Raw genomic sequence first — 57671 nt, 5'->3', positions numbered from 1 at the left:
TGTTTTTAACAAACTATTATCATGTTTTTGTTTAACAAATGTTGTTTTTTAATAAACATTTTATATATTTGACTAAGAATAAAACATTTATACTATGGAAACTATACAAGAAGCGTTAGAATTCGAAAATAATGTAAAATCTTTTAGAAGCAGAGATGAAAAAATTTGGGCCTCTTTAAAAGCAAAAGAATTGATCTTAAGTCTAAATGAATTTTACAAAAAGTCAAAAGATGAAAAAATTATGGATATTATGAAGCGTTTGACTGTAATAAAAAGAAAATACGAAGCGAGACTAAAACCTAAAATTAGAGTTTAATCTGCTGATAGTATTTTAATAGAATTCAATAAACAAATCATCAAAAATGGGTATTTACGATATTTCTATAAATACATTACAAGGAAAACCTATATCCTTAAAAGACTTTAAAGGAAAAAAAATATTGTTTGTAAATGTGGCATCAAAATGTGGGTTTACTCCTCAATACAAAGGTTTAGAAGATTTGTATCAACAATACAAAGACAAGCTAATGGTAATAGGAGTTCCCTGTAACCAATTTGGTGGTCAAGAACCTGGTAACTCAATTGAAATTGAATCTTTTTGTGAGATAAACTATGGAGTAACTTTCTTGATAACAGAAAAAATAGAAGTCAAAGGAAACAATCAGCATCCCTTATATCAATGGCTAACAGACAAAAGCAAAAATGGGAAAAAATCAAGTTCAGTAAAGTGGAACTTTCAAAAATATTTGATTGATGAGAATGGAGCCTATATAGACTACTATTTTTCTACAACGAAACCAACCAGTACTAAAATATTAAATCATTTAAAATAGAGTTTATTTTTAAGTTAGGTAAAATTAACCTGGTCAGTTAATTTCAATTGGGGTGCTACAAAAATGTAACACCCCAATTTGTTTTATTAAAAGGTTTTGGTCATAGAATCTTTACAAACTATCGTAAATTCATTTTTACCAAAATTAGCTACTTCGAGTACATCCACTTCTTTTTGCTCAACAAAAGAAATAACAGCTACCTTTAATTTTTTATTGTACTGATTTACATACCATACAATTCCTTCATGATTTTTGGAATGAAAATTACCATTGAAATGCAAAAATAATTTGTGCTTATTTTTTTTCTTAAGCGTACTGAATATCGAATATCCCATTGTAGCATCTTTTAATGCTTGCGCAGCTACAAAATTTTTAGCAGCACCTGTCATACCGTGACCAGACATCATTTTTTCCATTTCTACATAAGATTCATTTTCATAAGGTACTTCAATCGGTAAAGGTGCTATATAATTTTTTCTCGCATCTTTTGTAATCAACCCCAATGAATCTAAACCTTTTTTCGAAACAAGACTTGCATAACGCCTCGGAACATTGGTTGCCACAAATGATATCTTATTTTCTTTTGCAAAGTTTACTAATGGGGCATAATCGGTTTTATAATTATTCCACGCTTTTCCGTCTTCAATTAACTCTTTTTCTTTAATAAGCCCATGTAAATATTCATCCAAAATTAACTGATTATCTTTCTCAAACATTTCTGCTCCTAAAATTAATTTCCCTTCTTTTAAATCAAATAATTTATTTGTCAATTCAAACTGAAACCAATGTGCAATTGGATTGTTGTGCAGTTCTCCAAAAAACACCACATCGTATTTTGAAAGATCATTTGCCATTTTTTGAAAAGAAACTTCTTCATTTTGATTATTAAAAATTCGGTAGGCAGCCATAGCTTCTTGCGAAAAAATTATGGTTGACTGTAAAATTAACACGAAGCTAAAAATTATATTTTTCATATAGAATTATGGATTAACATCAAAAAAAATGAAAACAGCAGTTAAACGTAGACTGCTGTTTTCTGTTGGTATAAAGTTAAATAATAATCTCGTTTATTCTTCCTTAATTAATCTTTGAAATTGAAGTGCAGGATGTCCTTTTTCCAAATCGTCATTATAAAAACTGGTAAATGCCAATTTAAAAAACACTCCTTCTGTGGTTTTAATTATATAATATTGATCTTCAACAATTTTATAGGTGAAAGTTGCAAAATCTAACTGTTTCCAATCAGATCCAACCGCATCAACTTCAGAACTCAATTCTAACCTAGAAGCATTCTCATAATTAATGGCATCGTAACTTATAAAAGTATCTCCATTTGATTCTACTTCTGATTTATTAATCCTTAAGGCGGTAACATTACCTTTATTAGTTAATGCACCCGTTAAACTATACGGTACTAAAGTTCCAGAGCCATTGTCTGTTCTACCATTATAAGGAGACAAAACAATATCCCAACCATCAACTCCTGTGGCATGGTCTTTATCGATATCCCATACATCTAATTTTACATAAGCATCGTCATTATAATGCACACCTAATGTCGTAGCCTCTTTTGTTTCAGAAACCGCATCCAAGTCAACAAAAACCTGCCTATTATATGATAATTTTATTTGTTCAACTTGTTGGGTATGATGGTTGAAACCTTCTTCATATACATCTGGAGCACTGTAAATTGCTACCTGTAAATGTTTTGATGATGTGTCTAAAGTTGGTACAATAATTTCTCGATTCTCTTCTCCACAAGAAAACAAAAATAAAGCTGCTGAAAGTATTGTGTAAATTGATTTTTTCATTTTTTTAGATTAATTGTTATTAATTTGATTGTATTAGATTTTAGTAAAATTGTATTTCAGAGAAATAAAAGCAGTTCTTCCCCAAGTTATCAATCGATTTGAAGAATTAGCATGTGCTCCTGATTGCGCACTATTGGCAACTGTTTTGATATCAAAAATATTTTTTAGCCCAGCTGTTAAACTTAATCCACTATCTGAAAAGTTCTTCGTCATAGAAAAATTCAGCATATTGTATCCTTCTACTGTGCCAACAGTTACATCTTCTGTAGTGTCTCTAAGCAGCAATTGACTTCGTTGATCAGTATATTTATAGTCTAACTGCATGGCTAAATCAATTTTTCTTAGCTGAATTACAGACATTGCAGTGAAATCTGTAGCGTATTGATAATCGAAATATCCATTACTGTATAAGTCATATCCTATTCCTGTAAGTGCTACTCCAAAATTCAATTTGAAAAACTGGTATTGATAATTGGTTGAAAAAGTTGCTCCATGTGTACTTTTTTCAGAAACATTCTGATAGATATATTGCGTACCCGTTTCGTCACTAGCTAACTCAATTACATCAAACAAATGATTATGAAATCCAGTCACATTAAATTTCAAGAGATTATTTTCAGACAGAGAAATAGTTTTTTCAATAGTTGCAGTAAGATTGTAAGAGGTTTCAGGTTCTAAATTTTCATTTCCAAAAATTTTATGATTAGAATCTACAAAGTCCATATACAACTCTTTCATACTTGGTGCTCTAAACCCTTTTGCAAATGAAATTCTACTTTGCCAAGATTTATTAGGCTTCCATTTCAAGTGCAAAGCATACATTAATGCAGCCTTGTAAATAGAATGATGCACTATACGTACGCCAGGTTGTATGGTAAAATGTTCCGATAGGTTGAGTTGTAAATCTGTCCACAATGCGTTTTCAACCAAACCATCATTATTCGTTACCTTTTCACCCTCACCTACTTCATCTGTCAATTCGTACCCCAATTGCCATTGTATTTTAACTGTAAAATCTCTGCTATACGACAAACGTGCATTTAAGGTATTAAACACGTCTTTGCTTGCATCACCTCTTTTGGTTTCTATATCCAAATCTTCTTTAACGACATATTCCTGTGATGTTCTTTCATAAATATTGTAGGATACCAACCCTGAAAAAACACTCGTATCAGTAAAATTCTTGCTGAAATTAGAATATCCACTCCAACGTTCAGTAACAAATTCTGTGTCAATTGCACGATAAGGAATCAAATAGGCTCCTCTATACGTCAAGTCTTCTTGACTAAAACGCAATCCTATTTTCGCATCCCAACCACCGTAACCGATGCCATAAAAGGCATCAGCATTGGTTTGGTTTTTAGGATTCCATGACATGGTTCGAGTACTGGTATCTAAATCATACCCATCAAATACGCGATATCCACCAGTCAATCCAAATTTTGATTTCCCGACATTACCTGAGACACTAACACTCCCATTGTATTGACCTACAGACTCTGCATAAACTGTAGCATTGCCAGACCAATTGTAATATTTATTCTGTTTTGTGATGATATTTATCGTTCCAGCCAATGCATTGGATCCATAAACGACAGACATTGGTCCCTCAATAATTTCTATATGATCTACTTGAGACATATCAATCTGAGACAAATCAACATTACCATCTTGTCTACCAATAATGGGAACTCCATCTATCAAAAACTTCACATGTTGTCCCTCTAAACCTTGCATGATAATCTGACTTCCCAAAACTCCATCTTCAATAAGGTTGATATTCGGCTGAAATCGAAGTGCATCTCTAGCATTTTGAACTCCTTGTTTTTCCATAGTTCGACCATCAATTACCTCTATTTTGTATATCGAAGCATCGACTTTTTGAGGTACTACAGTTGCAGTAACCACTACTTGATTTAATGCTAATAAATCAGGATTTAACCTCACCCTCATAAATTCACTTTTCAATACAGGAATCGTGATTGTTTTATAACCAACAAAAGACAAAGTAACATTTGAATTTTCTACATTCGGTACCTCAACCTTTCCATTTTCATCCGTTGAAAAATAGTGTTTGTTATTACTTTCAGTAACCAAGCAAATATGAGCGCCCATCAAAGGGTATTTTTCTGCGCCATCAATTACCTCAATAACTACAGTGGATCTCTGAGCATTTACTCCATTTGAGATAAGTAATAGCATTATTATTAGTTTTTTCATTTTTTATGCGCTTTTGATTTTGACATTTGTTTTACACTATCTAGTATGCATCCGGTAGGACATGCAGCTCTACACCAAAACATTGGATATCGCATAGAAACAAGAACAAAAGCCGAGGCTATATAAAACCAAAACGAAGATATTTCCGTACCAAATAAATCTGGAAATAACTCATAGTTCCCAAATTCTTTATACCCCAAAACAAATCCTACGAAAAGCATCAAGGTGATTCCGTATCTCAAATATTCTGCTTGTTTGTTACTTATAAATAACTTCTTTGATTTGAACGGTGAATACTTTAACGAAATCATTTGAGCTGCTCCGAATGGACAAACGTATGAGCAATAGGCATTTTTACCCCAAATTGCACCTAACAAGGTTAACAAAGCATACAAACCAAGAAACATAGACAATTCGGTTCCCATAAAAGGCATTAGAAATGTGACATACGTAAAAGAAGCATTCATATAAAAACCGATATAAACAAGTGTGAAAACAGCCATAATAATTCGCCTTTTTTTTGTTTTCTTGATTTGTGGAAGCATCGCAAACAGAAAAATTGCTAGTAGTATTAGAAGGTGAAAAACCCACCAATAAGTCAGAGCTGCCGATACCTGAAAATCTCCAAAATCAAAATCGTAATAGTTTTCTAATAACTGTGATGCTGTTAACTTAAAAGCTTCTGTTATACTATCTGCCATTGCTTTTGTAGTAATCGTTGCTCCTGAAACAGCATCAATTTCATGAATTTGATCTTGGAGATTTAAACCTATATACTGCTCTAAATAATTACTTCTTAAAATTTTTCTGAGATAGCTTTCTGTTTCTTTTGAGGTGAGATAACTTACTTTTTCAATTTTTCCGCCTAAGCCAACTTGCACTCCCATAAAAATAGGTCCAGAAAAACCTTGTACAGAATTGTATAATTTGTTTTCAAAATACAGGCTTGATAACCGACCTCTATCGTATATTTCCGCGAAACAAAATTCCCCCTTCTTTTTAACGACTACATCTTTTTTATCTCCGTATTGCTTAAACAAGTTTTCTTGTATTTCTTTTGCCCATAAATCATTGTGCAAAGAAGAATTCATCTCAGATGAAAACCGTAACAAACCAGCTTCTTTAGTTCTTTTATCAGCAATGTGTTTTACCATTCCGAACTCACCAAGCACATAGTTTGTGTTATCTGAAATCAATCCAGATTCTTTGGTTCTCTTGGTTTGAAAAGCCGTAACTAATTTTGGCGTAAAGTATTCATTTTCTAGAGTTGAAATATGAAGCGATACATCGTCCCGATCTATTGGTCCCCAATAAGAGAAACCTCCAAAAATAAGTAGTACGACAGATGTAATAACTACCTTTTTTACATCTAATTTTAATCTCTGCTTCATCACCTTCTGCATTATCAAAACCCAATGAGATGATTAATGTGTACTTGTTACTTTTCCATTAATTTCTGCTACCGTTTCCGCTACTATTTTAACCACCCACTTATTGATATTGGTGTCCGGTAAAATTGCATCTTGCTTGTACGCTACACGTTTTTGATCTTCCACCATATCCACTCCGTTTTGCACAATTTCACCTTGAAAGTGCTCGTCGTTGGCAACTAAAACAGGAATAACAAGTGCTCTTTCTTCAAGTGCTAATATTTGATCTATCGCTTTTTTGGTAGGCTCAGAAGAATAACGCACTAAATGACCACACCAACCATACGATATCGAACCGATACCTGTCTGCGCTTTTAGGTAACGACCTATATCTTCAACCATTTCTTCCCATTGTTGGTTAAACTCCTCATCACCATAGGCAATCAAGGCTACACCTTCATCGCCAGAACCATCAGATAAAGCTTTTGCACGGCGGGTAATATTTTTCTTTAGCACTGTTGGAAAATCTAATAATGGAGTTACTACCACTCTCGTTTTTGGAGTATATGTCTCGATACCTTCTTCTTTCAAACTAGCTTTTACTTTAGGATCATTTGCTAGTCCTACTATATTTGGAATATCATTAGACGTGTGTGATGAAATGGTCAAAAAAATAGGCACTACAATCACACGATCGTATCCTTCTTCGTCAAATTTTTTCATCTGAGAAGCTATCGAAGGTTCTGTATATTCCATAAAAGCGGTTCTTACATCGGTAATCTCACCACTCTTCATAATATCGCCTTTTACATCAACTTCGATATCTGTAAGCATTTTTCTCCAACCCTTTGAATGCGAACCGTGATTCACGAGCAGTACCCCTATTTTTTCTCCAGTTTTTGTTTCATTTTGTTTTTGGGTCTTTCCTTTCTCTGAACACGAAATGATTATAAGTGTTAAGAAAATTAATACGAATGCGTTGATTTGTTTCATTATTCTATTTTTATTTGTAATCAGTCTAAATAACATGATGCAAATGTAGATAGAAAGCAAACCGAAGATTATCGAATTTGGAAGTTGTTTTTACTAAGATGGAAAATAAAAAAAGTATTCTATTTAAAATTAGTCTAAATTAATATATTTGCAGTGGTAATATTAAAAATGTCTAATAATACCTAGCATAACTAATCAATGAATATCTTTTTTAATCATAACAATGAGTCTAATACAATTGATAAACGCCTTGAAAACAATTATGGGGTTCTATCTAAAGAATTAATATTTCGTTCTGATTTTGCTGAAGGAACCATATTATCAGTTTCTTACACATCCTGGATATTACATAAAATATCGATAAATAGCTCAAACTATGACTCTATAAAATTTGATGTAAAAAAAAGCAAATTTGTTTTCATAAATCTTCATCAGAAAAATACACTCGTTATAAAAACTAATACATTTTCTTCTAAGTTAGATGCATACGGAAAAGGAATTTTTACCGATGATTTAGAGGACACACTTATTACACCTATAAAAAACGAGCAACAATTTGTTGTACTAGAACTAAAAGAGAAATATTTTGACCAAGTGTTTTTTCATCCTTCGTTAAGACAAAACCTATTTACTTTGTTTCACGAAAAGAGCTTCTTTAATTTTCAATTTTCTGAAAATCCTTATACTATTTTAGAGCCTATTTTTCATCCATCAAAAAGAGGTTTATGCCAATTGATGTTTTTAAATTCTAAAATCTTTGAATTGCTTTCTGAAGCAACCAATCAACTTGAAATCGACACAAATTCATATTATATTCACCCGTATCAAAAACAGTTAGATCAGGTAAAAAACATCATAGATTCAGAACTTCAAATACAATATTCCATTAAAGAATTAGCGAAAATAGTTGGACTCAACACTTCGTATCTAAAAAAATATTTTAAAGAAGTTTTTGATCTTACGATTTTTGAATACGCATCAAATAAAAGAATTCAATACGCAAAAGAATTATTAACAACCCAAAATACGTCTATCGGTAATATTGCATCAGAAATTGGATATCAGCATTCGGCACACTTTTCGTACGCATTTAAGAAACAAACAGGTATGACACCGAATCAATACAGAAAACAAAAAACAACAAGTACTATTCTTCCGTAGTACCCCATGCTGTTTTTTGAGGTTTTCTAGAACCTTCGTACATATCATATCGAACGAATCGACAATCCAAATCTCCATTTTTTAAAGGAATTCGTTTCGAGGTTCTTAATCCAACATGTTTCAAAGCTTGCAAATCAGAAGTAATGAACCAAGCAGTAGAGCCTGGATAACCAAATTTTAAGGTATCTCCAATATTTTTATAAAACCCTTCTAAATCAGCCAATTCCAAACGTTCACCATAAGGTGGATTAAACATAATTGTCGTTTTACCGAAAACTTCTTTTTTTGAGTTGAAGAAATTTACATGATGTACTGCGGCAAAATCAGAAAGATTTGCATTATCTATATTTTCATTCGCTTTCTTCACAGCAGAAGGAGCTTTATCGAATCCCATTATTTTATAATGTGGACTGCTAATCTTCTTCAGTAAAGAGTCCTGTATAATAAAATATAGATCTTCATCATAATCCAACCAATTTTCAAAAGCAAAATGTTTTCTATTGATGTTCGCCGGAATCCTACAGGCAATCATCGTAGCTTCGATCAAAATTGTTCCTGATCCGCACATCGGATCTATAAAGTTTTCTTCTCCAGTATACCCTGACAACAACACTAAACCAGCAGCTAAGACCTCATTAATTGGTGCGATATTCGTAGAACTTCTATACCCTCTTTTATGTAAAGAATCACCAGAGCTATCTAAAGAAACCGTACACAAATCATCTTTTATATGTACATGAATTTTTAGGTTCGGATACTTTAAATCGACATTAGGTCGTTTGCTGTATTTATGACGATAGTAATCTGCGACAGCATCTTTCGATTTTAACGATATATAATGAGAATTGGTGGTGAAATTTCTAGAATTCACAACCGCTCCAATAGCAAAAGTACCATCAACATCTAAGTACTTTTCCCACTCAATTTTTTGAAGGCTTTTGTACAAATCATCTTCATTTCTCACTCGAAACTTTCGAATAGGCTTTAGAATTCGTATGGCGGTTCTCAATGCGATATTGGCTTTGTACATAAAACCTTTATCACCTCTAAAACTAACGCTTCTATTGGCTATTTCTACATCTTGAGCTCCAAGGTCTTTCAATTCTTTTGCCAATACTTCTTCTAAACCGAACATGGTTGTAGCAACCATTCTAAAATTATTCTCCATCGTGTACTATTGAATTGCAAAAGTAAGGAAATAAAAAAGTTTCCAACGTGTAAACCCACAATGCTTTTACCTACAAATGAATTATATGAGCAAAAAAAATCTCTAATGGAAACATTAGAGATTTTAAATTTGTTTTGAAGTAAAATTACACTTCGCTTTCTGGCGCCAATTCTATTTCTAAACCATCCATTTCTGGAGTAATATGTAATTGACAACCCAAACGGCTATTGTCTTCAACGTAAAAAGCCTGATCTAACATATCTTCTTCAGCATCTCCCATCTCTGGCAATTCGTGATCAGATTTCACATAGCACTGACAAGAAGCACACATTGCCATACCACCACAAGTACCTTCTACTGGTAACTCATAAGCTTTACACAATTCCATGATATTCATACCCATATCTGTTGGGGCAACTAACTCATGTACAACTCCTTCTCTATCTGTAATTTTTACTTTAATATCTGACATTTTCTTAGTCTATTGTTTTAACAACTGCTTTTTTAGCTTCTTTCTTTTCTCCATCAAAACCTGTAACTCCATTTACCGTAGTATATTTCATCACATAACGTTTTCCTGGATTGATGATGTTGTAAGCAAACTGAACTGCAATCGTAGCTTCATGGAAACCACTCAAAATCAATTTCAATTTACCAGGATATGTATTTACATCTCCAATCGCAAAGATACCAGGAATGTTCGTTCCATAATCCAATGCGTTATTTACAACAATTGCATTCTTTTCAATTTCTAATCCCCAGTCTGCGATTGGCCCTAATTTTGGAGACAATCCAAATAATGGTACAAAATGATCACATTCTTTAACAATATCACCTTCTGTCTTGTGCTTGATCAATACAGACTCTACTTTACCGTCACCATGTATTTCTTTCACCTCAGCATCTGTAATCAAATTGATTTTTCCTGCTTTTGATAATTCAGCCACTTTTTCAACTGAATCTAATGCTCCACGGAAATCTTTTCTTCTATGAACTAAAGAAACCTCATCAGCAACATCTGCTAAAAAGATAGACCAGTCCAAAGCTGAATCTCCACCTCCAGAAATAACTACCTTTTTACCTCTATAAAACTCAGGGTCTTTGATAATATACTCAACACCCTTATCTTCAAAATCAACAATTTCTTTGATAGGAGGTTTACGAGGCTCAAAAGATCCCAATCCACCAGCGATAAATACAGCAGGTGCATTGTGTTTTGTTCCTTTATTTGTCGTTACAACGAAAGTTCCGTCTTCTAATTTTTCAATGGTATCTGCTCTTTCTCCTAATGTATATGTAGGTTCGAAAGGTGCAATTTGATCTGCTAAATTTTTAATTAAATCACCTGCTAAGATTTCTGGATATGCCGGAATATCGTAGATAGGTTTTTTAGGATAAATTTCAGAACACTGACCTCCTGGCTCAGCCAAAGCGTCAATTAAGTGACAACGTAATTTTAATAATCCCGCTTCAAATACGGCAAACATTCCTACTGGTCCGGCTCCAATTATTAATATATCTGTTTTGATCATCTTGGTACTATTTTTATTTTTAGTTTTGCAAAAGTCGTAATAAAATACTATTTCGCCTTATATTAATTTAATTATTTCTTTTTTGCTACCAATCCTTTGGTGAATTCGTTCAAAGCTTCTACTTTTTCTTCAAAATCTCCTTTGATAGTTTTTCTATATTCATTCAAATTTTCTGCCAATTCATTGATATCAGCTGGAATCACCTCTTCAAAAAATTGTCGCAATCTCTTTGCCATTGTCGGTGATTTACCATTGGTAGAAATTGCTATTTTTACATTCCCTTTGGTTACAATACCTCCCATATAAAAATCACAAAACGGAGGATTATCAGCCAAATTCACAAGAATATTTCTTTCTTTACAGTCAGCATGTACTTGCTTATTTACCACTTCTAAATCTGTCGTTGCGATAACGATGTGCTTGTTTTCTAAAAAGCTTACATCATAAGGCTGTACAAACATTTCAACACCATGCTTGTTCGCTAAAGCAATTGTTTCTTCACGAAACATTGGTGATACCATTTGCACTTTAGCATCTGGACTCGACTTTAAAAGAAATGTCAACTTTTCTAACGCCACATTACCTCCTCCAACAATTAATGTATTGAGCTCAGTAACTTTCAAAAAAACAGGGTATAATTGATTCTGCATTATAATGATTTTCCTTTTTGCGTTAATAACTGCGTGTACAAGGTTTCGCTTTCTTTCACTGTTTCTCCAATAACTATAATTGAAGGATTTGTCAACCCCTTATTGTTTACGATATTTAATATTGTTTCTATAGTTCCAACAGCCAAACGCTCTTGAGCTTTTGTTCCGTTTTCAATGATAGCAACTGGAATGGTATTCTTTCCTTTCGCTTTGAACATATTTACAATATTTTCTAGCTTGCTCATTCCCATCAATACTACAATGGTAGTATTAGAATTCGCTGCCGCTTCAATATCTTCACTCAACTTTAAATCAGAGCGTGTTCCCGTAATCACACGAAAACTCTCATTTACCCCTCTTTGTGTTAAAGAAATTCCAAAACTAGCTGGAGCTGCAATTGCAGATGTTACACCTGATACTATATCAATTTCAATTCCTTTTTGAATTACAAATTTTAATTCCTCAGATCCACGTCCAAAAATAAAAGGATCTCCTCCTTTCAATCTTACAACATGTTTTCCTTGCAATGCATGTTCAACTATCAGTTCTTGAATCTTTTCTTGAATAAACTTATGCATCCCTTTTCGTTTTCCAACAAAAATTTTCTCTGCATTTCCAGCATAATCTAACAACTCTTCATTAGCCAAAGCATCGTATAAAACCACATCTGCTTCACGCAAAGCTCTTACTCCTTTCAAAGTAATCAACTCTGGATCACCAGGTCCTGCTCCTACTAATGTTAATTTGGGTTGTTTGTTCATTCTTGATTCTTTAAAAATTAGGAGCTGCAAAAATAACAACTCCTAATTCAAAAATACTATTAAGCCTCAACTAATTCTTTCTCTCTGTATTGATCTACTAATGTGTAGAACTTTTCTGCATCTGCTAAATATTTCGCAGCAAATTCTTGAGAAGGCTCATTTTTATTTATTTGATAGATAAACGACTCAAAGTCTGTATCTAACTGAATTTTTCCTGTAGCAACAAATACTTCGTTGAAATCAGTAATAATTTTATTGTGTGTATTTGTTTTCTTTCCTTCTGCAGTTAATAAAGCTTTCGCAGTATTTACAATTGAACTATAAGAATAATAAATAGCATCTGATAACTTCCCTTCTGCTAATGTTTCTTTAGCATTGTTGATTTTCTCTTTACTATCGAATAACAAAGTAGCGATCAAATCAATTACTACACCAGCACATTCCCCGATTCCAACGGCTTTCTCATATTTCTCTTCGTTACCCCAGTCAATAAAATCTGATTCTTCTAAATTAGAAACGTCAGATAATGGTTTTAAGAAATCATAAAAATACTTTTCTCCTTGTTTTAGATAATAGTTGATAAAGTCTTTTCCATCAGCATTCGCAATAAAATCATTTAAGATTAAACGCAATGATTCTGGACCTCTCTTAGAAGGTATTTTAATTACTTTATCAGAAATACGACCTTTTCCATCTTTCAAAATTCCTCCACCTAATAAAATTTGTAAAGCAGGAGCAACTAATTTTCCTGACTTCACAGACATTCCTTGGTACCCGATGTTTGCCATATTGTGTTGACCACAAGCATTCATACAACCAGAAATTTTGATCATTAAATCTTTATCATCTGCAAATTGTGGGTATTCTGCTCTTAATACTTTTCCAAGTTCATCAGCAATACCTGTTGAAGAAGCAATACCTAAGTTACATGTATCCGTTCCTGGACAAGCTGTAACATCTTGGATTGATTCGTATCCTAAATCTACCATTCCTAATTTCCCTAATTCTTGGAAAAAGAAAGGTAATAAATCCTCTCGTACGTGACGAATTAATATATTTTGACGCAATGAGAAACGCAATTCGTCTCCTGCATAATTCTTAATCAAATCAGCTAAAATTCTAGCTTCTTTCGTATAAAAATCTCCAATATTTACTTTTACTCCAATTGCAAATAATCCTTCTTGTTTTTGCTCAATTACGTTAGAAGCTTTCCATGCATCAAATGCTGCTTGGTCCACGGTCACTTCTGGAGCTACAATTCCTGAAACATCTGGCGTATCGAATCCTTCTGCAGAAATTTCTACCGTTTGATTTGACAATGCTTTTGTCTCCAAAGCAACAATTTCATTGAATTTTTCTAACCCAACATCTTTGATGAAGAATTTCAAACGAGCTTTTGCTCTTTTAGAACGCTCTCCATATCTATCAAAAACACGTAAAATAGATTCCATGTAAGGAATAATTTTATTTGTTTCTAAGAAATCGAAAGCCACATCAGCAAAACGAGGTTGAGAACCTAATCCTCCACCCAACATTACTTTAAATCCTCTTACTTCTTCTCCATTGACAACCTTCGTTTTTGCAATAAATCCTATATCATGCATAAAACTCAAAGCCGTATCATCATCAGTTCCAGAGAAAGAAACTTTGAATTTACGTCCTAATTCTTGACAAATAGGATTTCTTAAAAAGAATTGGAATACAGCATGTGCATACGGAGAAACATCAAAAGGTTCATTCTTGTCAATTCCTGCAGTTTCAGAAGCAGTAACGTTTCTTACCGCGTTACCACAAGCTTCACGTAAAGTAATATCACTCTTTTCTAATTCAGCCCATAACTCTGGAGTTCTATCCAAACTTACGTAGTGAATTTGAATATCTTGACGTGTTGTAATATGCAAACGCCCTCTCGAATACTCATCAGACACGTCAGAAATTCGGTGTAATTGATCACTCGTAACTTTACCATAAGGCAATTTGATACGTATCATTTGAACACCAAACTGACGTTGCCCGTATACTCCACGAGCCAAACGTAAGCTTCTAAATTTTTCTTCATCAATTCTTCCTTCATGAAACAATTGAATTTTGTCTGCCAAATCGATGATATCTTTTTCAACGATAGGATTTTCTATTTCTGATCTAAAACTCTGCATCTCGTATACTATTTATTGGATAAAACCTACTCCTGAGGTATTGTTAGTTTGTGCATCGATTAAAATAAATGAACCGTTTGCTTTATTATCTGCATAAGCATCATAAAATAATGGCTTAGCCAATTTTATAGATACCTCTCCTATTTCATTAATTGCTAATTGAGAAGCTGAATCATCTTTTCCTGTAAAATCAGTTTTAATTACAGATTTCACATCTCCTATTTTTGCAATTACTCTATTTGCTCCGTGTTGTATTAAATACTTCGTACCTGGCACCAAGTTTTTAGCATCCATCCAACAAACTTTTGCTTCAATTTGTTTTGCTTCCTTTGGCAACTCAGAAGATTTCACTAATAAATCTCCTCGAGAAATATTGATATCATTTTCTAAAGTGATATTTACAGAAGAACCTCTTTCTGCTTTATCAAAAGTCTTGTCGAAATGATAAATTTCTTTAATTTTAGAAGATGTTTTCGACGGCAATACTGTTACCTCGTCACCTACACTTAAAGAACCCCCGTACAATTTACCAGCATACCCTCTAAAATCGTGGAATTCTTCCGTTTTAGGACGAATTACTGTTTGAATAGGCAAACGTGCTTGTGATACCTCATATACATCTTGAGCATCTAAACCTTCAAGGTGCTCTAGCATCGTCTCACCATCATACCATGGTGTTTGATCTGATTTATACACTACATTGTCTCCTTTTAAAGCACTCACCGGAATAAATGTAATGTTCTGTCCTTTGTAATCTGCTTTTTCAGCCAATGAAGAAATCTCTGCTTTGATCGCATTGAATTTCTCTTCTGAAAAGTCTACCAAGTCCATTTTGTTTACTGCAACAACGATATCTTTAACTTTCAATAAGTTATTGATAAAGAAATGACGGTATGTTTGTTCAATTGCTCCTTTACGCGCATCAACTAAAATAATTGCAGCTTGCGATGTAGACGCCCCCGTTACCATGTTTCTTGTATACTCAACATGTCCTGGAGTATCTGCTATGATATAACTCTTTTTCGCTGTTGAAAAATAAATATGTGCTACATCAATTGTAATTCCTTGTTCTCTCTCAGCAACCAATCCATCAGTAGCCAAAGAAAAATCTAAATAATCAAATCCTTTTTGTTTACTACTGCGCTCAATTGCTTCTAATTTATCATCAGTCAATGATTTCGTATCATATAAAATACGACCGATAAGGGTACTTTTCCCATCATCTACACTTCCTGCTGTTGCTATTTTTAAAACTTCCATTTTAATTTCGTATCTAATAGTTGGTATCTAGTAGCTAGACCATTTCCTAAAATTTTTAATTTATTTATTCACTGAATCGCTCTTACATTAAAATCTAAATTCTAGATACTAATGTCTTATTGTCGATTTTAGAAATATCCTTGTTGTTTACGTTTTTCCATGGCTGCTTCAGAACGCTTATCATCAATACGCGCACCTCTTTCAGAAATAGAAGAATCTCTAATTTCTTCAACCACCTTTTTAATATCTACTGCATCAGACAAAACAGCTGCAGTACAACTCATATCTCCAACAGTTCTAAAACGAACCATTCTTTCTACAACTTCTTCATCCTCTTCTCTGTAAACCACTTCATCATCAGCAGTCCAGATCATTCCGTCTCTCACAAAAGTTTTACGTTTATGAGCAAAGTAGATAGAAGGAATTTCAATATCTTCCTTTTCTATATAAGACCAAACATCTAATTCCGTCCAGTTAGAAATTGGAAAAACACGTACGTTTTGTCCTAAATCAATTTTCCCGTTTAAAATATCAAACAACTCTGGTCTTTGGTTTCTTTCGTCCCATCCACCAAAATCATCTCTTACAGAAAAAATACGTTCTTTGGCTCTTGCTTTCTCTTCATCTCTACGCGCACCACCAATAGCAGCATCAAATCCGAACTCTTCTAAGGCATCTAACAATGTTTCTGTTTGCAACATATTTCTACTTGCATACTTCCCTGATTCTTCTTGAACTTTACCTGAATCAATATTATCTTGCACATTGCGCACAATAAGCTCTACCCCTAAATCTTTACATAATTTATCACGAAACTCAATAGTTTCTTTGAAATTATGCCCTGTGTCAACGTGCAAGAATGGAAATGGTATTTTGGCTGGGTAGAAAGCTTTTTGAGCTAGCCTTACCAATGTTATAGAATCTTTACCTCCAGAAAACAACAACACAGGTTTTTCAAACTGTGCAGCCACCTCTCTCATGATATAGATAGCTTCGTTTTCTAAAGCGTTAGAATTTAATATAGTACTCATTATATTGTAATATTTATTTCGTGAATTATTTATTAAGAATTAAGCGTGCAAGCCACATTCTCTATTTCCTAATACTTTAGTTGGATCAAAGTATTTGTGCTCGTTTGGAATACCATTTTCTTCATTATAAGCATCCAACTGCTCATCAGACCAATCGTAAAAAGGACTTACCTTCAAAACTCCATCTGCTCCTTGAGAGACAATATCTATACTATCTCTAAATGCTGTTTGTCCTTTTCTTAAATTTGTAAACCACAAATCTGGTTGATGTTCAGACATCGCTCTTTTAAACGGCTCTAACTTTACTTGCTCTGTAAATACTTTATGCATTGGATCTTCTATTTGTGGAATTCCCATCACTACATCTCTATGAGACGAAGTTTGTTGTGGAACATACAAATGAATGTTCAAATTTAATTTTTCTTTTAACTCTTCTGCATGACGGTACGTATTCGGTGTATTATACCCCGTATCACACCAAACCACTTTTAAATCCTTTTTTTGACTTGTTGTCAAATGTAAAATAGACCCTTCGTAAGGACGAAAATTTGTTGTGATTAAAGGATTTTTCGCTGTTTCTAAAGCCCATGCTACGATTTCTTGTGGCGTTTTTCCTTTCAAAGAATCGTTAATTTCTTGAAGCGCTGCTTCTGAATAAAGTGTACTCATTATCTTCCCCATTTAATTGTATTCCACACTCTTTCGTGAAAAAAGTATAAAATCATTTTTGTTACAAAATCAACACCTGCAATTGCTGATGCAGTTCCAACTTCACCTGTAATAAACAAAGAAACTATAAGTGTATCAACAGTACCAACAACTCTCCAACTAATAGCCTTTAACAAACTACGTATGGGCTTATCAGAAACTACAGCTTGCTGGTAGCTTTGATTTTCTTTGTCGTTTTGTAACCTATCTAGTATCATTAATTTTTAATTTCTTTAGTTTTAAAACATATTACCCTATCGGATTAGTAGATTATGACGCAAAAATAAGAAGAACATTACAAACCCACAAGGTTTTTTATCGTAAAAAACAAGTATTTTTTTCAGAAACTACGGGAGCTCCCATTTACCCTACCTAAACAGTAGGATAAAAAAAACAAAATTATAGTAAAGGATTAAATTATCGTCTTTAGATAAAATTATTTGGTTAAATCTGCGAGTGTGGTATTTCTAAACACTTGAAGCGTGCTGTCTCTTACCTGAATCATTAATTTATGCACACTGCAAGCATTTTCATCAGGACAATCATCACACTTTTCATAAAAGTTAAGACTTACACAAGGCACCATAGCAATTGGACCTTCTAAAGATCGAATCACTTCTGTCATCAAAATCTCTTGTGGTTCTTTTAACAAGTAATAGCCTCCTCCTTTGCCTTTTTTCGAGCCAAGCAAACTTGCTTTTCTCAATGTCAACAAAATACTTTCTAAAAATTTATGAGATATATTTTCACTTTTTGCAATTTCCGAAATCTGAACAGGACAATTCTCTTCTCTGTTCGCCAAGAAAGTCAAGGCTTTTAATCCGTATTTGGTCTTTTTTGAAAGCATATGCGAAGATAAAAATTTTATTCTACCTACCCTATAAACTTAATAGATTATGTTATTTTCTTAAACAACTTTAAAAAATCATTTTTATAAGCTCTACCTAATGGGATTGTTTTATTTTCTTCTAAATAAATTTTATTTCCTGATACTTTTACAATTTTTGAAATATTCACCATATACGACTTATGTATTCGCATGAATTTTTTTTCATCTAAAACCCCTTGCCAATATTTTAAAGACTCTGAAGAAAGCACTTTTTTATCTTTAAAATACAACTCCGTATAATCTGAATCGGTTAGAATGTAAAAAATCTCGTCAAAACGAACTCTAACAAAATCATAACCTACCTTTACAAAAATTTCGTCTAACACCTCAGTCTCTTGGCTAACAACAGGCGAAGCCCCCCCTAGATTCGGTTGTTTCTTATTTGCCTTTGATACTGCTTTTACAAAACGCTGAAACGAAAATGGCTTTAATAAATAATCAACCACATTGTACTCGTAACTCTCAATAGCATAATCCTGAAAGGCAGTTGTGATAATCACGCTTGGAGAACTTGTAAGGCTTTTTAAAAAATCCATCCCTGAAATTTTTGGTAAATGGATGTCTAAAAAAACAACATCTACCTTACCTGAATTAATTACCTCTAATGACTCCATCGCATCTGCATAACAACCAATCAAATTCATAGACCCAATATCAGAAATATATTTTTCTAATACCCTTTGAGCTGGTAACTGATCTTCAATGATAATACAATTCATATTTTTAATTAATCTTTCAATTCTACCATTAAATCTACCGAATAATAATTATTATCTACGCTAATTTCGAGATTGTGACGCTCTGGATAAACCAACTCCAATCGTTTTCTTACATTCAACAATCCTATTCCACTTCCCAAGCTATCGGTATTACTAATTTCTAAAAATGTGTTTTTACACTTGAAATTAAGCACTCCTTTTTCATCAATTTTCAAATCTATGTCAATTTCGATAGCATTGGTTTGACTTGACGAACTATGCTTAAATGCATTTTCAACAAATACTGTTAATATCAAAGGAGCAATATCGAACGACGGTCCGAGATTTTCTATCTGTAAATTAACTTCTCCCCTGCCCTCTATTTGAAGTTTGCTTAGATTTATATAATGCTCTAAGTGATTGATTTCTTTTTCTAAAGGAACGTAACGCTCTTTACATTCATACAACATGTATCGTAAAACAGATGAAAGTTCTAAAATTATCTCAGGTGTTTTAGGCGACTCCATCACTGCATAAGAATACAAATTATTTATGTTATTAAACAAAAAGTGTGGATTTATTTGGGATTTTAAGTACAACAATTCACTTTCTTTTACCGAGTTTTTTAACTCTAGAACTTCCCTTTGTTTTACCAAAGCATCCCAAGCAAACTTAAAACCAACTAAAATTGATATTGTAGGCAGAACACCTAATAATGTATAAAAAATCTTAGAGAACTTTTGCCCTCTAGTTTCTGGATAAAAAACCTGTTCTAAAAAAAACTCTTCAACTACAATTACCATTCCCAATATAACGACAATAGAAACTACCAATTCCCAATACCGATTCTGGTACAGAAACTTAGGTAACAATACATAATTAATGACAAATGCAGCAATGACTAGGTTCAAGAAAAAATAAAATTGTTTAAAATCAACACCTTCAATTCTCTTATCATAGGCAAAAAACACAAAGACCATCAAATGGAGTAACAATTGAAAAATCAACTCGTTTACTTTGGATTGTGTGAAATATTTCTTCATTTTCATACTTTAAAATTAATCAAAATATAACACAAACTTGTACACCTATTGCTAATCACCTAAACTCTTCCCGTAAACAACTCATATAAGGTGTTAAACGACATACTGCAGTTCGCCAGGTAGTTTATGTCGTTCGCCAAGAAAAAATTTCATATCATATAGAATCTTATTTTCTTTGTTTCAAACAAGTTTACCGATATAGATATTCACCTCACACAATACGTTAAAAAATGATATACACACCTAATAAGATATACGTAAACTTAGTATTCTTTTTGACCGTTTGTTTGTCTTACGCGCAACAAAACTCAATCGAACTACTTGGAACAGTTGTGGAAAAGGATACTGAGATGCCCATACCTTACGCTAGTATAGTTCTGTATGATTCTGACACAGCACAAAAAGCGGGGACCACTACTAACATCGATGGTTTATTTAGTTTGACTACCACAAGTAAAAACTTTAAACTTGAAATTAGTGTTATGGGGTACGAAACCAAAACAATTTCAAAATTCGAAAACACTAATAATCGCATAGATTTAGGAACGATTCAAATAGCTCCAGAAAACAAAAAGCTCGACGAAGTTGTGGTTCGAGCAGAAGTCTCAAAAACGGTTTTTAAACTGGACAAAAGAGTTTTTAATGTCGGTAAAGATATTAGTAGTTCTGGTGCAAGCGCACTTGAAGCACTTAACAACGTGCCTTCTGTAAATGTAAATATCGAAGGAGAAATTAGCCTTCGTGGTAGCACTAGCGTTCAGATTTTAGTAAACGGGAAACCATCTGTACTTGCAGATCAATCAAGTAACGCACTTGGAACCATTTCTGCTGATATGATCGAGAGTATTGAAGTAATTACGAATCCCTCTGCTAAATATGAAGCTTCTGGAACCTCTGGGATTTTAAATATCATCTTAAAAAAGGAACAAAAAGAAGGATGGAATGGTTCTATTTCTGCAAACACAGGAACGCCTGACAACCACAGTTTAGGTGCGAGTTTGAACCGACGAACTGAAAACTTTAATCTTTTTACGCAACTTGGTGCCGGCTATCGCTCTTTACCTCAATACAAAAGCGGAACCAATAAAAACCTCATCAGTGGAGAAACCCTATACAACGAAGGTACCGAATATCGAAATGAAACCTTTTTTAATGTAACCCTCGGTACAGATTACCATATCGATGAACGAAATGTTCTGACTCTTTCGGGAAGTTTTGCTTACGAAATAGAAGATCAACCATCAGAAACGACCTACGCTGGATATGACGCCAATGACAATCTTATTTCTAATTGGGTAAGAACAGAAACAACAGAAGCAACAAATCCAAAATTTCAATACGAATTGAATTATAAAAAAGAGTATAAAAACAACGAAGAGCATTCATTAATCGTTAGTGCGTTAGGAAGATATTTTGCGAAAGATTTGTCTTCTGAGTTTTTAGATACTACTATTTCTGGATCAGAAAATAACGAAAAACAACAGGTTGATACAGATTACAAATATTCTGATTACACATTCAAAGCTGATTACATCAATCCTATCAATGATATCTTTACGCTAGAAACAGGAACGCAATATGTTGTTAATAGTGTTATAAACGATTATGAAGTAAGAGAATGGATTGAACATGAATATATCGTAAATGATTCTTTATCTAATAATTTTGAATACAGTCAAAACGTACTAGGTGTATATGGAACATTCGCCTACGAAAAAGATAAATGGGGAGTCAAAGCAGGACTGAGAGTTGAAAACACAGATTTAAAAACCCTATTAACAGATACAGACGAATCAAACAAGCAGAACTATACGAATCTATTTCCTACCCTTCATACTTCGTATAAAATAGCAAGTGATTTTTCTATTCAGGCAGGATACTCCAAAAGAATTTTCAGACCTCGCTTAAGAAATCTGAATCCATTTGTGAGCATTCGAGATAACGTTAATGTAAGAACTGGTAATCCTGAATTGCAACCAGAATTCACAAACTCGTACGAATTAACCAGTATTTTTAGTTTAGGAAAAGCATCTCTAAATTCAAGTTTATACTACAGATACACAACAGATGTAGTAGAAACCGTTTACACTTTTGTCGACAATATAACAATCGCTACCCCTCAAAACATCGGTACAAAAAACTCCATAGGATTTGAAACAAATGGAAAATACAACGCGAATAATTGGCTTACATTTAATGGTGATTTCAATTATAATTATTTTGAAAGAAATGGATCCTATGAAGAACAGTCTTTCGACTTCGTCGGACGACAATGGTCTGCAAGACTCGGAACAAAAATCCGTTTCCCAAAAGATATTGATCTTGAATTAACCGGTAATTATAGATCTGACTACAAAACACTTCAAGGAACAAATGCTGCATATGCATTTATGGATGCGGGACTTCGCAAAAAAATCCTCAAAGGAAAAGCCATTGTTACTATTGGAATTAGAGATGTTTTTAATTCTAGAATTTATGAGCAATTCGTAACTCAACCAACTTTTGAACGATACAGCAACAGGAGTCGCGGCAGATTCTTTACTCTTGGAATCAGCTATGGATTTGGTAAAGGGGAAGCAATGACCTATTCAGGTGGTAGAAGGAGGTAGATTTTTTGATGGAACAATCTTTAAATAGAGAACTTGGTTATTCTTTTAAAACAAAAAAACCAACACAAAAGTGTTGGTTTTAGCATCTACCTAATTATCTATAATAAGATACATTAATCTTATGTATCAATCCATCATACAAATTAGATTTAGGCTCTTCATGAGCTTCAAAATTTTTAGATTTCTCTAAATTTTCATTCACAAACTCTATAGCTTTATTGTATTCAATAATCAAATCATCACTCATTTCCAAATGAGATACATTTTTCAATTTTATACGAAGCTCATTCCATTGCATCCAATGCATATGGCAATTAGCATACTCTAAAAGCTTATTTTTTATTTCTTCATCTTTAAAATGAGTTGCATAACTCGCCAATTTCGTATCCAAAAATCGATTCTTAAACACATCTGGATCTGATCCCATTAATTTATAAATCTTTCTAACTTCTTCATGAAACTCTTTATAATTCGAAATTTTATCATGAGAATAGTTTGGAATATCAAATACACTAAAATACTCCAGATGACCATGCGCCAATATTTCTTTTCCTATATCTGAAATAGACTCTTCATCACCTTCACAATAATACAATATAGTCTCGCTTGCATCAAATTGAGAATAAACAGAAGCATCAAAAGATAATTTTGCTATAAAACTACCTCTAACACCATAAGAATTATCTTTTACATAAAACAAACCATATCTCTTAATAAAAGCATCCAAATCTTTTTCTGCCAATGAAATAGCTTCTTCTGTCAAATCTGGATGGCCTGAGATTTGTTGTCTCCCTGGTGCCCCTGTTGAAAACCTAGAAAGGTAATATACAGCGTGTGGATTTGTTGAATGAAATATACTCTTTAGTTTTTCCTCATAACGTCCATCTGTCTCAACATCGATTCTTCTTCCTTGCTTAGGATAAAACGAATAGGATTCACCTCTAATATTCGGGATATTATCAGCTGAATAATTCCCACTAATACCACCATTAGAAACATCACTATCACCTAAAAATGATTCATAATCATCCTTAATCGCAATATCTAATGCTTTATTATTAATTACATCATACCCAAAACCAACATCTTGAAATTTTCCGTTTATAAATGGTCTTTCTGAAATATCCGGTACAAATTCAGTGTTTAATGGTTCAAATACAAACGCTTCTTTTATTTCAACGTTTTTAATTGTCTCTTCAGGTTTTACATTGGTCTCAACAAGTAAAGCATCTTCATTACAAGAATAAAAATTTACAAAAAACACAAGAATTAAAGGCCTTAGCCATGTTACATTTTTCTTTTTCATATTTAATTTATTTAATTTAATTGGCATATAGCAACCACCAATACTTATACTCTATAAAACATCATGCCAAACTCTATTGGCAATCATAAAAACATCCAGGTAATTTTCCTAATAACATAGTGCGAAAATAATTATTCCAAAAAAAAGCACAATCCTTATTAATAGGGGTATTTAATCTCACACATCCCCCAACGCAAACAAAAAAAACCAACACAAAGTGTGTTGGTTTTTTGCTATAAATTCATTTGACAAGTACCCTTCGACAAGCTCAGGGTACATGATACTATTTTATATCTTTTCTAATGCTTGTTGTATATCGGCAATAATATCATCAATATGTTCTAGACCTAAAGAACAACGGACTGTACCATCTAAAATACCGACTGCCTCTTTATCTTCTTTCGCTAACTTCGCATGTGTTGTGGATGCTGGGTGCGTTACGATCGTTCTAGTATCTCCTAAGTTAGCAGACAACGAACACATTTCGATACTATCAAAGAAAGTTTTCCCTCCTTGAACACCATTTTCCACTTCAAAAGCAACAATTGTACCTCCTAGTTTCATTTGTTTGATTGCTACTTCGTATTGAGGGTGCGATTTTAAAAACGGATACTTCACCCATTTCACCTTAGGATGCCCTTCTAAAAACTCAGCCAATTTTAAAGCATTATCACATTGTTTATCACAGCGCACAGATAAGGTCTCCAAACTTTTTGACAACACCCATGCATTAAAAGGAGATAAAGACGGTCCTGTTAAACGCGAAAACAAATAAATTTCACGAATCAATTCTTTAGACCCGACAGTAATCCCTCCTAAAACTCTTCCTTGTCCGTCGATTAATTTTGTCGCTGAATGAATTACCAAATCCGCTCCAAACTTTATAGGCTGTTGTAAATAAGGTGTTGCAAAACAGTTATCAATAATCAGCAAAACATTATGTTTTTTCGCTATGCGACTCAACACTTCTAAATCCAACACATCAACTCCAGGGTTTGTAGGAGTTTCTGCATAAATAAACTTGGTATTTGGTTGAATCAAACTTTCTACTTTCTCAACTTCTGATACGCCAAAATACGAGGTTTCAATCCCCCATTTTGGAAAATATTTTGTAAACAATCCATGCGTAGCACCAAAGACAGATCGTGCAGAAACGATATGATCACCTGAACTCAACAATGCAGCGAATGTAGAATAAATAGCTGCCATTCCAGAAGCAAAGGCAAAACCATCTTCGGCACCTTCCATTTTACAAATTTTCTCTATAAATTCTGAGGTATTTGGATTGCTATATCTACTGTATAAATCACGCTCTTTTTCTTCAGCAAAAGAAGCACGCATCTCTTCCGCATCATCAAATACAAAACCAGAAGTTAAATACAACGGTGTTGAATGTTCTTTGAATTGGGTTCTCTCTGATTGCGTTCTGACCGCTTCTGTTTCAAAATGTTTTTTACTCATCATCTTAGGTTGATTCTCTCAACTACTTTTACTATTATTTTTATTCACTCTACAAAGTGATTTTCTTTTTGGACTGTCTCTATAATAAAAACTTACATGCCTCCTTCTGAAAGACGCAATATATCACCAAAAACTCCTCTTGCCGTAACATGTGCCCCTGCACCTGCTCCTTGAATTACAATCGGACGTTCACCGTACGATTCTGTATAAATTTCAAAAATAGAATCTGCTCCTTTCACTTGTCCAAGGGCAGACTCACTAGAAACTGAAATTAATTTCACTTCTAGTACACCTTTATCTTGAGACAAATCTCCATGCAAATCACCAATATAGCGTAACACGTGTTCTGGTTCTTGGTTTTCTTTTATTTCTTTGTAAACCGGATCAAATTGATTCAAATTATTTAAGAAAGAGTTTGTATCACCAGCTCTCAATTTTTCGGGAATCAAATTATGAATTTTTACATCAGAAAACTCATTTTTTAAATCCAATTCTCGCGCTAAAATTAACAATTTTCTACCTACGTCGTTTCCATTCAAATCTTCTCTCGGGTCAGGTTCTGTAAAACCTTGATCTATTGCTCCTTGTAATACAGCACTAAAATCATCTGAATTTGCAGAGAAATTATTGAACAGGTAACTCAAGGTACCCGAAAACACTCCTTTAATCCTCGTAATATTTTCACCTGAATGATGCAACATTCGAATCGTATCTATCAACGGCAAACCTGCACCTACATTAGTTTCGTATAAATATGTTTTTTTATTTTTCTTTAATTCTTCCCTTAATTCTTCATAAAAATCATACGAAATCGTATTACCTATTTTATTCGAAGACACCAAGTTAAATCCTTTATTTACAAGCGGAATATAATTTCCTACAAATTGTGCATTTGCTGTATTATCTATGGCTATCAAATTTTCCAAATGATACTCATTGGCGAAAGCTGCAACCTCATCAACTGATTTAGCTATTCCAGTAGTTTTTAATTCTTCTCTCCAGTTCCCGTTAATCCCTTTCGCGTTTAACACAACAGCTTTAGAATTAGCAACCGCAAATATATTTAAATCTACTCCTTTTCTTTTTAGAATTTTTGCTTTGCTTTCTAAAATTTGATCGACAAGCGTACCTCCTACCAAACCAACACCAAATACTGCGATATTGATCTTCTTCGCTACTCCAAATATCTCACCGTGAATTACATTCACAGCTTTGTTTAAATCTTTATTTTTTACTACCAAACACACATTTCTACCAGCTACGGTATTGTTCATCAATATTGGCTCAATACTATTTTTTATCAACGCACCATACGAACTATTGAAAGATGCCAAAGTTTTACCTAAAGTAGAAATAATTGCTACGTCTTTCTCAACTCCAATTTTAGTAACATCTTTACTTAAAAAATCTAAGTTAAACTCGTTAGCTAGCGCTTCTCGAGCTTTACGAGCTTGAGCTGCATCAACAACGAAACTAATTCCTCTTTCAGAAGAACCCTGAGAAATAATATTTACGCTGATATTGTCTTTCTGTAAGGCTGTAAAAACACGAGCATCGACACCCACTTTTCCTAACAATCCTTTTCCTTCAAGATTGATCAATGCCATATTCTCTAATACAGAAATTGCTTTGATTCCATCCTTCGATGTATGGTCTTTTGTAATTAAGGTACCTTTATTTTCTGGGTCAAAGGTATTCAGTATACGTAGTGGAATTCCTTTTTCAGTTAAAGGAATCATTGCTTTAGCATTTAAAATATAAGCTCCAAAATTTGCTAATTCATTTGCTTCTTTAAACGATAAATTTTCAATTTTTTGAGCATTCGGTACTAAATCTGGATTTGCAGTATAGATTCCATCTACATGTGTATAGTTTTGCAATTCTTCGGCTCCTAAATAATTCGCCAACAACGCAGCGGAATAACTACTCCCATTTCTTCCTAAAGTAGTTGTTTCGTTTTCAGAGTTAGAAGCAATAAAACCAGTCACCACTTGTACAACGTCTTCATTGCAGTTTTTAAAATACTCAACTACATTATACTTCGAAACATCTTCTAAAAGTTCGGCATCTCCAAAAGTAGCATCTGTTTTTAACAAACTTCTAGAATCAACAGCTTTCGCTTTTATCCCTTTTTCTTGTAACAATGCAACTACCAATTTTACAGATAATAATTCTCCATATGCCAATACCAAATCTTTGATCTTTGGGCTGTAGTCACCCAGTAAATTAACTCCTTCAAATATTTTTTCTAAAAAAGTAAATTCTTCCGTAAAATCAATCTTTTCACTTGGTGCTTGTTGGTAAACTTTAAATGACTCAAACGCTTCCTTATAATTCGTGTTTTTTTTCGCCTTTTCAAGTATCTTCTCTAAATCATTTGTAGTTGAACCACGTGCAGACAAAACCAAAACTATTTTTTCCTTTTTCTGAATTTTAGAAATAACAATCTCTAAAACACTTTTCAAACTTAGTTCGTTTGCCAATGATTTACCACCGAATTTAATTACTTTCATCTCTTTAAATTGTTCATCATTATTTAATGATGTATTTTATTATTCGTTCTAAAAAATATCTTTTAACAACTCTTTTAACTGTCCATCCTCAACCAAAAAACCATCGTGACCATGAATAGAACTAATTTCTTTGTACGTACTATCTATCCCTAGTTGATCCAAAATATTTTTAGTTTCAATATTTTCCTCTGGCACAAAAAAGAAATCAGAATCGATCCCTATCTGTGTGATTTTTGCTTTGATTTTAGGTGCTACCTCTTTAAAAGTTCCTCTATCTCTAACAATATCAAGTGTGGACAATAAGTGATTTACCATTTTATAAGATTGCAGATGAAACCTATTTTCTAATTGAAAACCATGGTGCAACAACCAACTTTCAACATTTGGTATTCCTAAATTTTCATTTACTGTTCTATTAAACTTCTCTTTAAAAGAGCCCGCTGTTCTATAGAATAGCATCGCCATCATTCGTGCATCATGTACCGGTTTTTTTGAATTGAGTAAAATCTGCTCTTGCACTTTATTGTGTGCTAAAATCCAGTCTGATGCTTTCCAATCCGATGCTACCGCTATCAAATTATCTGCTAAATCGGGAAATAACACTGCCATTTCCCATGATATTCCGCCACCTAAAGAACCACCAATCACTGCATGTAATTTTTGAACCCCAAAATCTAACAAAGCTGTACCAAATAATTTTGCAACATCTCTAGCTGTAAAATCTTTGTAATTCGAAATTAAATTGTCTGGTTTTTTATCAAACCCATTCCCAGGTATATTAAAAGCAACTATTGTATACTTCTGTGTATCAATTAAATTCCCATCAGAAATGATTCCGCGCCACCAACCAGCATGTGGACTTGCAACATCTGAGTTACCTGTCAAAGCATGATTTACTAGCACAACAGGAGCCGTATGTAATTCTTGACCAAAAACTTCGTATGAAATTTCTAATTCGTCGTAAACTACACCCGTTTCCGTGGTGAAATCTTCAATAGAATGATATTTTAAACTACTATTCAAAGTATATATTTTTATAATTAATCATCTCACAACGCTTTATTTGCATGTGTTTATTGATGTGTTAAAAAAAATGAGAGGACTTTGATTCGTCTAAGGTTATCTATCCTAACATATTTGTTAAGGTAGAATTTAGCACCTTCTTTAAAGATTAAAGGGTTGCTAAGGCTTCTCCGGGTCTAATCCCTCTGCCTTTCTTGATAACATTTCAATAAAAGTATGAACTATGCTGCAAAAATATGAATAATTTACCAAACTGCAACAATTGTGAAAAATCTCTTTTCTCTAATTTGTTCGTAGATTTCTAAGAAAAATACGAATATCTTTTACCATGATATACATCAACATTGGTAAAACGACAAAAACTAATTTGTTCATTTCAAAAGCATCTATCCATCTTCCTTTCAATAAAAGAACTGTTGCTCGTGTAAATCCACATCCAAAACAATCAAACTGAAAAAAAGATTTAAAAACACATGGAACAAATAAATCAACCTTAAAAACTTCGAATAAAATTGTAGCTAAAAAAAAATAGCCGCCAATAATAAAGTACAATTTCCGCTGACCTACATACAGTCCCACCGCGCTTTTAATATCTAATTGGGTTTCCATCTACATCTCTAAAACTACCAACCAGTAAAATAATAAAATCAATTAACCACCAGATTCCACAACCACCTAGCGTTAATAGTTGGACTATACCAATACCGGTATGTCCTGTATAAAAACGATGCGCTCCTAAAAAACCAAAAAACCAGCACAACACCAACGACACGATCCATCTTTTTTCTTGTTCTTGACGTTCTGTAGTCTTACCGTAAACAACCTGCTGTCGTACCCCGCATTTAGGACATATTTCTGCTTTGACATTAATTGGCTCAGCACATTCTAAGCAATATTTTTCGTTTTCAGTTTTCACGATCTTCATAGTTTTAAGAATTTACCAAAGGCATAATTTATGCCTCTGGTAAATTTACTTATTTTATTGGTATTACAATGCCTTAAAAGCATTTTCTAAATCAGCTTTTAAATCTTCAACAGACTCTAAACCAACAGACAAACGTATTAAATCTTGTGAAACCCCTGCTCCCAATTGTTCTTCTTCAGTCAATTGCTGATGTGTTGTACTTGCAGGGTGAATGATCAATGATTTCGTATCTCCTATGTTTGCTAGCAAAGAAAATATTTTAGTAGCATCCGTTAACTTTTTTGCTGACTCAAACCCACCTTTCACACCAAAAGTAACCAAACCACTTTGTCCTTTTGGTAAATATTTTTTTGCCAAAGCATTGTATTTATTACTCTCTAACCCTGGATAATTTACCCATGCTACTTCTTCTCTTGCTTCTAGCCATTGTGCCAATTCCAAAGCATTTTCACTGTGCTGCTTGATACGCACTGACAAGGTTTCTAAACCTTGAATAATTTGGAATGCATTGAATGGACTCAAAGCTCCACCAAAATCACGCAAACCTTCTAAAATCAATTTAAAAGTAAATGCTGCAGCACCTAATGCTTCGCTATACACCAACCCATGATATCCCGCAGAAGGTTCTGTAAACTCAGGAAATTTTCCGTTTGTCCAATCAAAAGTTCCCGCATCAACAATTGCTCCTCCTAAAGAATTTCCTTGTCCTCCAATATATTTTGTCAAAGAATGAATTACCAAATTCGCTCCGTGTTTGATTGGATTTAACAAACCTGGTGTCGCCACTGTATTATCTACAATAAACGGCACCCCTGCTGCTTTAGAATGCGCAGCAATTGCTTCTAAATCTAATACATCTAGTTTAGGATTCCCTAAAGATTCTACAAAAAACGCACGAGTATTATCTTGAACCGCATCTTTAAAATTATCAGGGTTCGAAGCATCAACGAACGTAGTTGTGATTCCTAAACGAGGCAACGTAACATTTAACAAAGTAAATGTTCCTCCATACAAACTGCTCGAAGCCACAATATGATCACCAGCACGCAACAAAGTCATTAACCCAGTAGCAATAGCAGAAGTTCCGGATGCAAAAACAACCGCACCAATTCCACCTTCAATTGCTGCCAATCGATCTTGTAAGATTTGATTTGTAGGATTATTCAATCGTGTGTAAATAAAACCTAATTCCTTCAATGAAAATAAATTTGCGGCATGGTCTGTGTCATTAAAAACATATGAAGAAGACTGATAGATTGGTACCGCCCTTGTTCCTAAAGTTTGAGTTGTGTCGTGTCCAGCATGCAATGCATTTGTTTCGAAATTTTGTGTACTCATTGTATTTAATTTTTAGTTTGATAATTATTTTGAACAAAAAAAACCTCTATAGAATAACTATAGAGGTTTATAATATTTATGTATGTTGTTTTTACACAATAGTATCCCCTACAGAAATAAATCTGTACATCATCATAGAACACATATTTGTTAAAAACTTCATTTTTCTAAATTTTGTTCTACAAATGTAGAAACTTTTATTTAAAATACAAATATTCATTTCTTTTGTATAACTTTGCAGCGTTAAACAACAAAGAGGAAAGATTTGACTGATTGCCACCTCGTTAAAAAAGAGCTAAAGCAGGATTCCATCTTTCACTTTAGCGGTTTTGGTAATTATTTGATTTTTTCTCGTCTCATAGAAAAAAATTAAAATAATGGCATATTTATTTACATCCGAATCTGTTTCGGAAGGACATCCAGATAAAGTAGCAGATCAAATTTCTGATGCTTTGATTGATAATTTCATGGCTTTTGATCCAGATTCTAAAGTAGCTTGCGAAACATTAGTAACAACAGGTCAAGTTGTATTGGCAGGTGAAGTTAAGTCTAAAACTTATTTAGATGTTCAAAAAATAGCAAGAGAGACGATCAACAAAATTGGATACACAAAAGGAGAATATCAATTTGATGGTAATTCTTGTGGTGTATTGTCTGCAATTCACGAACAATCAGACGATATCAACAGAGGTATTGATCGTGCGACAAAGGAAGAACAAGGAGCTGGAGACCAAGGAATGATGTTTGGTTATGCAACGAATGAAACAGATAACTACATGCCACTTGCATTAGAGTTGTCTCACCGTTTGTTAATCGAATTAGCAGCTTTGAGAAGAGAAGGAACCGAAATTTCGTATTTACGCCCTGATGCGAAAAGTCAAGTGACGATTCAATATTCTGATGACAACAAACCAGAAAGAATTGAAGCTATCGTTGTATCTTCACAACACGATGATTTTGATGCGGACGATGAAAAAATGCTAGCCAAAATAAAATCAGATATCATCACTATTTTAATTCCAAGAGTTCTTGCGAAATTAAAGCCAGAAATTCAAGCTTTATTCGGTGATGACATCAAATACCATATCAACCCAACTGGAAAATTTGTAATTGGTGGACCTCATGGTGATACTGGATTGACGGGTAGAAAAATTATTGTTGACACGTATGGTGGTAAAGGAGCTCATGGAGGTGGTGCTTTTTCAGGGAAAGACCCAAGTAAAGTAGATAGATCTGCTGCCTATGCAACTAGACACATCGCCAAAAACTTAGTTGCAGCGGGTGTTGCTGATGAAATTTTGGTGCAAGTATCTTATGCTATTGGGGTTGTAGAACCTATGGGGATTTTTGTAGACACTTATGGCACCTCAAAAATTAATTTATCTGATGGTGAAATTGCTGAAAGACTTAGCGGAATTTTTGACATGAGACCAATCGCAATTGAAGAACGTTTAAAATTAAGAAACCCGATATATCTAGAAACTGCAGCTTACGGACATATGGGAAGAACTCCAGAAGTTAAAACAGTTAGATATGAATCTCCAAATGGAGAAGTTGTTGAGAAAGAAATTGAAACGTTTACTTGGGAAAAACTGGATTATGTTTCAAAAGTAAAAACTGCTTTTGGTTTGTAAAAATCATTGATTATAAATACTTAAAACGCCTTTGCTTTCATTTGCAAAGGCGTTATTTTTTTCTACTTTTGTTAAAAAAAGATAGATGTTTATTATCGGTATTTCTGGCGGAACGGCAAGTGGTAAAACAACCATCGTTTCAGCGTTGAAAAACTTTTTCCCTGAGACCGTTCTTGAAGTTATCTCTCAAGATTCGTACTACAAGAAAACAGATGATTTAAACTTTGAGGAGAAAACAAAACTAAATTTCGACCATCCAAAAGCTATTGACTTTGACTTACTCTTTGTGCAACTGAACGAGTTAAAGAAAGGAAAGACAATCGAACAGCCTGTTTATTCGTTTACAGAACACAACAGAATAAATGACACTAAAAATACAACTCCAAAAAAAATATTGATTGTTGAAGGAATATTAATATTTAACGACAAAAGATTGTTAGATTTGTTTGATTTAAAAATTTTTATCCATGCTGATGCCGATGAACGATTGATTCGCCGAATAAATAGAGATCAAAAAGAACGAGGAAGAAGCATTGAGGAAATTATGAATAGGTATAAAAACACATTAAAACCTATGCATCAAACTTACATAGAACCTCATAAAAACAAAGCGGACTATGTTTTTGACACAACAAAAACCAACAATAAGGCGATAGCAAAATTAACAAATTTGATACAACAAGAATTGAAGTAACTGAATGAAACTAGTAAAAAAAATACAAAGCAATCCAATATTAAAAATCGTGACCAATCGCTATGTCTTGATATTGCTTGTCTTTTGCGTTTGGATGCTGTTTTTCGACGAGAATTCTTACTTAAATCATCGAGAATACAATCAAGAAATTGAAGAGTTACAGAATTCTATTGAATTTTATGAAAAAGAAATCGAACACAACAAAAAAATGATCAAGGCCTTAAACGACCCTGATCGATTAGAAAAATATGCTCGCGAGATATATCGCATAAAAAAAGAAGAAGAAACATTATTTTTAATAGAATTTGACACTTTAAAAGATTAATAAAATGAAAATACTAGGTATTGGTAAAAACTATGTAAATGACATTGAAGAAGTTGCTGGGTTAAAAACAGGAACTCAAATTATTTTTTCTAAACCAGAATCAAGTTTGGTTTTAAACAATAACGATGTAGAATACCCTTCTTTCACGAACCAATTGATTTACGAATTAGAATTGGTGGTAAAAATTGGTAAATCAGGAAAAAATATTTCTGAAGAAAATGCAGCTTCGTATATCTCTGAAATCGGACTAGGAATCGATTATACAGCCAAAGATGTTTTGACTACATATAGAGATATTAAAGCTCCTTGGGACCTAGCTAAAGGTTTTGATGGAGCAGCTCCTATATCGAAATTTTATCCAATCGAAAAATTTAAAGACTTATCTGACATCAATTTTGACTTGAAAATCAATGGTGAACAAAAACAGGTAGGAAACACTTCTAAAATGATTTACAACTTTGAAGAAATCATTGCATATATTTCTAAATTTATGACTTTAGAACCTGGTGATTTAGTTTTTACAGGAACTCCAGCTACTGGAGCAGGAAAAAACGAAAAAGGAGATCATTTACAAGGTTCGCTTGAAGGCGAATTACTGATCGATTATAAGGTAATCTAATTTCCGAAAAAATCAACAAAAAAGCCTTGAATCGAATTCAGGGCTTTTTTTTGCTTGAAATCGTTGAATACAAGAAGCCTGTACCATAGCCATAAAACTGTACAGCTGTCGCAATCAAGCTTAACAATCCAACTTTTAAACTCTTATTATTTAGGGTAGCATCAATCAACAAAATAGAAAAATAGCTTGCATAAGCATACATAAGAATCATACTATTTGTTGTAAAAAACAAACAAGCCAAAACAAATCCTACCAAAAAAACACTCGGAAACCAATACGTAATTTTTGCTGTTCCTGGGTAACGCTTATTTAAAATAGGTCGAGCTTTACCAAAGTTATTTGTTTGCTTAAAAAACTGTCGAAAGTTTGCTCTTCTTTTATGGTAGACGAATGCTGCTTCAATCAACTGCGTTTCAAATCCTGTTTCCCACAGACGAAACGTTAAATCAATATCTTCTCCTATTTTTAAATCTGAAAAACCTTTCGTTTTTTCAAATGCTTTTTTCGACAATCCAAAGTTAAAACTCCTAGGCTGAAATTTACCGATAGCTTTTTTCTTACCCCTTATTCCACCTGTTGTAAAAACTGAAGTCATTGCATAATTGATCGCTTTTTGAACGGATGTAAAACTTTCATGAGCTGCATCTGGCCCCCCAAAAGCATCTGTGAAATTTGATTTCAATTGTGAATTTACATGGATCAAATAATCTTTCGGAACCAAACAATCAGAATCTAAGATTAAAAAATAATTCCCACTTGCTTGTTGCATCCCAAAATTTCGACTTTTTCCTGCTCCTCGATTCTCAGTAAAAAAATACCGAATGTTCAATACTTTTTGATATTTTTCCAAAATATGCGCACAAGTATTTGAAGACCCGTCTTCTACAATTACAACTTCAAACGAAATTCCTCCTTCCATAATCAACAAGCTATCTAACAACTCACCTACCTCATCAGGACGGTTATATACAGGGATTATAAAGGAATATTGTAAATTCATTTTTTCTTTGTGGAAATCAAATATACTATTTCAATTTGTTTTGAACACAAAAAAAATGCAAACCAAATTGGTTTGCATTTTTTTTTATAAATATTCTTTTTGTCTATTTTTCATCAGTAAATTCAGACATCACTGCTGTACTTACTCCCATGTTAGAGAAACCTCCATCATGAAATAAGTTTTGCAATGTTACTTTTTTCGTTAAATCAGAAAATAAAGAAATTGTATAATCTGCACACTCTAACGCTGTTGCATTACCAAGAGGAGACATTTTTTCTGCATAATTGATAAATCCATCAAATCCTTTAACACCACTACCGGCAGTAGTCATTGTAGGAGATTGAGAAATTGTATTTACACGTACTTTATGATCTCTACCAAAGAAATATCCAAAACTACGAGCAATTGATTCTAAATATGCTTTATTATCAGCCATATCATTGTAATCAGGGAATACTCTTTGTGCAGCCATATACGTTAAGGCTACGATAGATCCCCACTCACTCATCGCTTCTTTTTTATACAACACATTCATCACTCTATGAAAAGACAATGCTGAGATATCAAAACCTTTGTGCGTAAAGTCATAATTAGACTCTGTATAATGCTTCCCTTTTCTTACATTCAAAGACATTCCAATAGAATGTAAAACAAAATCAATTTTACCGCCCAAAATTTCAACAGATTTTTCAACCAAATTTTCGATATCTTCCATTGAAGTTGCATCAGCAGGAATAACTTGAGAGCCTGTTTTTTCGGCCAATTCGTTGATGGTACCCATTCTCATAGCAATTGGCGCATTTGTCAATACAAAAGTTGCTCCTTCTTCATGAGCTCTTTCTGCAACTTTCCATGCAATTGAATTTGAATCCAATGCTCCAAAAATAATCCCTCTTTTTCCTTTTAATAAATTATACATAAATATAAAATTGAATGTTTTTAATTTTTTTGTGTGGCAAATATAGTAAAGATTGCCAAATAATAGATTTTAAATATAAAACTAAAAAATTAGATTTACACCTATATAATACTATCCGAATTAGTCAACTTCTTCATAGTCTACGTATTCTCCTACATTGTTTTCTCGTATATTAGCGCGTGATGGCTTTTTATCAATCACGGTCTCCCCCACTTTTACATCGTCTGAATAAGTATCTGAATTTCTTTGTTGTGCTCTCTGTTGTGCTTTGTTCACGGCTCTCTTTAAAACGAGAGGTATTACATACCTGGCAATAAACTTTAATCCATAAATAACCAGCAATATGATAGCGATTGTTCTAAAAAAGGTTACCAAACCTGCTTCTTGTATCATTAAAAAATAATTTGTTCAAAAATAACAATTTCAAAGGAACTAAGTCGTTCCTATACATAAAATCTTATATTTGAAAAAAATTACGTTACCCTTAAGAATGACTCATAAATATTGGCTTTTATTTTTGCTGTTGCAAATTTCCGTAATGTCAGCCCAATACACCGAAATTATCAATTCCAGTAGACCTGGTTTTGCTGAAACACCTTATAGTGTCGGTTCTGGAGTTTCTCAAATCGAAGGAGGGTATCAATTCTACGCTACAAGTAATTTTGTAAACAACGAAAAGTTAAAATCACATATTTTCAATCAAACATTGCGATTTGGTTCTTTTTCTGAATATTTAGAGTTCGCCGTTCTGTTGGATCAAAATATTGATCGGTTTCGAATAGAACAAGATCCAAATATCACACAAAGCCTTGGAGGAAGTATTGGATTCGGTATCAAATATTTGATTTTAAATCCGAAAATAAAAAATAGAGATCACGAAATTAGAAGTTGGAAAAAAAGAACAGGCTTTCACCCTAGTATGCTTGTTCCTGCAATTGCACTTAATGTAAGTACTTCCATAGGCTTAAGTCCAACTTTTAAAGAGAATATCAACTTAACACCTGACGATATACTTGATTTATTTAACGACAATCCAAATTACGTCATCAACACAAATGAACGTGGCAATATCAAGTTGAATATTTTACTACAAAACCACATAAAATATAAATGGACAATTGTTACAAACTTTGGCTATGAAAAACGTTTTTTTACAGAAGACATCAATAGCGACGTATACAACCTAATATTCAGTGCAACCTATAACTACGATAAACAATGGTCATTTTTTGGAGAAAGTCGTAATCAATTCAATAGCTTCATTAACAATTCTGAAATTAGAACAGGTGCAGCATATTTAATTAACAATAATTTGCAATTAGACGCTTCTATTAATGGTAGCTTAGGATCTCAATATAACAATGCAGGTATCTCGATAGGTGCTTCATGGAGAATTGATGAACATGTTGACAAACTGAAAAAACCTAAAAAAGAGAAAACAGCATCAGACACGATAAGTGGACCTAATTTTTTTGTTAGAGCAGGTCAAGGAACCAAAGAATTTATTGTCGTTGCTGGAATTTCAATTGGAACCTTCTTTAGCAATGCTGCTACCGACGTAAGTATCTTTACTCAAAATTTATTTCTGAAAAAAGAGAACGAAATTCCTAAACGTGAACGAAAAGGAAAATCAACAGAAAAAGCAAAAGAAGAAAAACTACCTGAACCCAAAAAACCAAAAAAAGGTAGACATCTTCGTGGTGAAATCAAGGATCAAAAAAGCGGTAAAAACGCAGAAAGAGAAAGAAAAGCAGCATTAAAAGCTTCTGAGGCTGAACGCAAAGCGAAAGAAAAAGCTGAAAAAGAAAGACTAAAGGCAGAAGAAGCAACTCGAAAGCAAAACGAAAAAGAAGCTGCAGCTGCGTTAAAAGCCCAAGAAAAAGAAGAAAAAGAGCAAGCAAAACTAGCAAATTCAGAAGCAGAAAAAGCAGAGCAAGAAAGAATTGAAGCTGAGAAAAAAGCCCTAGAAGCTAAACAAGCTGAGGAGAAACGCATTGCTGAAGAAAAAGCAGCACAAGAAAGAATTGCTGCCGAGAAAAAAGCCCTAGAAGAAAAGAAGGCTGAGGAGAAACGCATCGCTGAAGAAAAAGCAGAGCAAGAAAGAATTGAAGCTGAGAAAAAAGCAATTGAAGCGAAGCAAGCTGAGGAGAAACGTATCGCTGAAGAAAAAGCAGCGCAAGAAAGAATTGCTGCTGAGAAAAAAGCCCTAGAAGCTAAACAAGCTGAGGAGAAACGCATTGCTGAAGTAAAAGCAGCACAAGAAAGAATTGCTGCCGAGAAAAAAGCCCTAGAAGAAAAGAAGGCTGAGGAGAAACGCATCGCTGAAGAAAAAGCAGCGCAAGAAAGAATTGCTGCTGAGAAAAAAGCACTTGAAGAAAAGAAGGCTGAGGAGAAACGCATTGCTGAAGAAAAAGCAGCGCAAGAAAGAATTACTGCAGAGAAAAAAGCCCTAGAAGAAAAGAAGGCTGAGGAGAAACGTATCGCTGAAGAAAAAGCTGAACAAGAAAGAATTGCTGCTGAGAAAAAAGCACTTGAAGAAAAGAAGGCTGAGGAGAAACGCATTGCTGAAGAAAAAGCAGCGCAAGAAAGAATTGCTGCTGAGAAAAAAGCACTTGAAGAAAAGAAGGCTGAGGAGAAACGCATTGCTGAAGAAAAAGCAGAACAAGAAAGAATTGCTGCTGAGAAAAAAGCACTTGAAGCTAAAAAAGCTGAGGAGAAACGTATCGCTGAAGAAAAAGCAGAGCAAGAAAGAATTGCTGCTGAGAAAAAAGCACTTGAAGCTAAAAAAGCTGAGGAGAAACGTATCGCTGAAGAAAAAGCAGAGCAAGAAAGAATTGCTGCTGAGAAAAAAGCTCTTGAAGAAAAGAAAGCTGAAGAGAAACGTATCGCTGAAGAAAAAGCAGAACAAGAAAGAATTGCTACTGAGAAAAAAGCCCTAGAAGCTAAAAAAGCTGAGGAGAAACGTATCGCTGAAGAAAAAGCTGAACAAGAAAGAATTGCTGCTGAGAAAAAAGCCCTAGAAGCTAAAAAGGCCGAAGAGAAACGTATCGCTGAAGAAAAAGCTGAGCAAGAAAGAATTGCTGCTGAGAAAAAAGCACTTGAAGAAAAGAAAGCTGAAGAGAAACGTATCGCTGAAGAAAAAGCTGAACAAGAAAGAATTGCTGCTGAGAAAAAAGCACTTGAAGAAAAGAAAGCTGAAGAGAAACGTATCGCTGAAGAACAAAAGGCCTTAGAAAAAGAAAATAAAGAAAGAGAGAAAGCCGAAAAGAAGAGACTAAAAGAAGAAGAAAAACAAAAAAAAGCAGCAGAGAAAGCAGCGAGAAAAGAACAAAAAAGAAAAGAACGTGAAGCAGCTCTCAAAGAGCTAGAAAGAGAAAGAGCAGAAGAATTACAGCAAAGAATAGACGATATTTCAACCTTTTAATTATGCAATTATTTTACAGTCCCGAAATCAACGAAAACTCTATCAATTTTACATTTGACAAAACCGAGAGTCGACATATTGTTCGTGTTCTAAGAAAAAGTGAAGGTGACAAAATTTTCATCACAAACGGAAAAGGATTTTTGTTTCAAGCAGAAATCTCTGTAGCAAGTGACAAAAAATGTGTTGTAGCAATTGTCGATAAAACACTTCATAAAAAACCATGGAACTACCAATTGCATGTTGCAGTAGCTCCGACAAAACTTAACGATCGAATGGAGTGGTTTTTAGAAAAAGCTACTGAAATAGGCATCGATGAAATAACACCCATTATATGTGATCATTCTGAAAGAAAAGTTGTGAAATTAGAACGATTCGAAAAAATAATTCTTTCTGGTATGAAACAATCTCTAAAATACCACCTCCCTAGAATCAATCCTGCTATTAGTTTTAACGAGTTTATAAACAGCAATCCATCTGGGGACTTGTTTATCGCTCATTGTGAAGAACAAGACAAAAAATCTTTCAAAACAGAAATAAGAAAAAGCACCGACATTACCATCTTAATTGGCCCTGAGGGCGATTTCTCTAAAAAAGAAATAGACAAAGCTTTGGCGAATAATTTTACTCCTGTTACATTAGGAAATAGTAGACTTAGAACAGAAACTGCTGCTTTGGTAGCCTGTCATTCTGTAGCTTTTGTTAATGAATAAGATTTTATTCAACAATCGCATCAACAACCAACTGTTGTATTTTCGTACGAATATCTTCTTCTCCTAGCTTGTTATTTTCCATAGTAGGATATGTTCGATTCGACAAAAACACATACAACAATCCTGTATCAGGATCTGCCCAAGCATAAGTACCCGTAAATCCGCTATGTCCAAAACTATTTTGAGAAACACAACCGCAGGTGTTTTTTACCTCAGGGTTTAATTGAGGTTTATCAAAAATTAGCCCTCTACGAATAGAATCTTGCTCGAAGTAGCGTCTATTGAATTTTTTTATCGTTTTTTCTTCTAAGTATCGATGTCCGCCATAGTAACCATTTTGCAAAAATAACTGCATCATTTTTGCAACGTCATTAGCATTCCCAAAAAGACCAGCATTACCATTCACTCCTCCCATCATAGCTGCCCCCATATCATGCACATAACCCTGCAGTGTTTGATGTCTGTAATATGCATCAATCTCTGAAGGAACTATTCTTTCCTTCTTAATTTCTCCCAATGGATTAAATCTTAAAGTTTCTGCACCTAACTTCTTATAAAAATATGCCGTCAATAAAGTGTCCATTCCTGTCTTTAGATTCGATTCCATGTACTCTTTAAAAATATAAAATGCCAATCCACTATATTTATAACCTATTGCCTCTCTCTGATCCACATCTCTAATTTCTTGATAAATGCTGTCTTTGTAGTCAGTTCTTAAAAACATATTTTCAGCAACTTTTATTTGATGCAATTCATCTTTCGTTGTACTATAATAATCTGGTAATGGTTTATGTGATAAACTGTCAATAGTTTTCTTGTAAAACGGCAACCATGCTTTTAAACGTGCAGTATGAGAATACATTTCTTTCACGGTCAATGTATCTTTGTTACTATTTTTATAAACTGGCATCAATTCGCCTAAAGTTGAATCCAAATCAAACATACCTATTTCTTCAGCTCTCATCAACATTGGTGCCCCTCCCAATATCTTCGTAAGTGAAGCTAAATCGTAAACATCTGAATTTTTTACGGGTGTCTTTTTCTCATAGGTATGATATCCAAAACTTTTTTCATAGACAACTTGCCCATATCTTGCTACCAATACTTGAGCTCCAGGAGTCATTTCTTCTTTGATAATTTCATGAACAACACTATCAATACGTTTCAACCTTTGAGAACTCATCCCAACTGATTCTGGTTTGCCATACCCCAAACGCATCAAATTAAGAGAAGAAAGTCCAGTACCTTCCTTAAAATGACCTCCTATAGATACCGGTAATTTTCCATGGGTTTCAACGACTCCGAATAGAGCCTGTGCTGCAATCTCTTGTGCATAAATACTGTTTTGATAAGCTACTACGACTCCATCTATAGAATCAAAAGAATTGATATCCAAAAGACTATATGGACTCGCAAACACCGCTAAAATAACCCGATTGTTTTGCGCTATTGTTTGTAAAAGTTCTAATTCTTCTTTTTGGAATTTAAAATTCTTCCACGGATTGCTATTCGATTTATGATATCCAATAATTACTTGATCAAAATTCTTTAATTTTGAAATACCACTGTCTACAGAATCCATTTTCACCTCTGTAACTGTAATATACTTATTCAACATATTAAAAAAAGCAGCATTGTTATCATCTCCTAACTTAACATAAGCTGTTTTGGTATCTGCAAATTCTTTTATCGGAAAAACCGCATTCTTATTTTGAACTAATGTTATGGATTCTTTTACTAAAGAAGCATGTAATATAGAGTCTTGAACAGTATTTAAGTCTTCTTTTAAATGATCTAAAACTACAGGCTGATAATTATCTAGCCCAGCCCAATACTTAGCTTTTAATATTTTCCTCACAGAAAACTCCAATCGCTCCATAGTCAATACGCCTGTATTCAAAGCTCTTTTTATTTTTTTGACAGCTGCTCCAACATCTTCAGGAATCAACAACATGTCATTCCCTGCCAAAAATGCAGCCAAATCTATCTCTCCTGGTTTCGCATAATTTGCAGCACCCTTCATATTCAGTGCATCGGTAAAAATCAACCCATTGAAGCCCATTTTTTCCTTTAACAAATTGGTAATAACTTTATAAGAAATTGATGTGGGAACCTCAGGATTCGGTTCTAGAGCAGGTACACTTAAATGCGCTACCATAACACTAGACAAACCTGTATCAAAAATCTTTGTATAAGGATAAAGTTCTATCGCATCCAGACGTTCGTAATCAAATAATAATTGCGGTAGTGTTTTATGAGAATCGGTGGCGGTGTCTCCATGACCAGGAAAGTGTTTGGCATTTGCCAATACATTTTCACTTTGCATACCTTCAATAAAAGCCGCAGCTTTTCTTGTTACATTGTATTTGTTTTCACCAAATGAACGATTGCCAATGATTGGGTTTTCTGGGTTGGTATTGATATCGACAACAGGAGCAAAATTAATATGAATTCCCATTCTCTTACAATGCACTCCCAAACGTTGTCCAAAATTCTTGATCAATTGATCTTCTTGAACAGCGCCCAACGTCATATTCCAAGGATACCTAAATGTATTTTTCAGACGCATGTCTAACCCCCATTCTCCATCAAAACCAATCAGCAAAGGAATTTTAGATTTTTTCTGATATCTATTGTTCAATTCTGCCTGTTTTTCAGGAGTCCCTTGCATAAATATCAAACCACCGATGTGGTATTTTTTAATCTCTGATTCTATAAACTTTCGATGTTTTTTGTCTTTGTTAGAATACGCCTGAATCATAAATAGTTGTCCTATTTTCTCATCTAACGACATGGCAGATAATTGTGCTTCAACCCACTGCTCCTGTGCTGCTACATCTTTAGTTAAAAGCGGATCTAATTGCTGTGCGCTAAGCGAAAAAACAGCACTTATTAAAAAAACAAAAAAAGAATACTTCATAAAAAGAGTCTAAAATTTAATTTAAAAATCGACTGTGCCAGCTATCTTTTGCTGCCACTTCCCAATTCTGTTCAACCTCTCCTTTGGTTTGCACCATATTATTAAAAACAATGGTCTCATTCGTTATTTTGTTCTCCCTGGCATATTTTTGAAAATCTGCCAAACTTACGATATTGATATTGCTACCATCTTTGAATGACACGTTCAACTTATTCATCATATCAACAGACAATTGCTCTTCTATCTGTTTTACAAAACGTACTGAAGCATCGATTGAACATCCAGAAGCATTTGCAAATGACTCATCAATCGCTAAAACTAAAAATTGATCGTATTTTATTGAAAAACCTCCTTTCAATTGATCCCCATGACGTGTCCAAGTTTCTATAAACTCAGATGCGTTTTTACGAATAACAGATAATTCTTCTTCGTTAAATTTTCTATCTGATTGATACACCCAAACTCTCGATGTATCCGGTAAACTATTGTAATCTACTAACATAATTTTATTTTTTTGTACACTTTTACAAATTCAGTGTACGTTTTAATTTGACAGGCTTAGTCGCATTTTAAAAAGATTTAGCATGCTAAATTTTGGAACACTGCCCCTATCGAAATGTTATTTTTTAGTATTTAAACTTCTCAATTTTATTTGTGTCAATACTTTTTTCGTGTACAAGGGGAAATCTGCATTCTGAATCCAAGAATAATATCCTGGATTTTCAGCAAAAACATCTACAACTTTCCTTCCTTTGTACTTTCCAAAAGAAAAACATTCTTCATCATTTTCATTAAACATTAAAAAACCAGCAAAATCTGCTCTTTTTTGATGAGACGAATATTCACTTAAACTTTTAACATCGTTTCCAATGTCTTCGTATTTATCTATTTGAGCCAAAAGAATTTCGTACGTAGCTAACGTATCTGCTTCAGCTGAGTGAGCGTTTTCTAAATCTTTATCACAATAAAATTGATACCCCGCACTTAAAGTTCTTTGTTCTTTTTTATGAAAAATTACCTGAACATCAATTGCTACTCTATTATTCATATCAAAATCTATTCCAACTCTTAATAACTCTTCAGCCAATAAAGGAATATCAAACCTATTGGAATTAAACCCAGCTAAATCGCATCCTTTTATCAAGGTTTCAACTTCTTTGGCTAATTGTTTAAAAGTGGGCTCATTAACAACTTTTTCATTCGTTATCCCGTGGATATCTGAAGCCTCTTTCGGAATTTCAATTTCTGGATTTACCAACCATGTTTTGCTCTCCTTATTTCCGTTTGGAAAAACTTTTAAGATAGCTATTTCAACAATTCTATCATTTGCAATATTGATACCTGTTGTCTCTAAATCAAAAAAGACAATTGGTTTTTTTAATACTAGTCCCATTCTATTTTTTTAGTAGCTGTAAAGATACTTTTTTAAACAGAATTGAAATAAAATTCCCCATTGATTTTCTCAAATTTTATCAACCTAAAAAAGCATTCTTATTATTCAAATTTTAATTTGTTAAGCCATAGTTTTCTAATATCTTTGCACTCTTAAAATACAATTCATGATTAATATTACTTTACCTGATGGGAGCGTAAGAGAATACGCTAAAAACAGCACTCCAATGGATGTTGCTATGAGTATCAGCCATGGTTTGGCTAGAAATGTTATTTCTGCAAGTTTTAACGGAACTACCGTTGAAACCAAAACACCACTGACCACCGACGGTAATTTAACCTTATATACTTTCGATCAACCAGAAGGTAAAAAAGCTTTTTGGCATTCTTCTGCACACGTTTTAGCGCAAGCTATTCAAAAACTATATCCAGGTGTTAGCCTTACAATCGGTCCAGCAATCGATAATGGTTTTTATTATGATATTGACTTTAAAGATCATAAAGTCTCAGAAGCTGATTTTCCGAATATCGAGAAAAAGTTTTTAGAATTAGCTAGAGGAAAACACGAATTTGTAATGCGTGAAGTTTCCAAAGCTGATGCCTTAGAGAAATACAAAGCTGAAAACAACCCTTTCAAAGTTGAACTGATTGAAAATTTAACAGATGGTGATATTACCTTCTGTGATCATGATGATTTTACCGATTTATGTCGTGGAGGACACATTCCAAATACAGGAATCATCAAAGCCATAAAAGTAATGAGTGCCGCTGGTGCATACTGGAGAGGTGACGAAAACAATCCTCAGTTAACACGTATTTATGGAATTTCATTCCCTAAAGCAAAACTTTTAACTGAATACCTAGAAATCCTAGAACTTGCCAAACAACGAGACCATCGTAAACTTGGTAAAGAATTGGAGCTATTTACTTTTTCACAAAAAGTAGGACAAGGATTGCCATTATGGCTTCCAAAAGGTGCTGCACTGAGAAGTAGATTAGAAGATTTCTTAAAAAAAGCTCAGAAAAAAGCCGGTTATGAAATGGTGATGACGCCTCATATCGGTCAAAAAGAATTGTACGTGACCTCTGGTCATTACGAAAAATATGGTGAAGATAGTTTTCAACCTATCAAAACACCAAAAATGGACGAAGAGTTTTTGTTAAAACCAATGAACTGTCCACATCATTGTGAAGTTTATAACTACAAACCTTATTCTTATAAAGAATTACCAAAACGTTTCGCAGAATTTGGTACAGTTTACAGATATGAACAATCTGGTGAATTACACGGAATGACACGTGTACGTTGTTTTACACAAGACGATGCACATATTTTCTGTACGCCTGACCAGTTAGATCAAGAGTTCAAAAATGTAATTGATTTGGTATTATATGTTTTCCAAGCTTTAGGTTTTAATGACTTTACAGCACAGGTTTCGTTAAGAGATAAAGAAAATCATGAAAAATACATTGGCTCTGATGAAAATTGGGACAAAGCCGAGCAAGCCATTATCAATGCAGCCAATGAAAAAGGTTTAAATACGGTAGTAGAATATGGTGAAGCCGCCTTCTACGGACCTAAATTAGACTTCATGGTAAAAGATGCCTTAGGAAGAAGTTGGCAATTAGGAACTATTCAGGTTGATTACAACCTACCTGAGCGTTTCGATTTAACATACAAAGGTTCTGATAATGAAAACCATAGACCGGTTATGATTCATCGAGCTCCATTTGGTTCAATGGAACGATTTATCGCTGTTTTGTTAGAACATACTGGAGGAAATTTCCCTCTTTGGTTGATGCCAGAACAGGTTATGATACTGCCAATCAGTGATAAATATCAAAAATATGCGAAAAATGTTTCAGAACTGCTAGAAAATTCCGAAATTCGCGCCCTAATTGACTCTCGTTCTGAAAAGACCGGAAGAAAAATTAGAGATGCCGAGATTAGCAAAGTTCCTTACATGATTATTGTAGGAGAAAAAGAAGAAATAGAAGGAACTGTTTCTGTACGAAAGCACGGAGAAGGAGATTTAGGAACATTTGCAATCGATGAATTTATAGAATTAGTTCAAAAAGAAGTAAACAGTACATTAGTACAATTTTAATTAATCCCTGAGTATATCAGGCTAAAATTATAGAGTTATAGCAATACGTAGAAACAGAGCTCCAAGAAAGCCATGGAGAGTTCAAAACGAAGACCAACACAGAATCAATAGTCGCATTAGAGACGTTGAAGAAGTTCGTTTGGTAGGAGACAATGTTGAAATTGGAGTATATCCAATTAGAAAAGCCCAAGATCTTGCTAGAGAGCAAGAACTAGATTTGGTAGAAATTTCGCCAAAAGCAGTACCTCCAGTTTGTAAGATAATTGATTATAAAAAATTCTTGTACGAACAAAAAAAGAGAGAAAAAGCACTAAAATCTAAAGCGACAAAAGTTGTTGTAAAGGAGATTAGATTTGGTCCTCAAACAGATGAACATGATTATGAGTTTAAAAAGAAACACGCAATCAAGTTTTTGAAAGAAGGAGCAAAATTGAAAACATTTGTGTTTTTCAAAGGACGTTCTATCATCTTTAAAGACCAAGGTCAAATTTTACTTTTAAGACTAGCTCAAGAATTAGAGGAGTATGGTAAAGTAGAACAAATGCCGAAATTAGAAGGAAAGAGAATGATTATGTTTATTGCTCCAAAAAAGAAATAAACGAATCGAATAGCATATATAAGTAAGAATATATAAAACTAAGGAGAGATGCCTAAATTAAAAACAAAATCTAGTGCTAAGAAGAGATTCAAAGTAACTGGAAGTGGAAAATTAAAAAGAAAGCACGCTTTTAAGAGTCACATTTTGACAAAAAAATCTAAAAAGCGTAAGTTGAAGTTAACTCATGATGGTTTGGTACACAAATCTGATGAGGGAAGCATTAAACAACAATTGAACTTAAAATAATTAAGTTCTCAGGTAATTAGTATTAACCTTGGAGTGGGCAAAAAGAGCAAGAAATTGCCGCCTTACTACAAAAAAACATTGAAATTATGCCAAGATCAGTAAATTCAGTAGCCTCAAGAAAAAGAAGAAAAAAAATCTTGAAGGCAGCAAAAGGTTACTTCGGACGTCGTAAAAACGTTTATACAGTAGCAAAAAATGCGGTAGAAAAAGCGATGAGCTATGCTTACCGCGACCGTAAAAATAACAAAAGAAACTTCCGTTCATTGTGGATCCAACGTATCAACGCTGGTGCACGTCAACACGGAATGTCTTACTCTCAGTTTATGGGGAAAGTAAAAGCTAACAACATCGACTTAAACCGTAAGGTTTTAGCTGATTTAGCTATGAACAACCCAGAAGCTTTTAAGGCTATCGTTGATAAAGTAAAATAAATTATTTAATCTCTTACTTATATAAAAAAGCCTCAAACGTTTGTTTGAGGCTTTTTAGTTTTATAGATTGCTTTTAGAAATTAAGCATTTCCTTTTTTGTAATCCTCTAAAAACTTTGCCAATCCGCTATCCGTTAAAGGATGTTTCAACAAACCTTCGATTGCACTTAATGGTCCCGTCATAACATCTGCACCAACTTTAGCGCAATTCATTATATGCATGGTATGTCTAACTGATGCCGCCAAAATTTCGGTTTCAAAACCATAATTATCATAAATCAATCGTATTTCTTCAATCAACCCCATACCATCAGTAGAGATATCATCTAACCTTCCAATAAAAGGTGATACATAAGTTGCTCCAGCTTTCGCAGCTAACAATGCTTGCCCTGCGGAAAAGACTAATGTAACATTCGTTCTGATTCCTTTAGAAGAAAAATACTTACAAGCTTTCACCCCGTCCTTAATCATGGGTAACTTAACAACGATCTGAGGGTGTAATGCCGCTAAGGCCTCTCCTTCTTTAATCATACCATCAAAATCTGTTGCAATAACTTCAGCAGAAACATCTCCATCCACAGCTTCGCAAATCGCCAAATAGTGTTGTAAAATATTGTCCTGTCCTGTGATTCCTTCTTTGGCCATTAACGATGGGTTTGTAGTTACCCCATCTAAAACTCCTAGAGCTTGCGCTTCCTTGATCTGTGCTAAATTCGCTGTATCAATAAAAAATTTCATATCCGTTTAATTCTCGTTTAATTCATTATGAAACAAATTTAGAGCTTTTGATTCGATAATTAAATCTGATCTGTTAATAAATTGGAATTAAATGAAATTCGAAGATAATAAGTAATAGCCAAGTATTCTTATGAAAATATAAGGCGCAAAAAAAGGCAAGCTACCTACATCACACTGCTACAACTTTGTACCCTTGCTGCGTTCCCACCCTGGGGGATTCCAAAGGAGCTAGTTGTGTAGGACTTGCCGCTGCAAAAATACATCCCTTTTTCAATTTCTGCAATGTTTTTGCAAAGAAAAATGCAGCTTTTTCACAACTCTCAGATTACAAACATTTTAAGAAATTATTAATCTTTTAATACTGTTCTTCTGATGCTATAAGTTCTAAATTCATGATTGGAATCGTTATATTTGTAGCTAAATTTTAATAATTGAGGTACTTCGTAGAACTTTCCTATTTTGGTAAAAACTATCATGGTTGGCAAATACAACCAAATGCTATTTCTGTTCAAGAAAAAGTAAATGATGCTTTTACTACTATTTTGAGAAAACCAACCATCGTAATGGCAGCGGGTAGAACGGATACCGGTGTACATGCTTCTCAAATGTTTGTGCATGTTGATACAGATGTTGCAATTGACAACAATACTTATCTTTATAAACTGAACGCATTATTACCTGACGACATTGCTATACATTCAATATTTAAGGTTAAAGCAGATGCTCATGCAAGATTCAATGCGGTAAGTAGGAGTTACGAATACAGTATCTATTTAGGAAGGAACCCTTTTTTGCTAGATACTAGTTGGCAATTTTTCAAACAACAACTCGATGTAGAGAAAATGAACCAAGCTGCAAAAGTTCTATTGGAATACACAAATTTTAAATGTTTCTCAAGATCAAAAACGGATGTAAAAACTTACAATTGTACTATTACAAATGCTGAGTGGATATTAGAAGGTAAAAAGCTTACTTTTTATATTTCTGCAGATCGTTTTTTAAGAAACATGGTGCGAGCGATAGTCGGAACGTTGGTAGAAGTCGGCATAGGTAAATCTTCGATTGAAGACTTAAAGAACATTATTAAAAGTCAAGACAGAAGTAATGCGGGTACATCAGCCCCAGCAAGAGGACTTTCTTTAACAGCTGTAAAATACCCAGAAACCATAAGACATGAGTAAAAACGGAAAAAGTAAAGTTTTTGATCTACATATATTTTCCCGCTTGATGGGTTTTGCAAAAAAGTATCGCTTGTCTTTTGTGTTTACTTGTGTTACAGCTATTTCACTTGCAATAATTGCTGCAGCCAGACCTTACCTAATAATTGAAACTGTAGATAATTACATCAAAGAAAAAGATGCTGAAGGTTTATTATTTTTTACAACGATAATTTTAGGTGTTTTAATCATAGAAGTATTGCTACATTTTACGTTTATTTATCTTGCAAACTGGCTAGGTCAGCACATCATCAAAGACATTCGCATAAAGTTATTTGACCATGTGTTAAAATTTAAAATGTCGTATTTCGACAAATCGTCTGTAGGCCAAATGGTCACGAGGGTTGTTTCTGATGTTGAGACGATCGCTCAGTTTTTCGGACAAGGTCTTTTTATGATTGTCAGTGATATTCTAAAGATGGTTGTAATCGCATTTGTAATGCTTTATAAAAATTGGCAATTGGCGTTGATCTCTTTCGCAGTATTACCAGTAATTATTTATGCTACAAAAATATTTCAAGCTGCCATAAAAGTGACTTTTCAACAAGTCCGAACTCAGGTAGCTAATCTCAATGGTTTCGTGCAAGAACGTGTTACAGGAATGCAAATTGTTCAACTTTTTAGTAGAGAGAAAATTGAATACGATAAATTTAAAAAAATCAATGAAGCTCATAAAGCAGCACATATAAAAACTGTGTGGTACTTTTCAATTTTCTTTCCAATAGCAGAAATAATTTCATCTATCGCAGTGGGATTACTCGTTTGGTATGGCGGTCTTAACTTAGCACTAGACGGGAGTGTTACCTTGGGTGAAATCACAGGTTTTATAATGATGGTAGAGATGCTATATCGTCCACTTAGACAAATAGCAGATAAATTTACTACCCTGCAAATGGGAATGGTCGCAGGAAATAGAGTTTTTGAAATCATGGACACGCATGAATCAGTCTCAAAAGAAGGTACCATTGAAATCACATCGCTTAAAGGAAATATTAATTTCAAAGATGTTCACTTTAGCTATGTGAAAGGGACTGAAGTACTGAAAGGAATTTCTATGGAAGTTAATTCTGGAGAAACAGTGGCTATTGTAGGAGCAACAGGTGCTGGTAAATCAACCATCATAAATTTGTTAAATCGTTTTTATGAGATTGACTCTGGAGAAATAGCTATAGACAATATAAACATCAATAACTTTACATTGAAAAGTTTAAGAGATCATGTTGCTATTGTTTTGCAGGATGTGTTTTTATTTTCAGATTCAATTTTAAACAACATCACATTAGAGAATAATGCAATTTCAAGAGAAGAAGTTCAAACAGCAGCGAAGCAAATAGGTATCCATGACTTTATTATGAGTTTGCCTAATGGGTACGACTTCAATGTAAAAGAAAGAGGAAATATGCTTTCTTCAGGACAACGTCAATTGATTTCATTTTTACGTGCATATGTAAGTAATCCTTCAATTTTAATTCTAGACGAAGCAACATCTTCTGTGGATTCTCACTCAGAAAAAATGATCCAATATGCTACAGATAAAATTACGATGAACCGAACTTCTATTATCATAGCACACAGACTAGCAACCATCCAAAAAGCGGATAAAATAATTGTGATGGATAAAGGAAATATCGTTGAAGTTGGATCCCACAAAGAATTGCTAAAAAAGCCAGAAGGATACTATAAAAACCTTTTTGAAAAACAATTCAGTGAAATTGTAGAGAAAATTTAATTGAGATGCGCTTTGATAATATCTATCAAGTCATCTTTATCATTAAACAACTCAAATTCTCCATCTTTGATTAGTGATATTTTACCTGTTTCTTCGGAAACAGCAATACAAATACAATCCGTTCTTTCTGTTATCCCTATCGCAGCACGATGACGTAACCCAAATCTACTCGGCAATGTTTTGTCTGATAAAGGCAATACAACACGTGTAGCTACGATAATATTCTCATTGATGATTGTTGCTCCATCATGTAGCGGGCTATTTTTATAGAAAATACTTTCTAAAATTGGAATATTCACTTCAGCATTCATAAAATCACCTCTTTCTTTTACAAAATCAAGACTGTTGTTCCTTTCGATTACGATAAGTGCTCCTGTTTTAGATTTAGACATTTTCAAACAGGCAGCAACGATAGAGTCAACATCAACCTCTGAGTTTATTTCAGTTTTTAAAAACTTCAATTGTTTGATAAAACTTCGTTTAGAGCCGATATTTGCAGACCCTAGCATCAACAAAAATTTACGCAATTCTGGATGAAAAATAATCAGCATTGCAATTGCTCCACCTCCTACAAGCACTTCTAAAATACTTGACAACATTTCCATTTTGAGTGCCTGAGTAATTTTATATATCAAAAACACAATGGAAATTCCTATAAAAATATTGATCGCAACAGTACCTTTTAAAAGTTTGTATACATAGTACAGCAATACTCCCACCAAAGTGATATCAAGAAAATCTAAAAATGTAAAATCAATAAAATCCAACAGAGAGGCTTTTTGTAAAAATAGGAATTATATCTGATTCAATCTACTTTGAATTTAGAGCCAATTTTAAGCTTTGATTGCATCACTTACTTCGCAAACAGGTATTGGATTCATTTTATGTTTATTTGCATTGTTCAGTCGTTTGAATATTTTAAAAACTTCTTTTTCTCGTCCTGACAGTCCATCCTCCTTTACTCCTGATTCATCCTGCTTCATAGCAACCTCTAACTCATCGTAAGAAGCTCCCAATTGATCTTCATCAGTTCTACTATCACCAAACAACCCATCTGTAGGAGCAGCTTTTTGTATTGCATTAGGTACACCTAAATAGGCACCAAGAGCAAATACTTCTGATTTTACTAAATCCGCAATTGGACTCACATCAACACCTCCATCACCATATTTCGTATAAAACCCAACACCAAAATCTTCAACCTTATTTCCAGTACCTGCCACCAAAGATGAATTAATTCCTGCAATATAATACAACGAAGTCATTCTTATTCTGGCACGAGTATTCGCAAGAGTCAAGTCTTTTAATGCTCCAGAATTTGAAGTAGGCATTGCTTCTTGAAAAACCTCAAACACATTTGTTAAATCTGTTTTTACACTTGACACATTCGAATATTTCTCCTTAAGTCTTTCTATATGCTCTAAAGCACGACTCACTTGACTGGCTTCTTGATATATCGGCATTTCAACACAAATTGTTTGCAGACCTGTTTCTGCACATAATGTAGATGTTACTGCCGAATCTATCCCTCCAGAAACACCTACAACAAAACCTTTCACCCCTGCTTTTTCAGCATAAGATTTTAACCAATTAACGATATGTTTGCTTACTTTTTCAGAATTCATGGTAAATGTTATTTTAGTATTTTTGACATTCACAAAAGTAATCAATTAAATACTTTGAACATACTGATTTTTCGCAGTTTTGATAAGGTATTAACTCAATAAAAATTATTCTCATAATACTTTATGAAAAAAACAACATTGATTTTCATCACCCTGACGACTTGCTTATTCAGTTGTAATACTGATTCAAAAAAAGAACAAAAAATAAGTCAAATAAATTTGCAAGTAGACTTTGTGGACTTTTACAAAGAATTTTACACAGCTGACCATAAGACAATCAAACCTTTGAAAAAGAAATATCCGTATTTATTTCCAACCAACATAGATGACAAAGAATGGTTTGAAAAAATTAATGGCACAGAAGGAAAAATTCTTTTGGCAAAAACTGATAGCGTGTACAACAATTTATCTAAAGAAAAAGACGCTATTATCAAGTTATTTCAACATATTAAATACTACAACAATCGTTTTTCTCCACCTAAAACATTTTTTCTTATTAACGATTTAGACTACGAACATTCCATCGTATATTCAGATTCATTGTTATTCATATCCTTAGATATGTATTTAGGGAAAGATTCAGAAGTATATGAGAGTTTTCCTCAATACTTAGCCAGTAATTATACTAAGGAACATATTATTGTCGATATTTCAGAAAAAATAATTGAGCAAAAGTTCCAAATCAAAAGAGGAAGAGGTTTTCTTGAATCAATGATTTTTTATGGAAAAATTATCTACCTTAAACAATTATTTCTTCCAGAAACTGAAGAAAATATACTCTTAAAAATTGAAAAAAATAAATTGAATTGGAGTCAAAATAATGAATCAGAAATATGGAAATATTTTATCACGAATAATCTTTTGTTTTCTACGGACAATTCTTTAAACAAACGTTTTATTGACGAAGCACCTTTTTCTAAATTTTATATGGAAGGTGATTCTGAATCCCCTGGAAAAATAGGTAGATGGATAGGGTATAAAATTATTCAATCCTATGCCAAAAACAACAAGACAAGCCTCGAGGATTTACTGCTACTAGACGCACAGAGTATTTTACAACGTTCAAAATACAAACCCTCCAAATAATTAGACATAAAAAAATCCTACATATCTAAGATAAGTAGGATTTTTTTATAATTGATATTCAAATTTATTTTACGTACAACTCAACTCTGTTGTTTTTAGAACTATTTGCTTTATCTTCAAATTCGTATTTTGGTCTTGTACCTCCCAAACCTTCAACTTCAACTCTTGAAGCATCAATTCCACTTACTTTAGTAAGGTATTTTTTAATAGCGAAAGCTCTACGCTTAGATAAGTCTAAGTTATACTTTAAATTTGGTTTATTTGATGTATGTACTTCAAATTTAACGGCTGTTGCTTGATATTGATTTAAAATAATCCCCATCTTCTCTAAAACCGCAATATTATTACTTTTTAACACATGACCTTCAGATCTTGAGAACTTCATCTTAGCTGCTAAGTTTTTCAGTTCAGTTTCTACATCTCCTGTCAATTTCTCAGAAGGACAACCAAAATTAGACGGATCACCTTTAACACCAGGACATCTATCTTTACGGTCAACAACTCCATCACCATCCAAATCTTCATCAAAAGGACAACCGTTATTATCTTCCTCTCCAAATGTTAACGGACATCTATCCATATGGTCAGGAACACCGTCTTTATCGCTATCGAAAGAAACACCATTCGCATATACTTTCACTCCTGGAGGTGTGTCTGGCTCTTTATCAAACTTATCTTCAACACCATCTCCATCTGCATCCGGACCTTTTGTCGCTACAACAGCAACTCCAACATTAGCATTTGCCTGAGCATTGGCAGTTTCATTGTCAAACGGGCAACCATTGCGTTCTACAGGACCTTTAGCAAAAGGACAGTCATCTTTGTAATCAGGAACTCCATCTCTATCAGAATCAACTGACACACCATCTCCATAAACCTTAGACTCTCTAGGTGTATTTGGTTCTCTATCATAAATATCAGGTACACCATCACCATCAGAATCTATACCAGCACCACCACCATAAGAACCATAATTTGCAGGTCTATTTCCAGATCTTCTCAAAACAGTTCCTTGAGGATACACCAATTTACCTTCCTCAGAATCCGGATCGATAAAATTAATTTCAACACGTCTATTTTGTTGTCTTCCAGCTTCAGTATCGTTAGTTGCAATAGGTTTCGTTTCACCATACCCTTTAGAAGATAATCTTTCAGAAGAAATATTTTTTCCTGTTAAATAATTATAGACCGATTTAGATCTTTTTTGAGATAAGTTCAAGTTATAATTATCATTCCCTCTACTATCTGTATGTCCTTCAATTTTAAACCTCGAATCTGGATATTCAATCATCACATCCGCAATTTCATTCAACGGTTTATAAGATTCTTGTTTTAATTGATCACTTGCTGTCTTGAAATAGATACTTTTAGAAAGAAGGTTGATTTTTTCAATAATTTCACTTTTTTCATCTTCATTAAATTCAACTACAGGTTCTACCGCAACTTCTTCCACAACAGGTTCCTCATAAACTACAGGTGTTACTATAGGACATCCTTTATTTTCAACTGGACCAGGAACCAATGGACAGTCATCTTCGTAATCCTTTATACCATCTTTATCCGAATCAATTGCAACTCCATTTCCGTAAACTTCTGCATTCTTAGGAGTATTTGCTTCATCATCCAATTGATCCTGCACACCATCTTGATCTGTATCTACAATTTCAAAAGGTTTTACTACTTCATCTTGTACCCAAATAGCATATTTTTCCTTCTTCCCAAATTTATATACAATTCCAATATTACCCGTGAAAAAAGACTCATACACTTGCTTGTGAGAAATGGCCGCATCTAAATGATCTTCATTATTCAAATTTAACACCCCTCTTCCTTCAATATCAAAGTGATCATTCAAACGATATTTAACGCTAATTGCTGCATTTAAATAAAGCGAACCTGCATTCGTTTTAAAGTCTCTTTGTCCATTATGACCAAAGTCTGCATCTCGAATCGTACCATCGGGATCTACATCATCAACGGGATATTTAGGGTTATTAGGATCAAACTCATAATCTTTTATGATCAAACGAGAATTATATTTTTGATAACCTACTCCAAAATAAGAAGTCCAACTCCATTTATCACTATGTCTTTTCCACAAATTATCAAGATTAACAACTAAACTCGTTTCCAAGCCGAAAGAAGTACCTTCCACTTTCAATATTTCAGAAAGATAAGGTGTTGCATACAATATTCGATAATACAATGCTTCATTTGGTTCACTAGTATTATAAAGCTGTTGTACTTCACCTCCAATTTGGGAAATATTAATCTTCCCTTCAACACCTAGAATAGGATTGAACATCTTGTCAACATAAATATACCCTCCTAAATTATAATAGGCATCACCACTATTTGTATCAAATGAACGTAAATCACCATGCAAATTAAGAATGCTAAATCCAGCACCTACAGCCCAAGTATTATAATCCTCTTTAAACTTTGACTTGCTTTCAGTTTCTTGTGAAAAAGTAAATATTGAGCTAAGAAGTATTACGACCAGAATTAGTCGTTTAAAAATTTTAGTCATTAGGTTTTATTAGTATAGTATAATTATTGTAAACTATCTTTAACATACAAAAATAAAATTATTCTCGAAAGAACATAAGTCTTTAGTATATTTTTTCATTTATCAAAAACAATTCCCTTGATATATAAACATATATTAATAACTCTAAACCAATTATATTATTGTGTTATAAACGAAATGAAATTTAAGCCAAAAAAAAGCCTCAATCATAAATCTGATTGAGGCTTTAAAAAAAAGGCGGTGACATACTCTCCCACCATTGGCAGTA

General features: G+C 33.6%; 52 protein-coding genes, 1 other RNA gene and 1 riboswitch. Of the genes, 17 read left to right on the top strand and 36 right to left on the bottom strand.

The genetic code is table 11. The features are described 5' to 3' along the window. Nucleotides 1–94: 94 nt before the first annotated feature. Both F6P99_RS05030 and F6P99_RS05025 read left to right on the top strand, forming a co-directional pair. Nucleotides 95–316: a hypothetical protein gene (locus F6P99_RS05030; protein WP_152286373.1), complete on the top strand. Its 222-nt coding sequence runs from the start codon at nucleotides 95–97 to the stop codon at nucleotides 314–316. A 46-nt stretch (nucleotides 317–362) separates the two neighbouring features. Then, the gene (locus F6P99_RS05025) at nucleotides 363–833 is read left to right on the top strand and encodes a glutathione peroxidase (RefSeq protein ID WP_152286372.1); all 471 of its coding nucleotides are present in this window, start codon (nucleotides 363–365) and stop codon (nucleotides 831–833) included. Nucleotides 834–919: 86 nt separating this feature from the next. Here F6P99_RS05025 and F6P99_RS05020 read toward each other — a convergent pair whose 3' ends face one another. The 5 genes from F6P99_RS05020 to F6P99_RS05000 all read right to left on the bottom strand — a co-directional run bounded on the left by F6P99_RS05020 (nucleotide 920) and on the right by F6P99_RS05000 (nucleotide 7227). Further along, nucleotides 920–1807 carry a ChaN family lipoprotein gene (locus F6P99_RS05020; protein WP_226913024.1) on the bottom strand — a complete coding sequence of 296 codons (888 nt, stop codon included), beginning with the start codon at nucleotides 1805–1807 and terminating at the stop codon, nucleotides 920–922. A 93-nt stretch (nucleotides 1808–1900) separates the two neighbouring features. Continuing rightward, complete coding sequence (locus F6P99_RS05015) at nucleotides 1901–2644, bottom strand: HmuY family protein (RefSeq protein ID WP_152286371.1); 744 nt, start codon at nucleotides 2642–2644, stop codon at nucleotides 1901–1903. Nucleotides 2645–2677: 33 nt separating this feature from the next. After that, entirely contained in the window at nucleotides 2678–4864 is a 2187-nt protein-coding gene (locus tag F6P99_RS05010) for a TonB-dependent receptor (protein ID WP_152286370.1), read from the bottom strand. Next, nucleotides 4861–6255, bottom strand: a complete 1395-nt coding sequence (locus F6P99_RS05005; protein ID WP_193316002.1) for an FMN-binding protein — start codon at nucleotides 6253–6255, stop codon at nucleotides 4861–4863. Before F6P99_RS05005 ends, F6P99_RS05010 begins: the two co-directional genes overlap by 4 nt. 33 nt (nucleotides 6256–6288) lie before the next feature. After that, nucleotides 6289–7227, bottom strand: a complete 939-nt coding sequence (locus F6P99_RS05000) for a sirohydrochlorin chelatase (RefSeq protein WP_193316001.1) — start codon at nucleotides 7225–7227, stop codon at nucleotides 6289–6291. 198 nt (nucleotides 7228–7425) lie between these two features. On the opposite strand from F6P99_RS05000, the gene F6P99_RS04995 reads away from it, so the two are divergent. Further along, the gene (locus tag F6P99_RS04995) at nucleotides 7426–8388 is read left to right on the top strand and encodes a helix-turn-helix domain-containing protein (RefSeq protein WP_152286367.1); all 963 of its coding nucleotides are present in this window, start codon (nucleotides 7426–7428) and stop codon (nucleotides 8386–8388) included. Here the strand turns inward: F6P99_RS04995 and F6P99_RS04990 are convergent. The 13 genes from F6P99_RS04990 to F6P99_RS04930 form a co-directional block, all read right to left on the bottom strand. Beyond that, entirely contained in the window at nucleotides 8375–9556 is a 1182-nt protein-coding gene (locus F6P99_RS04990; protein ID WP_152286366.1) for a THUMP domain-containing class I SAM-dependent RNA methyltransferase, read from the bottom strand. The two genes, F6P99_RS04995 and F6P99_RS04990, sit on opposite strands and share 14 nt — an antisense overlap. A 145-nt stretch (nucleotides 9557–9701) precedes the next feature. Then, nucleotides 9702–10028 (bottom strand): 2Fe-2S iron-sulfur cluster-binding protein, encoded by a 327-nt coding sequence (locus tag F6P99_RS04985; protein WP_152286365.1) that lies wholly within the window; start codon nucleotides 10026–10028, stop codon nucleotides 9702–9704. A 4-nt stretch (nucleotides 10029–10032) separates the two neighbouring features. Further along, nucleotides 10033–11088 (bottom strand): NAD(P)/FAD-dependent oxidoreductase, encoded by a 1056-nt coding sequence (locus tag F6P99_RS04980; RefSeq protein WP_152286364.1) that lies wholly within the window; start codon nucleotides 11086–11088, stop codon nucleotides 10033–10035. Between the two features lie 71 nt (nucleotides 11089–11159). Next, nucleotides 11160–11741 carry a precorrin-2 dehydrogenase/sirohydrochlorin ferrochelatase family protein gene (locus F6P99_RS04975; protein ID WP_152286363.1) on the bottom strand — a complete coding sequence of 194 codons (582 nt, stop codon included), beginning with the start codon at nucleotides 11739–11741 and terminating at the stop codon, nucleotides 11160–11162. Next, nucleotides 11738–12499, bottom strand: a complete 762-nt coding sequence (cobA, locus tag F6P99_RS04970; RefSeq protein WP_152286362.1) for a uroporphyrinogen-III C-methyltransferase — start codon at nucleotides 12497–12499, stop codon at nucleotides 11738–11740. The genes F6P99_RS04975 and cobA overlap by 4 nt, the downstream gene beginning before the upstream one ends. Nucleotides 12500–12558: 59 nt before the next feature. Continuing rightward, the gene (locus F6P99_RS04965) at nucleotides 12559–14655 is read right to left on the bottom strand and encodes a HEPN domain-containing protein (RefSeq protein WP_152286361.1); all 2097 of its coding nucleotides are present in this window, start codon (nucleotides 14653–14655) and stop codon (nucleotides 12559–12561) included. A gap of 12 nt (nucleotides 14656–14667) precedes the next feature. Continuing rightward, nucleotides 14668–15915, bottom strand: a complete 1248-nt coding sequence (locus F6P99_RS04960; protein ID WP_152286360.1) for a sulfate adenylyltransferase subunit 1 — start codon at nucleotides 15913–15915, stop codon at nucleotides 14668–14670. Nucleotides 15916–16043: 128 nt separating this feature from the next. Beyond that, nucleotides 16044–16946 carry a sulfate adenylyltransferase subunit CysD gene (gene cysD, locus F6P99_RS04955; protein WP_152286359.1) on the bottom strand — a complete coding sequence of 301 codons (903 nt, stop codon included), beginning with the start codon at nucleotides 16944–16946 and terminating at the stop codon, nucleotides 16044–16046. A 39-nt stretch (nucleotides 16947–16985) separates the two neighbouring features. Beyond that, on the bottom strand, nucleotides 16986–17615 hold the full coding sequence (locus F6P99_RS04950; RefSeq protein WP_226913023.1) for a phosphoadenosine phosphosulfate reductase domain-containing protein: 630 nt from the start codon (nucleotides 17613–17615) through the stop codon (nucleotides 16986–16988). After that, nucleotides 17615–17872, bottom strand: a complete 258-nt coding sequence (locus tag F6P99_RS04945; protein WP_152286357.1) for a DUF2061 domain-containing protein — start codon at nucleotides 17870–17872, stop codon at nucleotides 17615–17617. The genes F6P99_RS04950 and F6P99_RS04945 overlap by 1 nt, the downstream gene beginning before the upstream one ends. Before the next feature lie 218 nt (nucleotides 17873–18090). After that, complete coding sequence (locus tag F6P99_RS04940; RefSeq protein ID WP_152286356.1) at nucleotides 18091–18501, bottom strand: RrF2 family transcriptional regulator; 411 nt, start codon at nucleotides 18499–18501, stop codon at nucleotides 18091–18093. A 47-nt stretch (nucleotides 18502–18548) separates the two neighbouring features. After that, entirely contained in the window at nucleotides 18549–19262 is a 714-nt protein-coding gene (locus F6P99_RS04935) for a LytR/AlgR family response regulator transcription factor (protein WP_152286355.1), read from the bottom strand. Between the two features lie 8 nt (nucleotides 19263–19270). Beyond that, nucleotides 19271–20284: a sensor histidine kinase gene (locus tag F6P99_RS04930; RefSeq protein ID WP_152286354.1), complete on the bottom strand. Its 1014-nt coding sequence runs from the start codon at nucleotides 20282–20284 to the stop codon at nucleotides 19271–19273. A gap of 230 nt (nucleotides 20285–20514) precedes the next feature. On the opposite strand from F6P99_RS04930, the gene F6P99_RS04925 reads away from it, so the two are divergent. Further along, a complete protein-coding gene (locus F6P99_RS04925) occupies nucleotides 20515–22893 on the top strand; it encodes an outer membrane beta-barrel family protein (protein ID WP_152286353.1) in 2379 nt (792 codons plus the stop codon). A 94-nt stretch (nucleotides 22894–22987) separates the two neighbouring features. On the opposite strand, the gene F6P99_RS04920 is transcribed toward F6P99_RS04925, so the two are convergent. The 7 genes from F6P99_RS04920 to F6P99_RS04890 form a co-directional block, all read right to left on the bottom strand. Continuing rightward, nucleotides 22988–24199, bottom strand: a complete 1212-nt coding sequence (locus F6P99_RS04920) for a hypothetical protein (RefSeq protein ID WP_152286352.1) — start codon at nucleotides 24197–24199, stop codon at nucleotides 22988–22990. Between the two features lie 288 nt (nucleotides 24200–24487). Then, nucleotides 24488–25663 (bottom strand): trans-sulfuration enzyme family protein, encoded by a 1176-nt coding sequence (locus tag F6P99_RS04915; protein ID WP_152286351.1) that lies wholly within the window; start codon nucleotides 25661–25663, stop codon nucleotides 24488–24490. An 89-nt stretch (nucleotides 25664–25752) separates the two neighbouring features. After that, nucleotides 25753–28173 carry a bifunctional aspartate kinase/homoserine dehydrogenase I gene (thrA, locus tag F6P99_RS04910; RefSeq protein WP_152286350.1) on the bottom strand — a complete coding sequence of 807 codons (2421 nt, stop codon included), beginning with the start codon at nucleotides 28171–28173 and terminating at the stop codon, nucleotides 25753–25755. Between the two features lie 48 nt (nucleotides 28174–28221). Continuing rightward, a complete protein-coding gene (locus tag F6P99_RS04905) occupies nucleotides 28222–29196 on the bottom strand; it encodes an alpha/beta fold hydrolase (protein WP_152286349.1) in 975 nt (324 codons plus the stop codon). 93 nt (nucleotides 29197–29289) lie between these two features. After that, nucleotides 29290–29400, bottom strand: a riboswitch (SAM riboswitch). 78 nt (nucleotides 29401–29478) lie between these two features. Continuing rightward, complete coding sequence (locus F6P99_RS13535) at nucleotides 29479–29805, bottom strand: DUF2752 domain-containing protein (RefSeq protein ID WP_152286348.1); 327 nt, start codon at nucleotides 29803–29805, stop codon at nucleotides 29479–29481. Then, nucleotides 29783–30121, bottom strand: a complete 339-nt coding sequence (locus tag F6P99_RS04895) for a TM2 domain-containing protein (RefSeq protein WP_152286347.1) — start codon at nucleotides 30119–30121, stop codon at nucleotides 29783–29785. The genes F6P99_RS13535 and F6P99_RS04895 overlap by 23 nt, the downstream gene beginning before the upstream one ends. Before the next feature lie 63 nt (nucleotides 30122–30184). Then, nucleotides 30185–31459: an O-acetylhomoserine aminocarboxypropyltransferase/cysteine synthase family protein gene (locus tag F6P99_RS04890; protein ID WP_152286346.1), complete on the bottom strand. Its 1275-nt coding sequence runs from the start codon at nucleotides 31457–31459 to the stop codon at nucleotides 30185–30187. Between the two features lie 377 nt (nucleotides 31460–31836). Here F6P99_RS04890 and metK point away from each other — a divergent pair, with 377 nt between their 5' ends. The 4 genes from metK (at nucleotide 31837) to F6P99_RS04870 (ending at nucleotide 34731) form a co-directional block, all read left to right on the top strand. Next, entirely contained in the window at nucleotides 31837–33093 is a 1257-nt protein-coding gene (gene metK, locus F6P99_RS04885) for a methionine adenosyltransferase (protein WP_152286345.1), read from the top strand. An 85-nt stretch (nucleotides 33094–33178) separates the two neighbouring features. After that, nucleotides 33179–33787: a uridine kinase gene (gene udk, locus F6P99_RS04880; RefSeq protein ID WP_152286344.1), complete on the top strand. Its 609-nt coding sequence runs from the start codon at nucleotides 33179–33181 to the stop codon at nucleotides 33785–33787. Nucleotides 33788–33791: 4 nt separating this feature from the next. After that, nucleotides 33792–34112: an FtsB family cell division protein gene (locus F6P99_RS04875; protein ID WP_152286343.1), complete on the top strand. Its 321-nt coding sequence runs from the start codon at nucleotides 33792–33794 to the stop codon at nucleotides 34110–34112. A 4-nt stretch (nucleotides 34113–34116) separates the two neighbouring features. Beyond that, nucleotides 34117–34731, top strand: a complete 615-nt coding sequence (locus tag F6P99_RS04870; protein WP_152286342.1) for a fumarylacetoacetate hydrolase family protein — start codon at nucleotides 34117–34119, stop codon at nucleotides 34729–34731. Nucleotides 34732–34768: 37 nt separating this feature from the next. On the opposite strand, the gene F6P99_RS04865 is transcribed toward F6P99_RS04870, so the two are convergent. The 3 genes from F6P99_RS04865 to F6P99_RS04855 all read right to left on the bottom strand — a co-directional run bounded on the left by F6P99_RS04865 (nucleotide 34769) and on the right by F6P99_RS04855 (nucleotide 37043). Further along, nucleotides 34769–35731 carry a glycosyltransferase gene (locus F6P99_RS04865; RefSeq protein WP_152286341.1) on the bottom strand — a complete coding sequence of 321 codons (963 nt, stop codon included), beginning with the start codon at nucleotides 35729–35731 and terminating at the stop codon, nucleotides 34769–34771. Nucleotides 35732–35834: 103 nt separating this feature from the next. Continuing rightward, the gene (locus F6P99_RS04860) at nucleotides 35835–36650 is read right to left on the bottom strand and encodes an enoyl-ACP reductase FabI (protein ID WP_152286340.1); all 816 of its coding nucleotides are present in this window, start codon (nucleotides 36648–36650) and stop codon (nucleotides 35835–35837) included. Between the two features lie 120 nt (nucleotides 36651–36770). After that, a complete protein-coding gene (locus F6P99_RS04855) occupies nucleotides 36771–37043 on the bottom strand; it encodes a DUF4834 family protein (protein WP_152286339.1) in 273 nt (90 codons plus the stop codon). Nucleotides 37044–37188: 145 nt separating this feature from the next. On the opposite strand from F6P99_RS04855, the gene F6P99_RS04850 reads away from it, so the two are divergent. Further along, nucleotides 37189–40074 (top strand): transporter, encoded by a 2886-nt coding sequence (locus F6P99_RS04850; protein ID WP_193316000.1) that lies wholly within the window; start codon nucleotides 37189–37191, stop codon nucleotides 40072–40074. A 2-nt stretch (nucleotides 40075–40076) separates the two neighbouring features. Then, entirely contained in the window at nucleotides 40077–40784 is a 708-nt protein-coding gene (locus F6P99_RS04845; RefSeq protein ID WP_152286337.1) for a 16S rRNA (uracil(1498)-N(3))-methyltransferase, read from the top strand. 4 nt (nucleotides 40785–40788) lie between these two features. Here the strand turns inward: F6P99_RS04845 and F6P99_RS04840 are convergent, their stop codons facing one another. The 3 genes from F6P99_RS04840 to F6P99_RS04830 form a co-directional block, all read right to left on the bottom strand. After that, complete coding sequence (locus F6P99_RS04840; RefSeq protein ID WP_152286336.1) at nucleotides 40789–43704, bottom strand: glycoside hydrolase family 3 N-terminal domain-containing protein; 2916 nt, start codon at nucleotides 43702–43704, stop codon at nucleotides 40789–40791. 16 nt (nucleotides 43705–43720) lie between these two features. Further along, a complete protein-coding gene (locus F6P99_RS04835) occupies nucleotides 43721–44206 on the bottom strand; it encodes an ABC transporter ATPase (protein WP_152286335.1) in 486 nt (161 codons plus the stop codon). Nucleotides 44207–44323: 117 nt separating this feature from the next. Further along, nucleotides 44324–45097, bottom strand: coding sequence for a 3'-5' exonuclease (locus tag F6P99_RS04830; RefSeq protein ID WP_152286334.1), 774 nt, complete (start codon nucleotides 45095–45097; stop codon nucleotides 44324–44326). 166 nt (nucleotides 45098–45263) lie between these two features. On the opposite strand from F6P99_RS04830, the gene thrS reads away from it, so the two are divergent. The 4 genes from thrS (at nucleotide 45264) to rplT (ending at nucleotide 48479) form a co-directional block, all read left to right on the top strand. Next, complete coding sequence (gene thrS / locus F6P99_RS04825; RefSeq protein ID WP_152286333.1) at nucleotides 45264–47204, top strand: threonine--tRNA ligase; 1941 nt, start codon at nucleotides 45264–45266, stop codon at nucleotides 47202–47204. A gap of 43 nt (nucleotides 47205–47247) precedes the next feature. Further along, nucleotides 47248–47802 (top strand): translation initiation factor IF-3, encoded by a 555-nt coding sequence (gene infC / locus F6P99_RS04820; protein WP_262884981.1) that lies wholly within the window; start codon nucleotides 47248–47250, stop codon nucleotides 47800–47802. Between the two features lie 48 nt (nucleotides 47803–47850). Continuing rightward, nucleotides 47851–48048, top strand: a complete 198-nt coding sequence (rpmI, locus tag F6P99_RS04815; RefSeq protein WP_152286331.1) for a 50S ribosomal protein L35 — start codon at nucleotides 47851–47853, stop codon at nucleotides 48046–48048. An 86-nt stretch (nucleotides 48049–48134) separates the two neighbouring features. Beyond that, complete coding sequence (gene rplT, locus F6P99_RS04810; protein WP_152286330.1) at nucleotides 48135–48479, top strand: 50S ribosomal protein L20; 345 nt, start codon at nucleotides 48135–48137, stop codon at nucleotides 48477–48479. A gap of 80 nt (nucleotides 48480–48559) precedes the next feature. On the opposite strand, the gene fsa is transcribed toward rplT, so the two are convergent. Beyond that, nucleotides 48560–49216, bottom strand: a complete 657-nt coding sequence (gene fsa, locus F6P99_RS04805) for a fructose-6-phosphate aldolase (RefSeq protein ID WP_152286329.1) — start codon at nucleotides 49214–49216, stop codon at nucleotides 48560–48562. A 150-nt stretch (nucleotides 49217–49366) separates the two neighbouring features. Next, nucleotides 49367–49465, bottom strand: an RNA gene (gene ffs / locus F6P99_RS04800) — signal recognition particle sRNA small type. Between the two features lie 182 nt (nucleotides 49466–49647). Between ffs and truA the strand changes: the two genes are divergently transcribed. Both truA and F6P99_RS04790 read left to right on the top strand, forming a co-directional pair. Continuing rightward, complete coding sequence (truA, locus tag F6P99_RS04795) at nucleotides 49648–50397, top strand: tRNA pseudouridine(38-40) synthase TruA (protein ID WP_152286328.1); 750 nt, start codon at nucleotides 49648–49650, stop codon at nucleotides 50395–50397. Beyond that, the gene (locus F6P99_RS04790) at nucleotides 50390–52162 is read left to right on the top strand and encodes an ABC transporter ATP-binding protein (protein WP_152286327.1); all 1773 of its coding nucleotides are present in this window, start codon (nucleotides 50390–50392) and stop codon (nucleotides 52160–52162) included. Before truA ends, F6P99_RS04790 begins: the two co-directional genes overlap by 8 nt. Here the strand turns inward: F6P99_RS04790 and cdaA are convergent. Both cdaA and nadE read right to left on the bottom strand, forming a co-directional pair. Next, nucleotides 52159–52932, bottom strand: a complete 774-nt coding sequence (cdaA, locus tag F6P99_RS04785) for a diadenylate cyclase CdaA (protein WP_152286326.1) — start codon at nucleotides 52930–52932, stop codon at nucleotides 52159–52161. The genes F6P99_RS04790 and cdaA overlap by 4 nt on opposite strands. A 63-nt stretch (nucleotides 52933–52995) precedes the next feature. Further along, nucleotides 52996–53787, bottom strand: a complete 792-nt coding sequence (gene nadE / locus F6P99_RS04780) for an NAD(+) synthase (protein WP_152286325.1) — start codon at nucleotides 53785–53787, stop codon at nucleotides 52996–52998. A gap of 123 nt (nucleotides 53788–53910) precedes the next feature. Between nadE and gldB the strand changes: the two genes are divergently transcribed. Then, the gene (gene gldB, locus F6P99_RS04775; RefSeq protein ID WP_193315999.1) at nucleotides 53911–54873 is read left to right on the top strand and encodes a gliding motility lipoprotein GldB; all 963 of its coding nucleotides are present in this window, start codon (nucleotides 53911–53913) and stop codon (nucleotides 54871–54873) included. A gap of 64 nt (nucleotides 54874–54937) precedes the next feature. Here the strand turns inward: gldB and F6P99_RS04770 are convergent, their stop codons facing one another. Next, nucleotides 54938–57403, bottom strand: coding sequence for an OmpA family protein (locus F6P99_RS04770; RefSeq protein WP_152286323.1), 2466 nt, complete (start codon nucleotides 57401–57403; stop codon nucleotides 54938–54940). Between the last annotated feature and the right edge of the window lie 268 nt (nucleotides 57404–57671).

This window comes from Flavicella marina (assembly GCF_009193215.1).
GTDB lineage: Bacteria > Bacteroidota > Bacteroidia > Flavobacteriales > Flavobacteriaceae > Flavicella > Flavicella marina.
The sequence above is the reverse complement of the archived record's forward strand: the minus strand, read 5'-3'. Positions and strand labels throughout refer to the sequence as shown.

Bases quoted from the DNA above. Each gene is read 5' to 3' on its own strand.
- thrS (WP_152286333.1), top strand. From the start codon at position 45,264: ATGATTAATATTACTTTACCTGATGGGAGCGTAAGAGAATACGCTAAA.
- F6P99_RS04915 (WP_152286351.1), bottom strand. From the start codon at position 25,663: ATGATGAGTAAAAAACATTTTGAAACAGAAGCGGTCAGAACGCAATCA.
- F6P99_RS04860 (WP_152286340.1), bottom strand. From the start codon at position 36,650: ATGTATAATTTATTAAAAGGAAAAAGAGGGATTATTTTTGGAGCATTG.
- udk (WP_152286344.1), top strand. From the start codon at position 33,179: ATGTTTATTATCGGTATTTCTGGCGGAACGGCAAGTGGTAAAACAACC.
- F6P99_RS04930 (WP_152286354.1), bottom strand. From the start codon at position 20,284: ATGAAGAAATATTTCACACAATCCAAAGTAAACGAGTTGATTTTTCAA.
- F6P99_RS04770 (WP_152286323.1), bottom strand. From the start codon at position 57,403: ATGACTAAAATTTTTAAACGACTAATTCTGGTCGTAATACTTCTTAGC.
- F6P99_RS04980 (WP_152286364.1), bottom strand. From the start codon at position 11,088: ATGATCAAAACAGATATATTAATAATTGGAGCCGGACCAGTAGGAATG.
- F6P99_RS04830 (WP_152286334.1), bottom strand. From the start codon at position 45,097: ATGGGACTAGTATTAAAAAAACCAATTGTCTTTTTTGATTTAGAGACA.
- F6P99_RS04845 (WP_152286337.1), top strand. From the start codon at position 40,077: ATGCAATTATTTTACAGTCCCGAAATCAACGAAAACTCTATCAATTTT.
- F6P99_RS05010 (WP_152286370.1), bottom strand. From the start codon at position 4,864: ATGAAAAAACTAATAATAATGCTATTACTTATCTCAAATGGAGTAAAT.
- F6P99_RS04925 (WP_152286353.1), top strand. From the start codon at position 20,515: ATGATATACACACCTAATAAGATATACGTAAACTTAGTATTCTTTTTG.
- thrA (WP_152286350.1), bottom strand. From the start codon at position 28,173: ATGAAAGTAATTAAATTCGGTGGTAAATCATTGGCAAACGAACTAAGT.
- F6P99_RS04935 (WP_152286355.1), bottom strand. From the start codon at position 19,262: ATGAATTGTATTATCATTGAAGATCAGTTACCAGCTCAAAGGGTATTA.
- F6P99_RS04960 (WP_152286360.1), bottom strand. From the start codon at position 15,915: ATGGAAGTTTTAAAAATAGCAACAGCAGGAAGTGTAGATGATGGGAAA.
- F6P99_RS13535 (WP_152286348.1), bottom strand. From the start codon at position 29,805: ATGGAAACCCAATTAGATATTAAAAGCGCGGTGGGACTGTATGTAGGT.
- F6P99_RS04865 (WP_152286341.1), bottom strand. From the start codon at position 35,731: ATGAATTTACAATATTCCTTTATAATCCCTGTATATAACCGTCCTGAT.
- F6P99_RS04895 (WP_152286347.1), bottom strand. From the start codon at position 30,121: ATGAAGATCGTGAAAACTGAAAACGAAAAATATTGCTTAGAATGTGCT.
- fsa (WP_152286329.1), bottom strand. From the start codon at position 49,216: ATGAAATTTTTTATTGATACAGCGAATTTAGCACAGATCAAGGAAGCG.
- cysD (WP_152286359.1), bottom strand. From the start codon at position 16,946: ATGAGTACTATATTAAATTCTAACGCTTTAGAAAACGAAGCTATCTAT.
- F6P99_RS05030 (WP_152286373.1), top strand. From the start codon at position 95: ATGGAAACTATACAAGAAGCGTTAGAATTCGAAAATAATGTAAAATCT.
- F6P99_RS04965 (WP_152286361.1), bottom strand. From the start codon at position 14,655: ATGCAGAGTTTTAGATCAGAAATAGAAAATCCTATCGTTGAAAAAGAT.
- gldB (WP_193315999.1), top strand. From the start codon at position 53,911: ATGAAAAAAACAACATTGATTTTCATCACCCTGACGACTTGCTTATTC.
- F6P99_RS05020 (WP_226913024.1), bottom strand. From the start codon at position 1,807: ATGAAAAATATAATTTTTAGCTTCGTGTTAATTTTACAGTCAACCATA.
- F6P99_RS04790 (WP_152286327.1), top strand. From the start codon at position 50,390: ATGAGTAAAAACGGAAAAAGTAAAGTTTTTGATCTACATATATTTTCC.
- nadE (WP_152286325.1), bottom strand. From the start codon at position 53,787: ATGAATTCTGAAAAAGTAAGCAAACATATCGTTAATTGGTTAAAATCT.
- cobA (WP_152286362.1), bottom strand. From the start codon at position 12,499: ATGAACAAACAACCCAAATTAACATTAGTAGGAGCAGGACCTGGTGAT.
- F6P99_RS05025 (WP_152286372.1), top strand. From the start codon at position 363: ATGGGTATTTACGATATTTCTATAAATACATTACAAGGAAAACCTATA.
- rplT (WP_152286330.1), top strand. From the start codon at position 48,135: ATGCCAAGATCAGTAAATTCAGTAGCCTCAAGAAAAAGAAGAAAAAAA.
- F6P99_RS04840 (WP_152286336.1), bottom strand. From the start codon at position 43,704: ATGAAGTATTCTTTTTTTGTTTTTTTAATAAGTGCTGTTTTTTCGCTT.
- F6P99_RS04855 (WP_152286339.1), bottom strand. From the start codon at position 37,043: ATGATACAAGAAGCAGGTTTGGTAACCTTTTTTAGAACAATCGCTATC.
- F6P99_RS04890 (WP_152286346.1), bottom strand. From the start codon at position 31,459: ATGAGTACACAAAATTTCGAAACAAATGCATTGCATGCTGGACACGAC.
- F6P99_RS04850 (WP_193316000.1), top strand. From the start codon at position 37,189: ATGTCAGCCCAATACACCGAAATTATCAATTCCAGTAGACCTGGTTTT.
- F6P99_RS04940 (WP_152286356.1), bottom strand. From the start codon at position 18,501: ATGCTTTCAAAAAAGACCAAATACGGATTAAAAGCCTTGACTTTCTTG.
- F6P99_RS04920 (WP_152286352.1), bottom strand. From the start codon at position 24,199: ATGAAAAAGAAAAATGTAACATGGCTAAGGCCTTTAATTCTTGTGTTT.
- F6P99_RS05000 (WP_193316001.1), bottom strand. From the start codon at position 7,227: ATGAAACAAATCAACGCATTCGTATTAATTTTCTTAACACTTATAATC.
- F6P99_RS04945 (WP_152286357.1), bottom strand. From the start codon at position 17,872: ATGATACTAGATAGGTTACAAAACGACAAAGAAAATCAAAGCTACCAG.
- F6P99_RS04875 (WP_152286343.1), top strand. From the start codon at position 33,792: ATGAAACTAGTAAAAAAAATACAAAGCAATCCAATATTAAAAATCGTG.
- F6P99_RS04950 (WP_226913023.1), bottom strand. From the start codon at position 17,615: ATGAGTACACTTTATTCAGAAGCAGCGCTTCAAGAAATTAACGATTCT.
- F6P99_RS04870 (WP_152286342.1), top strand. From the start codon at position 34,117: ATGAAAATACTAGGTATTGGTAAAAACTATGTAAATGACATTGAAGAA.
- F6P99_RS04995 (WP_152286367.1), top strand. From the start codon at position 7,426: ATGAATATCTTTTTTAATCATAACAATGAGTCTAATACAATTGATAAA.
- F6P99_RS04835 (WP_152286335.1), bottom strand. From the start codon at position 44,206: ATGTTAGTAGATTACAATAGTTTACCGGATACATCGAGAGTTTGGGTG.
- metK (WP_152286345.1), top strand. From the start codon at position 31,837: ATGGCATATTTATTTACATCCGAATCTGTTTCGGAAGGACATCCAGAT.
- F6P99_RS04990 (WP_152286366.1), bottom strand. From the start codon at position 9,556: ATGGAGAATAATTTTAGAATGGTTGCTACAACCATGTTCGGTTTAGAA.
- rpmI (WP_152286331.1), top strand. From the start codon at position 47,851: ATGCCTAAATTAAAAACAAAATCTAGTGCTAAGAAGAGATTCAAAGTA.
- F6P99_RS05015 (WP_152286371.1), bottom strand. From the start codon at position 2,644: ATGAAAAAATCAATTTACACAATACTTTCAGCAGCTTTATTTTTGTTT.
- F6P99_RS05005 (WP_193316002.1), bottom strand. From the start codon at position 6,255: ATGAAGCAGAGATTAAAATTAGATGTAAAAAAGGTAGTTATTACATCT.
- F6P99_RS04985 (WP_152286365.1), bottom strand. From the start codon at position 10,028: ATGTCAGATATTAAAGTAAAAATTACAGATAGAGAAGGAGTTGTACAT.